47 protein-coding genes are annotated in these 53,819 nt (G+C 63.8%); 21 read left to right on the top strand and 26 right to left on the bottom strand.

From position 1 onward, the window contains the following. Positions 1-257: 257 nt before the first annotated feature. Positions 258-1,229 carry a UDP-glucuronic acid decarboxylase family protein gene (locus RSW2DRAFT_RS14315; protein ID WP_008032175.1) on the top strand — a complete coding sequence of 324 codons (972 nt, stop codon included), beginning with the start codon at positions 258-260 and terminating at the stop codon, positions 1,227-1,229. 262 nt (positions 1,230-1,491) lie between these two features. Here the strand turns inward: RSW2DRAFT_RS14315 and RSW2DRAFT_RS14320 are convergent, their stop codons facing one another. Genes RSW2DRAFT_RS14320 through RSW2DRAFT_RS14345 form a run of 6 tightly spaced genes read right to left on the bottom strand, consistent with a single transcriptional unit; the run spans position 1,492 to position 8,596 of the window. Further along, positions 1,492-2,541 carry a GNAT family N-acetyltransferase gene (locus RSW2DRAFT_RS14320; protein ID WP_008032177.1) on the bottom strand — a complete coding sequence of 350 codons (1,050 nt, stop codon included), beginning with the start codon at positions 2,539-2,541 and terminating at the stop codon, positions 1,492-1,494. Further along, positions 2,538-3,731, bottom strand: a complete 1,194-nt coding sequence (locus RSW2DRAFT_RS14325; protein WP_008032178.1) for a GNAT family N-acetyltransferase — start codon at positions 3,729-3,731, stop codon at positions 2,538-2,540. Before RSW2DRAFT_RS14325 ends, RSW2DRAFT_RS14320 begins: the two co-directional genes overlap by 4 nt. Beyond that, the gene (locus RSW2DRAFT_RS14330; RefSeq protein ID WP_008032180.1) at positions 3,728-4,879 is read right to left on the bottom strand and encodes a GNAT family N-acetyltransferase; all 1,152 of its coding nucleotides are present in this window, start codon (positions 4,877-4,879) and stop codon (positions 3,728-3,730) included. Before RSW2DRAFT_RS14330 ends, RSW2DRAFT_RS14325 begins: the two co-directional genes overlap by 4 nt. Continuing rightward, positions 4,876-5,973, bottom strand: coding sequence for a GNAT family N-acetyltransferase (locus RSW2DRAFT_RS14335; protein ID WP_008032182.1), 1,098 nt, complete (start codon positions 5,971-5,973; stop codon positions 4,876-4,878). Before RSW2DRAFT_RS14335 ends, RSW2DRAFT_RS14330 begins: the two co-directional genes overlap by 4 nt. Continuing rightward, positions 5,970-6,668: a sugar transferase gene (locus RSW2DRAFT_RS14340; RefSeq protein WP_008032184.1), complete on the bottom strand. Its 699-nt coding sequence runs from the start codon at positions 6,666-6,668 to the stop codon at positions 5,970-5,972. Before RSW2DRAFT_RS14340 ends, RSW2DRAFT_RS14335 begins: the two co-directional genes overlap by 4 nt. Positions 6,669-6,721: 53 nt before the next feature. Further along, positions 6,722-8,596, bottom strand: coding sequence for an SDR family NAD(P)-dependent oxidoreductase (locus RSW2DRAFT_RS14345; RefSeq protein ID WP_008032186.1), 1,875 nt, complete (start codon positions 8,594-8,596; stop codon positions 6,722-6,724). A 312-nt stretch (positions 8,597-8,908) separates the two neighbouring features. Here RSW2DRAFT_RS14345 and RSW2DRAFT_RS14350 point away from each other — a divergent pair, with 312 nt between their 5' ends. From RSW2DRAFT_RS14350 to RSW2DRAFT_RS14390, 9 genes are read left to right on the top strand one after another with little or no spacing between them, the layout of a single operon-like run. Next, positions 8,909-9,796, top strand: a complete 888-nt coding sequence (locus RSW2DRAFT_RS14350) for a PIG-L deacetylase family protein (protein ID WP_008032188.1) — start codon at positions 8,909-8,911, stop codon at positions 9,794-9,796. A gap of 2 nt (positions 9,797-9,798) precedes the next feature. Continuing rightward, on the top strand, positions 9,799-11,007 hold the full coding sequence (locus RSW2DRAFT_RS17250; RefSeq protein WP_008032191.1) for a glycosyltransferase family 4 protein: 1,209 nt from the start codon (positions 9,799-9,801) through the stop codon (positions 11,005-11,007). Continuing rightward, positions 11,004-12,305 (top strand): glycosyltransferase, encoded by a 1,302-nt coding sequence (locus RSW2DRAFT_RS14360; RefSeq protein ID WP_008032194.1) that lies wholly within the window; start codon positions 11,004-11,006, stop codon positions 12,303-12,305. The genes RSW2DRAFT_RS17250 and RSW2DRAFT_RS14360 overlap by 4 nt, the downstream gene beginning before the upstream one ends. Continuing rightward, positions 12,302-13,570, top strand: coding sequence for a lipopolysaccharide biosynthesis protein (locus RSW2DRAFT_RS14365; RefSeq protein WP_008032197.1), 1,269 nt, complete (start codon positions 12,302-12,304; stop codon positions 13,568-13,570). Before RSW2DRAFT_RS14360 ends, RSW2DRAFT_RS14365 begins: the two co-directional genes overlap by 4 nt. Then, positions 13,567-14,424 carry a hypothetical protein gene (locus RSW2DRAFT_RS14370; RefSeq protein ID WP_008032199.1) on the top strand — a complete coding sequence of 286 codons (858 nt, stop codon included), beginning with the start codon at positions 13,567-13,569 and terminating at the stop codon, positions 14,422-14,424. Before RSW2DRAFT_RS14365 ends, RSW2DRAFT_RS14370 begins: the two co-directional genes overlap by 4 nt. Further along, entirely contained in the window at positions 14,421-15,572 is a 1,152-nt protein-coding gene (locus tag RSW2DRAFT_RS14375) for a glycosyltransferase family 4 protein (RefSeq protein WP_008032203.1), read from the top strand. Before RSW2DRAFT_RS14370 ends, RSW2DRAFT_RS14375 begins: the two co-directional genes overlap by 4 nt. Continuing rightward, positions 15,569-16,612 (top strand): glycosyltransferase, encoded by a 1,044-nt coding sequence (locus RSW2DRAFT_RS14380; RefSeq protein ID WP_008032204.1) that lies wholly within the window; start codon positions 15,569-15,571, stop codon positions 16,610-16,612. The genes RSW2DRAFT_RS14375 and RSW2DRAFT_RS14380 overlap by 4 nt, the downstream gene beginning before the upstream one ends. After that, the gene (locus RSW2DRAFT_RS14385) at positions 16,609-18,489 is read left to right on the top strand and encodes a GH39 family glycosyl hydrolase (protein ID WP_008032206.1); all 1,881 of its coding nucleotides are present in this window, start codon (positions 16,609-16,611) and stop codon (positions 18,487-18,489) included. The genes RSW2DRAFT_RS14380 and RSW2DRAFT_RS14385 overlap by 4 nt, the downstream gene beginning before the upstream one ends. Next, positions 18,489-19,892, top strand: a complete 1,404-nt coding sequence (locus RSW2DRAFT_RS14390; protein ID WP_156790745.1) for an O-antigen ligase family protein — start codon at positions 18,489-18,491, stop codon at positions 19,890-19,892. Before RSW2DRAFT_RS14385 ends, RSW2DRAFT_RS14390 begins: the two co-directional genes overlap by 1 nt. A gap of 45 nt (positions 19,893-19,937) precedes the next feature. Here RSW2DRAFT_RS14390 and RSW2DRAFT_RS14395 read toward each other — a convergent pair whose 3' ends face one another. From RSW2DRAFT_RS14395 to RSW2DRAFT_RS14405, 3 genes are read right to left on the bottom strand one after another with little or no spacing between them, the layout of a single operon-like run. Beyond that, the gene (locus RSW2DRAFT_RS14395; RefSeq protein ID WP_040672320.1) at positions 19,938-20,171 is read right to left on the bottom strand and encodes a hypothetical protein; all 234 of its coding nucleotides are present in this window, start codon (positions 20,169-20,171) and stop codon (positions 19,938-19,940) included. Positions 20,172-20,222: 51 nt separating this feature from the next. Beyond that, complete coding sequence (locus RSW2DRAFT_RS14400) at positions 20,223-20,450, bottom strand: hypothetical protein (RefSeq protein WP_008032213.1); 228 nt, start codon at positions 20,448-20,450, stop codon at positions 20,223-20,225. Continuing rightward, entirely contained in the window at positions 20,447-21,799 is a 1,353-nt protein-coding gene (locus RSW2DRAFT_RS14405; RefSeq protein ID WP_040672321.1) for a GumC domain-containing protein, read from the bottom strand. The genes RSW2DRAFT_RS14400 and RSW2DRAFT_RS14405 overlap by 4 nt, the downstream gene beginning before the upstream one ends. Positions 21,800-22,076: 277 nt before the next feature. On the opposite strand from RSW2DRAFT_RS14405, the gene RSW2DRAFT_RS14410 reads away from it, so the two are divergent. Further along, on the top strand, positions 22,077-23,315 hold the full coding sequence (locus RSW2DRAFT_RS14410; RefSeq protein WP_008032217.1) for a polysaccharide biosynthesis/export family protein: 1,239 nt from the start codon (positions 22,077-22,079) through the stop codon (positions 23,313-23,315). 135 nt (positions 23,316-23,450) lie between these two features. On the opposite strand, the gene lsrF is transcribed toward RSW2DRAFT_RS14410, so the two are convergent. The 17 genes from lsrF to RSW2DRAFT_RS14495 form a co-directional block, all read right to left on the bottom strand. Then, on the bottom strand, positions 23,451-24,344 hold the full coding sequence (lsrF, locus tag RSW2DRAFT_RS14415; RefSeq protein WP_008032219.1) for a 3-hydroxy-5-phosphonooxypentane-2,4-dione thiolase: 894 nt from the start codon (positions 24,342-24,344) through the stop codon (positions 23,451-23,453). A gap of 144 nt (positions 24,345-24,488) precedes the next feature. After that, a complete protein-coding gene (locus RSW2DRAFT_RS14420; protein ID WP_008032221.1) occupies positions 24,489-25,124 on the bottom strand; it encodes an ATP-binding cassette domain-containing protein in 636 nt (211 codons plus the stop codon). Further along, positions 25,121-26,827, bottom strand: a complete 1,707-nt coding sequence (locus RSW2DRAFT_RS14425; RefSeq protein WP_008032224.1) for an ABC transporter permease — start codon at positions 26,825-26,827, stop codon at positions 25,121-25,123. Before RSW2DRAFT_RS14425 ends, RSW2DRAFT_RS14420 begins: the two co-directional genes overlap by 4 nt. Further along, positions 26,824-28,005 carry an ABC transporter substrate-binding protein gene (locus tag RSW2DRAFT_RS14430; protein ID WP_008032225.1) on the bottom strand — a complete coding sequence of 394 codons (1,182 nt, stop codon included), beginning with the start codon at positions 28,003-28,005 and terminating at the stop codon, positions 26,824-26,826. Before RSW2DRAFT_RS14430 ends, RSW2DRAFT_RS14425 begins: the two co-directional genes overlap by 4 nt. A gap of 10 nt (positions 28,006-28,015) precedes the next feature. Further along, on the bottom strand, positions 28,016-28,618 hold the full coding sequence (locus tag RSW2DRAFT_RS14435; protein ID WP_008032228.1) for a CDP-alcohol phosphatidyltransferase family protein: 603 nt from the start codon (positions 28,616-28,618) through the stop codon (positions 28,016-28,018). Further along, positions 28,615-30,126, bottom strand: a complete 1,512-nt coding sequence (locus RSW2DRAFT_RS14440) for a dihydrolipoyl dehydrogenase family protein (protein WP_008032231.1) — start codon at positions 30,124-30,126, stop codon at positions 28,615-28,617. Before RSW2DRAFT_RS14440 ends, RSW2DRAFT_RS14435 begins: the two co-directional genes overlap by 4 nt. 121 nt (positions 30,127-30,247) lie before the next feature. Further along, positions 30,248-31,882 (bottom strand): NAD(P)-binding protein, encoded by a 1,635-nt coding sequence (locus RSW2DRAFT_RS14445; RefSeq protein WP_008032233.1) that lies wholly within the window; start codon positions 31,880-31,882, stop codon positions 30,248-30,250. Continuing rightward, positions 31,879-32,892, bottom strand: a complete 1,014-nt coding sequence (locus tag RSW2DRAFT_RS14450) for a thiamine pyrophosphate-dependent enzyme (RefSeq protein WP_008032236.1) — start codon at positions 32,890-32,892, stop codon at positions 31,879-31,881. Before RSW2DRAFT_RS14450 ends, RSW2DRAFT_RS14445 begins: the two co-directional genes overlap by 4 nt. Then, positions 32,889-34,148 carry a 2-ketoisovalerate ferredoxin oxidoreductase subunit alpha gene (porA, locus tag RSW2DRAFT_RS14455; protein WP_008032238.1) on the bottom strand — a complete coding sequence of 420 codons (1,260 nt, stop codon included), beginning with the start codon at positions 34,146-34,148 and terminating at the stop codon, positions 32,889-32,891. Before porA ends, RSW2DRAFT_RS14450 begins: the two co-directional genes overlap by 4 nt. Further along, positions 34,145-34,822 carry a 2-oxoacid:acceptor oxidoreductase family protein gene (locus RSW2DRAFT_RS14460; protein ID WP_008032239.1) on the bottom strand — a complete coding sequence of 226 codons (678 nt, stop codon included), beginning with the start codon at positions 34,820-34,822 and terminating at the stop codon, positions 34,145-34,147. The genes porA and RSW2DRAFT_RS14460 overlap by 4 nt, the downstream gene beginning before the upstream one ends. Before the next feature lie 73 nt (positions 34,823-34,895). Beyond that, positions 34,896-36,026, bottom strand: a complete 1,131-nt coding sequence (locus RSW2DRAFT_RS14465) for an ABC transporter permease (RefSeq protein ID WP_008032241.1) — start codon at positions 36,024-36,026, stop codon at positions 34,896-34,898. Beyond that, positions 36,026-36,961: an ABC transporter ATP-binding protein gene (locus tag RSW2DRAFT_RS14470; RefSeq protein WP_008032243.1), complete on the bottom strand. Its 936-nt coding sequence runs from the start codon at positions 36,959-36,961 to the stop codon at positions 36,026-36,028. Before RSW2DRAFT_RS14470 ends, RSW2DRAFT_RS14465 begins: the two co-directional genes overlap by 1 nt. Next, positions 36,958-37,899, bottom strand: a complete 942-nt coding sequence (locus RSW2DRAFT_RS14475) for an HlyD family secretion protein (RefSeq protein WP_008032246.1) — start codon at positions 37,897-37,899, stop codon at positions 36,958-36,960. Before RSW2DRAFT_RS14475 ends, RSW2DRAFT_RS14470 begins: the two co-directional genes overlap by 4 nt. After that, complete coding sequence (locus RSW2DRAFT_RS14480) at positions 37,896-38,549, bottom strand: TetR/AcrR family transcriptional regulator (protein WP_008032247.1); 654 nt, start codon at positions 38,547-38,549, stop codon at positions 37,896-37,898. The genes RSW2DRAFT_RS14475 and RSW2DRAFT_RS14480 overlap by 4 nt, the downstream gene beginning before the upstream one ends. Positions 38,550-38,595: 46 nt before the next feature. Continuing rightward, positions 38,596-41,709, bottom strand: coding sequence for an efflux RND transporter permease subunit (locus RSW2DRAFT_RS14485; protein ID WP_008032248.1), 3,114 nt, complete (start codon positions 41,707-41,709; stop codon positions 38,596-38,598). Next, the gene (locus RSW2DRAFT_RS14490; protein ID WP_008032249.1) at positions 41,706-42,827 is read right to left on the bottom strand and encodes an efflux RND transporter periplasmic adaptor subunit; all 1,122 of its coding nucleotides are present in this window, start codon (positions 42,825-42,827) and stop codon (positions 41,706-41,708) included. Before RSW2DRAFT_RS14490 ends, RSW2DRAFT_RS14485 begins: the two co-directional genes overlap by 4 nt. A 263-nt stretch (positions 42,828-43,090) precedes the next feature. Then, entirely contained in the window at positions 43,091-44,347 is a 1,257-nt protein-coding gene (locus RSW2DRAFT_RS14495) for a PAS domain-containing protein (protein ID WP_008032250.1), read from the bottom strand. A gap of 255 nt (positions 44,348-44,602) precedes the next feature. On the opposite strand from RSW2DRAFT_RS14495, the gene RSW2DRAFT_RS14500 reads away from it, so the two are divergent. The 10 genes from RSW2DRAFT_RS14500 to RSW2DRAFT_RS14545 all read left to right on the top strand — a co-directional run bounded on the left by RSW2DRAFT_RS14500 (position 44,603) and on the right by RSW2DRAFT_RS14545 (position 53,727). Further along, entirely contained in the window at positions 44,603-44,890 is a 288-nt protein-coding gene (locus RSW2DRAFT_RS14500) for an STAS domain-containing protein (protein ID WP_008032251.1), read from the top strand. Beyond that, positions 44,887-45,261, top strand: a complete 375-nt coding sequence (locus RSW2DRAFT_RS14505) for a response regulator (RefSeq protein WP_008032252.1) — start codon at positions 44,887-44,889, stop codon at positions 45,259-45,261. The genes RSW2DRAFT_RS14500 and RSW2DRAFT_RS14505 overlap by 4 nt, the downstream gene beginning before the upstream one ends. 1 nt (position 45,262) lies before the next feature. Then, positions 45,263-47,449, top strand: coding sequence for a chemotaxis protein CheA (locus RSW2DRAFT_RS14510; protein ID WP_008032253.1), 2,187 nt, complete (start codon positions 45,263-45,265; stop codon positions 47,447-47,449). After that, positions 47,436-47,900, top strand: coding sequence for a chemotaxis protein CheW (locus RSW2DRAFT_RS14515; RefSeq protein ID WP_040672323.1), 465 nt, complete (start codon positions 47,436-47,438; stop codon positions 47,898-47,900). The genes RSW2DRAFT_RS14510 and RSW2DRAFT_RS14515 overlap by 14 nt, the downstream gene beginning before the upstream one ends. After that, on the top strand, positions 47,897-48,811 hold the full coding sequence (locus RSW2DRAFT_RS14520; RefSeq protein WP_008032255.1) for a protein-glutamate O-methyltransferase: 915 nt from the start codon (positions 47,897-47,899) through the stop codon (positions 48,809-48,811). Before RSW2DRAFT_RS14515 ends, RSW2DRAFT_RS14520 begins: the two co-directional genes overlap by 4 nt. Continuing rightward, positions 48,811-49,197: a response regulator gene (locus tag RSW2DRAFT_RS14525; protein WP_008032256.1), complete on the top strand. Its 387-nt coding sequence runs from the start codon at positions 48,811-48,813 to the stop codon at positions 49,195-49,197. Before RSW2DRAFT_RS14520 ends, RSW2DRAFT_RS14525 begins: the two co-directional genes overlap by 1 nt. Next, on the top strand, positions 49,197-49,565 hold the full coding sequence (locus RSW2DRAFT_RS14530) for a hypothetical protein (RefSeq protein ID WP_008032257.1): 369 nt from the start codon (positions 49,197-49,199) through the stop codon (positions 49,563-49,565). Before RSW2DRAFT_RS14525 ends, RSW2DRAFT_RS14530 begins: the two co-directional genes overlap by 1 nt. A gap of 148 nt (positions 49,566-49,713) precedes the next feature. Continuing rightward, a complete protein-coding gene (locus tag RSW2DRAFT_RS14535) occupies positions 49,714-52,077 on the top strand; it encodes a methyl-accepting chemotaxis protein (protein ID WP_008032258.1) in 2,364 nt (787 codons plus the stop codon). A 54-nt stretch (positions 52,078-52,131) separates the two neighbouring features. Beyond that, entirely contained in the window at positions 52,132-53,187 is a 1,056-nt protein-coding gene (locus RSW2DRAFT_RS14540; RefSeq protein ID WP_008032262.1) for a CheB methylesterase domain-containing protein, read from the top strand. Between the two features lie 3 nt (positions 53,188-53,190). Then, positions 53,191-53,727, top strand: a complete 537-nt coding sequence (locus tag RSW2DRAFT_RS14545) for a chemotaxis protein CheD (RefSeq protein ID WP_008032264.1) — start codon at positions 53,191-53,193, stop codon at positions 53,725-53,727. Positions 53,728-53,819 lie beyond the last annotated feature (92 nt).

Consider the following 53,819-nt stretch of genomic DNA (forward strand, 5'->3'; position numbering starts at 1 on the left):
ACCGGCAGTCCGGGGCACTGACGACCCTCTACAACGCGCGTTGCCTGCTTCGCCCGCCCCGAAAACATCAATATTGCATACGTCATTTGATTTGCGTAGCTTTTCATAGTTAATTTGGGCATGATAGCCTGCGAGAGAATCGAAAAAATTCAATCAATAAAAGGCGTTGCGCGATTGCGCAGCAGTGGCAGGTTTTTCCAAGGCATGGACGATTTTCCCTTCGGGTAGCCCAAAATGCTGCACAAGGAATTTTTGCCATGAATAGAATTCTTGTTACCGGAGGGGCTGGATTCGTCGGCTCTTTCCTCTGCGATGCTCTGATCTCGCGTGGCGCGTCTGTGGTTTGTCTCGATAATTTCCACACGGGCTGCCACGAAAATATCGCCCATTTGCTGGGGCATCCACGTTTTCGTCTTGTCAGCGGCGACGTGGAACGCCCGCTGGATTGGCTTGGGCAGATCGACTGCATTTACCACCTCGCCTGCCCGGCCAGCCCGCGCCATTATCAAGCGGATCCCGTACGCACGATGCGGACCTGCGTTCTGGGGGCCATCAATGCACTGGACCTGGCACGGCGCCACGGCGCGCGTATCCTGCTGGCATCGACCAGCGAAATCTATGGCAATCCGCTTTGCCATCCGCAACGCGAGGACTATCTGGGCAACGTCAACTGCTTTGGCCCGCGTGCCTGCTATGACGAGGGCAAACGCGCAGCCGAAACGCTGTTTCACGACTATCACCGGATGTATGGCGTCGATATCCGTGTGGCGCGAATCTTCAACACCTATGGGCCGCGCATGGCCGAGGACGATGGTCGGGTGGTGTCCAATTTCATCGTGCAAGCCCTGCGGGGACAGCCGATAACGATCTACGGCGACGGCCTGCAGACCCGCTGTTTCTGCTTTGCCACCGATCTTGCCGAAGGACTTGTGCGCCTGATGATGCATCCGGGCGAACTGCCGCAGCCGGTGAACCTTGGCAATCCGGCAGAATTCACCATGCGCGAACTGGCGCAGAAGATCATCCGCATTGTCGGGCGGGATGCCATCATCGACTTTCACGACCTGCCGCAGGATGACCCGACCCGGCGGCGACCGGACATCACGCTGGCACAGGAAACTCTGGGCTGGCAGCCGCAGGTGGCACTTGAGGACGGGTTGACGCGAACGGCCGCGTATTTTTCTGCCGCCCTGGCCGCGCAGGAACTCCACTTGCCGATTGCCGTATGAGGCGCGTCAAGCGAATGTCGTTCCTGGCTCTATCGCCCGGCAGGCGAAAACAGCCCTAAGCCGGAACTTGCAAGTCGTGCGACGGAAAAACGAACTCAGGCCGCGCGGTGCATCCGGGCGGCCGCCCGCATCCTCACCATGATCGCAAACGCGGCTGCCGAACCGCGTGCTTGCTGCGTGGTCGGTCATCGCTTTGCCCTGGAAGTGATGCCCGACCCGACGGGTGACAGTGCAAGGCCGGCAGGTGCAAGCCGCGATGCTCTCACGTCGCTTTCCCCGCCCGACTTGCCGCCCTGATCCACTGCAGCATTTGCCGCGAATGGCGCAGAAAAGTCGGGCGCATCCCATCGCTCCAGATCACCAGATCGCGGCGGGCACAGGCGTCGGTGCTGAATATCCGGTAAGAGTCCTTGTCGGAATACCAGTCGATGCGTGCAAGGTCCGGATCGCCCAGCGCGTATTGCAGCACCCGATGCAGCAACAGGATGGCTGGCGAGAATTTGTGGAACCGCTGGTCATACAGGCATTTCAGCGCGACCAATGTCCCGCCACCGCGGCGCAGGATCACCCCGGCAATAACCTCTTCCTGCAAGCGCAACAGCCAGATTTCCACACCGGGCAGTTGCGCCAGCCCGTGATAAAACTGTTCCAGCGCACCGCCATCTGCCAGAACTTCGCCCGCCCTCGCCTTCCAGCTGCGTTGTTCGGCCGCAAGATAGGCGCGCATTGCCTCTGGCAGTTGCCCTTCTGTCGCGCGCACGAAGCTGACTTCGCCTTCCCGTTGCAGGGCCCGCAACTGCCGGTCCTTGCGCCGCCGGGTCTCGCCCCGCAGCGGATAGGTCCGCGTTCCGGCACGAATGGCCGCAAGATCGGTTTCCAGATTGGCAAAGACGTGTTCGGTGACTGGCCGCAAGCCAAGCGCAAGCGCTGCCTGTTCCAGTGCTGCCGCCACAGATTCGGGAAGGCCTTGCAGATGCAGGAAATCCCACCCCGCCATGCGCTTGAGCGCTTTCAGGATGTCCTGCGCGGCACGGTCGGTTGCGGTCGGATCAAGAGCAGCGGGCGTGTATTGCGATTGCCCGTTGGTCATGCCGCGCAGCACTTGTGCACCGGCCATCGGCCCACGCATTTCGCGGCACAGCGGCAGGAATGTGCCCCTTGAAACCAGTGCGACAGGTTCGGCCGCACAGAACGCCGCCGCCCACAGGCCCAGCCAGCGTGCATCGCTGACCGGGCCGTTCAGGGCCGCGGGCAGCGGCTGCGCAAGCGCCGTATTCAAGGAAAGAACCGAGACGGGCGAACTTTGGATCACCTGCCCCCCATGGCCCGGGCCAGCAGCGAAAGCCCGCGCCCCCTGAGGTTTGGGGCGAACAGGGTCAGGTCTTGCACCATGTCGCAGCCGTTCGCATAGGCGGCCAACCAGCTGGAGTTGGCATTATAGTCAAGCCGGGTCAGACCCGCGGCATGGGCGTGATTGATCAACCCATGCAACACCAGATGACCAAGGCTTTCCCGCCCGGCGTCGGTATCCTGAACCAGGACAAAGGTTGTCAGCGATTGCGCCGTGGCGAATGCCAGACACGCCGCCCGCATCGCCCCATCACTTCCGCTGGCGATTGCAAGCACCGGACGCAGCCCCGTTGCCACAGCCAGACTTTCTGCCATTGCGCGCTGTGGTCCGTCATAAGGCACCACGACAGCTTGCCCGATCGCCCGGTCGCTGGCCGGGCTTGCTTTCCAGCTCCGCCCTGCCAGGTCTGCAAAAGCCGGCAGGGCGGCACGCGCGGGCGCATCCATCACCAGGCTGACCGTGATTCCGGCCTCGGCGGCAAATCGTTCGGCGCGGCGCATGTTCTGGCGGAATTTCTTGTTCTGCGATCCGATCAATGCGTCAGCCGCGATCACCGGCTGCAGGGCCTGTATCGGTCGATCAAGCCGGGTGAAACGCGCGTCCAGACCGGCGGCCCGCGCCCCGGCCTGCAAGGCGTCAACGGCCGCCTCAGCCACCGGAAAGACCGCCAGATCCCAACCAGGATGCGACTGTAATGCAGCAGGGATTGCCGCCCAGACCCGTGCCTCTGCCCCCGAAACAGCCAGCATCCGCGACGCCAGAAGGCTGGCCTCCAGCCCCAGAAGCGGGCTGATCTGCCGCAGCCGCAGCGGTCGCAACCCGGGCGTCGCCAGCAATCGCAGGTCGCCCGCCAGATAATCGTGCCGCACCTCCAGCCGCCTGCCGCGAGCCACGCGGGTGACCATCATAGGCACAATTCCCACCAGTTTGCCGCTGTCGCGCATCACCAGCACCTCGCAAGCGGCGCGCCCGGCAAAGACCGCGGCATAGGCCGTTGCAAAGGCCGGTCCGGCAAAGAACCCGCCGCGCGGGTCCTGGTCTGCCAAGGCCTGCCAGTCTTCAAGGATGGCCGGCCATCCAGCATGCCCGATCCATTCGGTCTGCAACGGACCAAACACCGTGTCAGTTTCGGGGTTTGGGGCCGGGTTCATGGCGCACTCGCCGCTGACAGCCCGATTCCCGGATCGCGCGCACACGCCAGCCGATGCAACATTCTGCCCGATATGCCGGTCGGAAACAGCAGCAGGTCGAACCAGGCCTCGGTCACATCGGAATAAGCGCGGTAAAGCGGGTCGGTGGCATTGAAATCCAGCCGTTCAACGCCTTTCGCCTCGGCCCAAAGGAAGGACTCGCGCATCAGCAGCAGCCCCGGCGACAGGGGGCGTGCGGCTTCGATATGAAATGTGATCAGTCCTAAAATCTCGTTGCCGCGTTTTAGCCACAGCGTTGCTGCCAGCAAGCCTGCGGCATTTTCGGCGGCAATCAGAACGCCTGAATATCCGGGTAGCTGGATGGCGCTGCGTAAAAATGCCTCCTGACGCGCCGAGTAGGGCACTTGCACCGGCGCATCCGATGGGCGCAGCGCCTTGGTGGAACGGTCTGCCAACCAGCGCAGCAACGGCAGGGCGGCCACGGCTGCATCGCCTTCGTGGACAGTCAGGCGCAGGTCGGCCTCTGCTGCCCGCCGCAAAGCGCGGCGTTCGTTCTTGCGTTCGTTGTGGCTGCAAGCCGACCGCAGGCGCTCCCAGTTGGCCTGCGCGCCGATACAGGCATGGAACGTCCGCCCGGTGGGCCGCAGGATCATCGGCATACCCCGATCACCCGCCGCCGCGCGCCACCGTGCGGTTTCGGATCGGGGCACCGGCAGGGCCAGATAATCCCAGCCGCCGTTCTGGGCCAAAGCTTCGGCCAGACCGGCAATGGCCCGCTGCGGATCAGCGCCGGCCGCCATTTGCAGGTTGCCGCGCAGATTGCCCGCCTCCAGCGACATCGGGCAGGAAAGCTGGCGCAAGGGGATCAGGCGACGCTCGGGGTTGGCAACCAGCGGCAAATCCGCCGGGCAGAACTGAAACCGGGTGCCAAGCGCCAGCCTGCGCCGCGCCAGATCTGACACCAGATCAAGCCGTGCCGCATCGGGCCCCTGCGTCTCGATCACCCGGCGGCGCAGCCCTTTGCCAAAAAAGCCATGCCACAGGTCCAGAAAGACCGGGCTGCCTTGCAGCGGCGTGCGAGGCCACCCCAGCGGTTGCGGCAAGCTGCCCATCGGCCGCAGATGGGCGGGCATGGGTTCAGGTGTCATTCTGCCTTCCCCGCAGCGCCCTGCCGCAGGCGCGCAACCCCGGCCCGCGCAAGACGTATCGCCTGACCAGCCAGACCAGGGCGGTAAAGCCGCCAGTTCTGATGCGCCGTCGCACCCGTGGCCCACCGCGCGAAGAACGGCGTGTTGCCGTTGAAATCCACCCGCCGCAGCCCGCGTTGTGCCGCATCTTCCATCATGGCGGCAAACAGCACCACGCCAGGCGCGTGGTCAGCCAAAGCCGGGTCAAAGTGCATGGTGTGCACATAGGCGGTGTCGTGATCCTCCAGCATCCGCAAACAGGCCACGGGACGTGCGTCCAGTTCCAGCAACCAAAGCCGACCATTCTGCACCAGAGCCTGATGAAACGCCCAGTCCAGTGCCGTCAGACCGGCGGCCTCTGGATTCTCGCCTTGCCAGCTTCTGGCGGCAAGCGCCTTCCATTCCGGCAGGGCTGCCGTGATCTCATCGCCGTGCAGGACGCGGATTGCCGACCGCCCCAACAGCGCGAACTCGCGTTGCCGTTTGCGCAGTTGACGGCGGAACTGACCGGAACGGCTGGCAAGGTAGGCTTCTTGGCCGTCGGTCATATCCGCCCAAAGCAGCAGCCGTCCGGGTCGCGGCGGATCGCAGGGAATACCGCAGGCGGCGGCGGCCTCGGGCAGCAACGGCACCGCCATCTCGGGCAGATTGTCAAAGGCCAGCGTATCCCAGCCCCGCAGGTCGCGGCAGGCGCGCAACAGACAAGCCAGGCTTTGCCCTGCCGCATCTCCCGGCAGCAGCAGGTTGTTGCGCAGGCTGTGCGCATCGCGGGCAAAGCCCAGTTCCCGCACCGTCAGCCCGCCGATTGCCAACCGCCGCTGCCACAGCGGCCATATCGACGCCAGCGCCCCGCCTTGCCGCAGCACCAGGGACCGCACCGGCGTCGATGGCGCAAAAGCTTTCACATGGGCAGCCTGAACCAGCGGCCCGGCAAACACCGTGGCACCGGGGCGCCGAGGCAAAAGATCTGCCCAGACGCCCGCCGCCGGAAACTGCGGCTCCAGTCGCGCCACAAGCTCGGCCGTGCCTGACGTTTGGCTTTGGGCAAGAGTCATCGTGCCCCCGTGGCCCTGAGGCAGACCACCACCGTCCGCAACAGGATCGCGACATCGCGGCCCAACGACCAGTTGCGGATGTAATCGAGGTCCAGTTGCACCCGTTGGCGAAGCTGGTGTGACGTGTCCACCGGCCCGCGCGAGCCATTGACCTGCGCCCAGCCGGTCACGCCCGGCGGAATCCGGTGACGATGGTGATAGTGCGGGTCCAGATGTTCGCACAGCACACCTTCCACCCTCATTCCGCAGGGGTGGGCCCGCGGGCCAATCAGCGCCATATCACCCCGTAAAACATTGACAAGCTGTGGTAATTCATCCAAGGAGCTTTTTCGCAAGATCATCCCGACCCGGGTAATCCGCGGATCGCGATGCGCCGTCTGCATCCCCCCCGACAGATCGCAACGATCGGTTCGCATCGTGCGGAACTTCAGCACCTTGAAGGGTCGGTTGTCACGACCGAAGCGTGGCTGGCAAAACAGCACGGGTCCAGGGCTTTCCAGCCGGATCAGCAAGGCGATGGCGAGAAGCGGCACCGACAACAGCGTCAGCAATGTCGCCGCCATGAGCCATTCGGATCCGCGCTTGACCTTCCAGCAGAAACTGGTGGTCGGGTCTGGCAAGACCAGTGGCGGCAAGGCCGGTTCGGCCTTTCCAGTCGTGTCTGCCAGTTGCAATGCCCTTACAGTGGTGGTCATAAACGGCCTCCATGTGAATGCAGATTCAGAAATCGGCAGGCGGCCCGGCGTTACTATGAGCGCGCTGCGGCACCAAGAACGGTCAGAATCCGGTCCGTGACCTCTGGCTTGGCCACTGGAACCATCATGTATTCGTTGTCGTGAAATGCATAACGGGCGAGATAGATACCTTCGGCTTCCAGACGGTCATAGACCGATCCGATCGCCGCCGGGCGCCGTGCCAGAATAAAAGGGGCTTGCGAAGGCAGAGGGGCAAGACCCATCTCCTGCAGTGCTTGGGTCACGCGGCGGCGCTGCGAAACAAAGGCCGCATGCACCTGCGCCGCGTGATCCCGGTCCGTCAGCGCCGCCACCGCCGCAGCTTCGGACATCGAGGAGATACCGAAGATATTCTCGGCACCCCGGATCAGTTCGGCCAGATCGGGTCGGGCATAAGCAAACCCGACCCGCGCGCCAGCCAACGCGTAAAACTTTGAAAACGTGCGTAAACCGATGACAAGACGCTGGCCTTTGCGCACCTCGGCCAGCGTGTCGAACAGGTTGGGGGCATCGGCGTATTCGATATAGGCTTCGTCCACCACCACCGGCAGATGGGCCGGTATCAGGGCCAGAAATTCCTCCATCTCGGCCTGACCCAGTGCAACGCCCTCGGGATTGGCGGGATGGATCAGATAGACCATCCGCGTCATCGGCGTTATTCGGGCCGCGATCTGCGCCAGATTGTGGTGCGATCCGCTGCCGGCTGCCGCCACGTGGAACGGTGCCATCGACAGCCGCACCCCCGCGCGCTGCGCCACCAGGTTGAAGCCGAACCATCCCGGCGCATTAGAGACGATCTCTTCGCCGGGCTTCACAAACAGCCGCACCAGCCGCGCCAACACCTCCCACGAGCCGGGGCCAAGCGCAAAGCCATCGGCGGGCAGATCAAAATGGCTTGAAATCGCCGCGAGCAGCCGGTCGTGCCGTTCTTCGGGATAATACGACAACGGCAGCCGGCGCATCTCGGCGGCCACGGCCTCGGCCACATGTGGCGACGGCCCCCAGGGGTTTTCCGCCCGGTCGTTGATCGAGAACTGCAGTGGATCGCGCGCGACTTCGCAGCCCTTGTGCAGGAAAGGCGGGTAGGCGATCGGCTTTTGCAACGCGGCGTGGCTGGCCAGCAGCGACTCTGCAAAAGGGGCGACGGCAAAGCGCCAACTGGCAATGGTGCGGCCCTGCACCTCGTCGGGCGGGGCGGTTGCGGCATGCAAAAACGCCGGCACCACAGTTTCCGGCGGCGGCAGCAGCGCGTTCGACGCCCAGTCATGCGCGGCCTTGCGTTCGGTCTGCACCGAGTTCAGCGCCACCGCCGTCGCCACGATCCGGTGCGCCGCGCCATCCGCAGCCATCGCCCGCGTCAAGGCCTCGACCGCAGATTTCGACGTTGTGTAGGCGGTGATACCGGCCATCGGCGCATCGGTGGCGATGGAACTGACATTGACGATCCGGGCGGCCCGCCCTTCGGCCACAGCCCGTGCCGCGACAGCATGGGCCATGCGGAAACTGCCGGTCAGATTGATGTCGAAGGTCTGGGCCACTTCTTCCACCGGGGCCTGCCAGAACGGCATTGCCCAAGGACCACCGACGCCGGCATTGTTGATCAGGATATCGACGGGTCCAAAAGCGGCCACAGCGCCATCCAGCAGGCGCGCCACCTGCCCGGGGTTGGAAATATCGCCCGCCAAGGCGCAGGCACGACCGCCCTGACGCGCCACCTCGGTCAGCACGCCATTCAGGGTTTCGGCCTGCCGACCGATCAGGCAAACCTTCGCGCCGCGCTCGGCAAAGGCCAGGGCCAACACCCGGCCGACGCCCTGCCCGGCACCGGTGATCATCACCACGCGGTCCTGCAAGCCTGCTTCGCCCGCGACCGCAGGCAGCGACGCCATCAAACGCTCGATCCCGTCAGGCTCGGCAAAATGAGCGCGCGTCCGACGCAAGGCAAGGGTCGCCTTCGCTGCAAATGTGCGCAGCCTACGGGTGAAAGGCAAATCCATTCGCATGACGGAGAAACCCCGCAAGGAGATGAAAGGTGGCTTCAGGACGAAAAGGGAACATCGCAAATATTGGTTTATCTTTACCAAATGGCACCGATTCGGTATAGTTATTTCCGTAGTTGGTGGTTTTCTGGTGCCAATGGGGCGCGTCGTTTTAGGCGTTATGTGGGTCCCTCGATTCTCGGAATTGTATTTGGAGCCATGATGAAAGCGCGGGAAATCCGACAGCAGTCTGGTGTGTTGACTGGAGCCGTCGCCAGCTTGCGCGGTCGTTTTCGGGACGTGATCGTACGTTATCTGCGACCGCAATGGATCCGTCACCCGTTGGCGATCACCCCCGGTATCTACGAAAATTTCGCGCCCGTGGAACGGCTGACCGAATTGCCCGCGGGCCGACGACTCGTCGTCATTGCACCGCATCCGGATGATGAAAGTATCGGCGCGGGTGGGCTGATCGCGCTATGGCACGCCGCCGGGCGGCAGGCAGAGGTGGTGTTTCTGACCGACGGGGCCGCAGGCAACCCGGTTCTGCGGGACCACAGTCTATCGGCCGAGGAGCGCAATCGCATCGCCCGCTCGACCGCACGGCAAAGACAAAGCGAGGCTGAAACCGCCCTTGGCCTGCTTGGCGCGAAGGGGCGCTGGCTTGATGGCACCGATGGCGCGCTTTGGCGCGATGCGCGCCGCATCAGCCAGGGTCTTGCCGCGCAATGGCAGCTCTGCCCGCCGGACCTGCTTGTGGTGCCTTTCCCCGCCGACAGGCACCCCGACCACGCAGCGGCCGCGCGCATCGCGGCAACTGCTGCGGACATTGCCGCGCTGGACCCGGGCCTGCCAGTGCTGTGCTACGAGGTCTGGTCGCCCTGTCCGGCGACCGTCGTGCTTGATATCTCGACCGTTGCAGCCGTGAAGGCGCGGGCCATTGCGGCGCACGAAAGCCAGGTGGTTTCCACCGATTACCTTGCGGCATCACGCGGACTTGCCGCCTATCGCGCGATCACGGCCGGGCTTGCGTCCGGGGCACAGGCCGAAGCTTTCCATGCCTGCACGCTGGCCGACCTGGGCAAGCTTTGCGCCCGGCTGAGGGTGTAGGCATGGCGCCGGCGCTTGTGCAACTGCATGACAAGCCGGCTGGGGGCGGCGGTATCGCGCAGGTGGTCGCGACCTATGCCGAAGGGCTGACGGCCCGCGGCTGGGCAGTGACCGACCTGCGCCTGACCCGCCGGGGCGGCGACGTGGGCAGCGTCATGGCCCGCCCGGCACGCAAGGCCCGAGCCGATGATGCGGGAATTGCGCAGGTGCGGGCAGCGGCAGCGCGGGCAGATGCCGTGCTGCTGCACCTTGGTTTCAGCCTGCTGTCGCCCGACCTGATCCGGGCCGCCGCCACCTCGGCACCGCTATTCGTGCACTTGCATGACGTGTCCCCTTTCTGCCCCAACGGCCTGCGCCTTGCCTGGCCAGGGCAGCTGCCCTGCACCCGGCACCAGGGTGCAGCCTGCGTGGTCGGTCTTTGTGCCGGGCGCGGTTCGGCGCTGGCCACAGCGCGGGCCGGGTATCGGCTGACCACCCGTCGTGCCGTCTGGGCCAGCCTTTGCACCGAGGCCACGGCCATTCTTGCCCCAAGCCGCTATCTGGCCGAAGAAGCCCTGCGCGCCGGGGCACCATCGGCGCGGCTGGTGCGGATCACGCTGCCAGTGCCGATGCTTGATCAGGTGCCGCAGATGCCTGCCGGGGTGCCGCCCTCGCAGGCGGGTCCGACCATCGCCTATGTCGGGCTGCTTTCGGTTGCCAAGGGCGCACCGATGTTGCTTGAGGCCATGGCGCACTTGCCCGCAGAGACGCGGCTGACGTTTTATGGCGATGGTCCCGCCGCCGCGTCGATGCGCGCCCGCGCGGCACAGCGCGATCTTTCCGGGCGCGTAACCTTTGCGGGGCGGGTGTCGCAGGCCGATCTGCACGCGGGTCTTGGCCGGGCGCGCGTGCTGGCCCATCCGTCTCTGGTGCCCGAAGGTCTGGGGCTGGCCGGACCCGAGGCGATGGCGCTGGGCCGCCCGGTGGTGGGTTTCGGTCGTGGCGGCAGCAGTGAGTGGTTGCGGCATGGCGAGACCGGTCTGGTAGCCGCTGCGGCCACGGCAACAGCATTGGCCGACAGCCTGCTGACCCTGCTGCGCGACGACGAGCTGGCCGACCGGCTTGGTGCCAACGCCGCGCGACTGGTGCGCAGCCACCACGCAACCGGACCGGCGCTTGACAGTCTGGCCGCACGGCTGCTGGCACCGGGATCATGCAGGAAAAGCCTATGAAAACCCTGCTCATTCTGACCACGCTGGACGTGCCGGGCCGCCGCAACAACCGTGAACATGCGGCCCTGCGGGAACTGGCACCGCGGTTTGACCGCACTATCGTGGTGTTCCGGCAAAGGGCGGCTGCGGGCAAGCCGGCACTGGCGTTGCTGCAAGGCCGGATCACCCGACGCGACGATGCCGCGGTGACCTTCGTCGCGGTCGATCCACCGCTGAACCCGCCCGAAGGCGCGGTGCGTGGTGCCACCACCCAGCGGCCTTCGGCCAATCTGCTGACGCGCCTCGCCGGGCAAGGGCTGGACACACTGGCCATCTTGCGTGACCGCCTGACCATTGCCGCCCTGAGCCATGCCGCTGCACAGGCCCTTGCAGGGCTTGACCCCGCCGACATCACTTGTGAAGCCTTCGGCCCCTGGGCCGCCGAGGCGGCGCGGCATCTGCGTCGACAAGGGCGGCTGGCGGCCTACGCCTATATCGACCGCGATTTCGAACCGGGCTTCGTCAGCTCGCCGCTGCGCCGCCGATGGGTCACGCGCATGGAAGCGCGGGCAGCAAGAACTGCCGATCTGACGCTGTCGATCGGGCAACGGCTTGCGGCTCGTCATACGGGCACCAGCCGACACCACCCTGTTCTGTCACCCACCGGGGTGGATGTCGGATTCTTCACCGCCCCGCAACGCCCACCGGGGCCACTGCATATCGTCTATGTTGGCGAGGTCGCGCCCTGGTCAGCACTTGATCTGTTGATCGCAGCGCTGCAGCATCCAGGCCTGTCGCAGGCGCGTCTCAGTCTGCGCGGGCCAGCTTTGCCGGGATACCGTTCGCAACTGCTTGGCCTTGTTGCGTCCTCTGGTCTGGGCGCCCGGTTCGACTGGCCGGGCGATGTTGACCGTTCGGAAATTCCGCCGCTGCTGGCGCAGGCCAATCTTGGCTATTGCCTGTTCCGCCCCACACCGTTGCGCTGCCATGCGGCACCACTGAAATTGCTGGAGTATTTTGCCGCCGGCCTTCCCGCCATTGCTGCACCGGGCAGCGAGGCCGGCGATCTGGTGGCGCGCAGCGGTGCCGGTCTGCTGTGCGCCCCTACCAGCGCCGCACTGGCCGATGCGCTGATCGGATTCGAGGCCACCCCCGCCGCCACCCGGGACCGCATGGCCGACGCCGCACATGCCACCGCATTGGCGCATGACTGGCGCGACATCTTCGCGCGCGAGGCGGTGTTGCTGGCGGGCCTGGGCAATGCACGCGCGACCGGGAGCGCCGTACCGGCATCGCAGACCTACGGAGTACGGCCATGAAGTTCGGGCCGACGGCCCAGGTGGCCGTGTTCAACGCAATTGGCGCCGGTCTTGGATTTGTCGTGCTGATGATCCTGACGCGCGGCCTTGGGGCGGAGACCTTTGGCCGCCTGGCACCGGCCCTGGCAATCATGGACCTTGGCCCCTTGTTCATCGACACCGTGCTGTCGGCAGGCACCGTGACCATTGCCTCCCGCCGGATGGCGCAAGACCCGACCGCCGACGGGCGCGACGCCATGGCCACCGCATTGGCGCTGCGAAGTGCCGCTGCTTTGGCCTATGCGTTCGGTATCTGCGCCGTTGCAGTGTTTCTGCCCGATGGCAGCGGTCCGATGATTGCCATGGCCGGGGTGGCCGGGGCATTGCTGGCGCTGCAAACCGCCCTGATCGGCGGGCTGCAGGCCGAGCAGCGCTTTGTGCAGGTGGGCATGGGGCAGGCATTCAAGAACGCCTTCCGGGTGCTGCTGATGGGGGCCTTGCTGCTGGCCGGAATGTTAAGCTTGACGGCGGCGATGCAGGCGGCACTGGCAGCGGCTGGGCTGGCCCTTCTGGCGACACTGGTGCTTGCACGGCCCGGCTATGCCAATCCGGCCGGGCACGGGCGCGGGCGCGTGCGGCGCGATCTGGCAGGGCAGATGCTGGCAATCAACCTGTGGATGGCGGTCGCCGCAGTGTCGGTGGTGTCAGGACGGATCGACATCTTGCTGCTGAACAGCCTGTCCGGGCCGACCGAGGCTGCCTACTATGCCGCGGGCATCCAGTTGTGCATCGTCGTCGGCGTGGTCAGTCAGGCGATTGTCGCGACAACCCTGCCGCGCATCGCGGCCGTCGCGCGGACCGAGGATCTGCGCGCCATGCTGGACCGCTGGATGCGCCGGGCGCCGCTGGCGCTGCTGCCGGTGCTGGTGATGCCGCTGATCTCGCCCTTTGCCATACCGCTGGTCTTGGGCGAGGGGTTTGCCGAGGCGCATTGGGCGTTTGATTTGCTGTTTGCATCGGCCATGCTGACGCTGGTGGCCAATCCGGTCATGACACTGCTGTTTCCACTGGGGGCTGCGCGGATCTTCGGGTTGACGGCGCTGGGACAAGTGATCGTAAAGGTCGCGATTTCGCTGATCATCATTCCCTGGGGAGGGGCGGCGGGCGTCGCTGCGGTCGATCTGCTGACGCGTCTGGTCATGGCCGCAATCATCCTTGTCGCGCTGCGCCGCCGCTTGGCCACCGATGGCCCCATCACGCTTGACAACGCCAAGGTGGCCGCATGACCCACGCCAGCCAGCGCCGAACATCGGTTTTCAACCGACCGCTTGCAATTCTTGGCGCGGTGCGGCGGCGGGCTGAGCGGGGTGTGGCACCGCTGCTGCAACGCCGGGCGACCGCAGCCTACCAGGCGGACAGGCAGGGATGGTTGCGCAAGGCCGATATCGCCGTTCAGCGCGGGCTGGACTGGTTCGCGCCACAGCCGGATCTGACGATGTCGGCGCTTTATGTGCTGTGGCAGGGTTGGCGGCGCGGCACCGATGCCCGGTTTGCCATGATCCATCCCAAGATCGCGCATTACCGCGCAACCCTGCGCGATCCCGCCCTGCGGCTGTTCGACCCCGGATATGACCCCGATGCCGCCGAAGTGGTGCTGCTTCCGGACATCATGCAGGTTCGCCCCTATCTGCCGATCGAGCTTCTGATGATCGAGGCGGTCTGGGCCGACAAGCGCGATCCAGGGCCGGATTTTCTGCAACGGCTGGCCGCAATCGACGACCGGGGCTGGTATGGCACCACCCATATCGTGGTCGCGGCCGAACTTATGCTGCGATCGGGCGCCTATTCCCAATCGGCACTTTTGTCCCTGATGCAGGCCACTGTCGCACCGATGGATCTTGCCAATCGCCGGGCGACGCTGATGGGCGATATCTTCGCTGAACGCGCCTTGATGCTGTATTGGCTGAACCAGGGGCACTTGGTCACGCCGGGTCAGGTGGTGATGATGTTGAACCGTCAGCGCGCCGATGGCGGCTGGTCTGCGCCGGGTGTTGCACCCGACGGCCTGTCGAACCAGCATACAACCTCGCTGGCGGTGGCGGTGATTGCCGAATTCCTGGCGCAGGAGCGCGGGCGATGACCGGCGCGATGACCGGCGCGATGACCAGCGGGCAGCGTCTGCGGATTCTGGTGAATGCAATCAATGACAACGCCCAGCCCCGTGGACCCGACCGCTATCTGATCGCGCTCATCGGCCAGCTTGTGGCCCTGCCCACCCCGCCGGAAATCCATTTGCTGCACGCCCCCTGGCAGCCGTTCTTCGATCACTGCGACCTGGGCGATGGCGGGCGGCGCAGTGTTATCGCCGCCCCGCGACGACCGGCCGAGCGGTTGATCTGGCAGGCCACCGCCTTTGCGCGTCTTGCCAACGCGTTGCCGGTGGGCCTTGTCTTTCTGCCAAACCTGATCTGGACGCCGGGGCTGCGTCGCCCTTCAGTGCTGACCGCGCATGATCTGTTGCAGTTCCGCCGACCAGAGAAATTCGGTCTGGCCAAGGCTGCCCTGCTGCGGCCGGTGATCCGCCGGGCATTGGCGCGGGCCACGCGGGTGATTGCCGTGTCGCAGTTCACTGCCGACGACATCGCTCGTTTCGCCCCGGTTGCGCCAGACCGTCTGAGCGTCATCCATGAAGGCGGCCCGCTGGTGCAGCCGCGGCCTGCACAGCTCAATAAAGGGACCGACGGGCCGCTGTTCCTGTTTGTCGGCAAGATCGAGCGCACCAAGAATGTCGGCTTGCTGATCCGCGCTTTCCTGGCCTCGCAAAGCCTTGCCGCGATGGGGGCTCGGCTGGTCATCGTCGGCCCCGACGGCAACGCCAGCGCCGAGATCGCACCGCTGCTGGCGCAGGCTGGCGACCGGGTGCAACGCCCGGGCTTCCTGCCCGACGCCGACCTTGACCAGCTTTACGCACGCTGCCGCGGCTTCGTCTTTCCCTCGACGGCCGAAGGTTTCGGTCTTGTCGTGCTGGAAGCCATGGCACGCGGGGCACCGGTGATTGCGGCTGCGGCAACCTCGTTGCCCGAGGTGGTGGGCGACGCGGGTCTACTGGTGCCCCCAGATGATGCAGCGGCCCTGCAGGCGGCAATGGAACGGCTGGCGCAGGATGCCGATCTGGCAGCGCGGCTGTCGGATGCGGGCTATCGCCGACTGGCCGGCTTCAGCTGGCAACGGGCGGCGGAACAGACGATGGATGTCATGCTGGCCGCCGCGCGCGAGGTGGTACATTGACCCCAGCCCCCGACGTTTCGGTGATCCTGCCGCTTTTCGATGATGCCGCGTCCATTGGCGCGGTACTGGCCGGTTTGCGGGCGCAAGTGACGGCGCGCAGGGTCGAAATCATCGTGGTTGACGACGGATCCAGGGATGCCGGGCCGCAGATCGCGCGCGACATGGGCGCACGGGTCATCACCCAGTCGAACGCCGGCCCTGCCGCGGCGCGCAACCGGGGTGCGCAGGCGGCAGGTGGGGCTGTTGTGCTGTTTCTGGACAGCGACTGTGTTCCACCGCCGAACTGGGTCGAGGCGATGGCATCGGTGTTCGACACCAAGGGGTTTGATGCCGTGATGGGCACCATTTGCGCCGCGAACGACGGTGTGGTGCCGCGGATCGTTCAGGCCGAAGTGGACGAGCGCTATGCCGGGATGCGCATCGCCAGCACCGGTGTGGATTTCATCGCCGCCCCGGCTTGCGGGTTCCGGCGGCAGGTCTTTCTGGCCTTGGGCGGCTTTGACGTGCGGCTGCGTCAGGCCGAAGACGTCGAGATTGCCTATCGCATTACGACGGCGGGACACCGCATTGGCTTTGTCGATACTGCCGCGGTGGCGCATCATCATCAGACCGGCTGGGCCGAGTTCTTGCGGGTCAAGCTGCGCCGGGCACGCGGACGGATGGAGGTGTTCCGGCTATATCCTGCCAAGCGGCGGCATGACAACTGGACACCGCTGCGCCTGAAGCTGCAATTCGGATGTGCCGCGATCAGCCTGCCGATGCTGCTGGTTGCGCTGGCGCTGGCCCCCCGGACCGGAGGATTGGCGCTGGGGTTGCCGTTGCTGTGTCTGGGCGGGCTGCTGTGGGCCGGGGTGCCAAGCATCCGCGCCATCGCCCACAGGATTGCACCGCGTTCGGGCTGGGGCGTCGGGCTGCTGGTGGGTGCAGCCTATGTACTGGCGCGGGCCTATGTCATCCTGCTGGCGGTGGTGCAGACAAAGGTGTTCCCGCGTCCGCTGCACCACCAGCCGCCACAACCGTTGTGCGAGGATGCCCGATGAAACGGCACCTGCAACTCTTCAAAGTCGTCATGGGGCTTTTTCTGGCCGGTCTTTTCCTGGCAGGCCCCGCCGTGGTTCCGGTGCAGGCGGGGCCAGTGGCAGAGGTCGAAGTGCAGGCAGCACCTGGCCCGACACCCACCACCTTTGGCTTTGGCGGCGGCGTCTGGCGGGTTCCCAAGGTGGCCAGACTGGCGGAACCCTTGCTGACCGCCCTGGGTGAAGGCGGCACCTGGCGCGTTGCACTGGCCTGGGAGGTGCTGGCGGCCGCCGAGCGCCCCGAGGACGTGACCCGCCTGCTGCAATCCTATCCGCTGAACGATTTTCTGGAAGCGCGCGCCAGGGCAGGTGGCCAGATCATCGTGACCCTTGACGCCATGCCGCGGTTTCTTGCCCGGGAAACCGGAACAAAGCCGCTGGCGGACGGGCCACTCTGGGCGCGGTCTGCGACCGATGATCTGGCGGGCTGGGCGGATGTGGCAGAGCGCGTCGCCCGGCATTTTCATGGACTTGGCATCTCTGCAATCTACGAAGTGTGGAACGAGCCTGACCACGCCTTTCGTGGGTCACTGGACGACTATGTGGCCTTGTATCGCGCAACGGCGCTTGGCGTTTTGCGGGCGGACCCGGGTGGGCGGATCGCCGGGCCGGCGCTGTCGGACTGGGGTTCCGTGATCCACGGCGAGCGGTTCGTGGCAGGTTTTCTGGCCCGCGCCGCCGCAACGCCGCTGCCCGAACTTGGTCTTGATCGCTTGCCGGTGGACGCGGTGACCTATCATGCCTTCAGCCGGGTGCCGGGGCGGCACCATGCCCGCGTGTTGGCCGAAGCCCGGGGTATGCTGGCGGCGGCCGGATATGGCACGGTGCCGCTGATCTGTTCGGAATGGAACGTCGCAGCACAGCCGCCTTACCCGGAAGGCGATCTGAACGGCACCTATCCGGGGGCAGCGCATGCTGCGGCAACGATGATTGCCATGGCCGGGGCGGGACTCGCGGGGCAGGTGTTCCAGATGGCGGTCGATCCGGGCAGCGCGGGGTATTCGGCGGGGGTGCTGACGGCGGCCGGAACGCCACGCCCGGTCTGGCACGCCTTCGACATGGCTGCCGAGGCCGCCCGTCTTGGCCCGGCGCGCGCCGCCAACAGCAGTGATCCGGTGGTGCAGGTGGCGGCGTTTCACGGCGGCAGTCAGCTTGCAGTGCTGCTGGCAGTGATGCCGCCCACCGATCTGATGCTTGCCCGCGATGCGATGGAGCCGGTTGCCTTCGACCAGCCGGACGTTTTTTCCGCCATCGTCGCAGCGGGGCCTGAATCGCTGGCGGCCTTCATGTTCCGGAATGGCGAGGTGCCGCAAGGGCTGTCACCCGCGGCGGTGGCTGCCCTGAAGGCGGGACGCGAGGTGCTGCGTACCGACCAGGCTGCACGCGAACCTTGGCGCAATGGCGGAACGGTGCATCTGGTTTTGCCAGAACCGATGCAACTGGTCAGCCATCGTGTGCTGGATGCCAGTACTGCCGCCACGCCAGAATCCATCGCCCAGTCCGACCGGGACACCAATACCGCGCTGCGCGACCTGCTGGGCCTGGCCGAACATGCACTGCGCGACCAGATGACCACGGCCAACGAGACCAGCCTGCGCCGCTATGGTGACGCATTGGCACAGCGGCTGGATGGCCGGGCCGAGCTTGCCGGCAACGCAGCACTGGCGCAGATCGACCAGGAATGGGTGGTGCCTGTTCAAACACGGCTGGCCGATCTCCTGGCGGCGCAACGGGCGCGAACGGTGCGTCCGGTGACCGACGCATCGGACCAGAAAACTCTTGATCTGGCCGTAGAGCCCTATTCCGTCCACCTTTTGCTATTTCAGGCGGCGGCACCATGATGTCCCGCCGGTGGCATCTGGCGCAACCTGTTCTGCTGGCGCTGGAGGCGGCGGCGGTTGTGATTGTCGATCCTCTGGTATCGCCGCTGTTGCCGCACGCCCTGTGGCGGATGACCGGCCTTGTGGCATCGCCGCTGCAATTGACGCCAATCCTGCTGGTGGTTGCGTTGGCCGGGTTGGCACTTGGGCGAGTTTCGCGCCGTTGGCCGGCTTTTCCACTATCGGCTTGCATTGCCTTGCTGCTGGCCGCGCAGATGAATGGCCTGCGGTCCGGGCCGTTCGACCTGTTCGATCTTGCGCTGGCGGTTGTATTTCTTGTCTGGCTGGCGACCCGCGCGCTGGACACAGACCGGCCGATTTTCTTTCCTCCGCTGCTGGTTGCGGCGGGTATGCTGGTGCTGATCGCAATTCTGCACCTGGCCATCCAGAACCCGGTGCGTTGGTTCATCGGCACGTTCGGAATTGTCCGTGCGGCACTGGTGGCCTTTCTGATGATTGACCTGGTGCGCGACCTTGCCACGCTGAACCGCGCGCTGCGGGCGTTTCTGGTTCTGGCTGTGGCCAGCGCCGTGGTCGGAATCGTCCAGTTCATGCTGGCTTATCTTGGCATCTATGTTTTCACATTGATTTCGCCGCCGGAAACCGCCTTCAAGCCGACGCCCATCGGCTATGTCATGCGGGCATCGGCGCTGTGCATCACCGCACAGCATTATTCCTCGTTTCTGGTCTATGCCCTGCCGATCGGGTTGTGGCGACTGGCGGACCGGCGGCGCTGGCGCGACCTGTTGGCTGTGGGGCTGATTTTGACCGGGATTCTGGTTTCCTGGAACTTCGGCGCGGTGATCGTGGCGATGGTGCTGACGCTGGTCTTTCCCTTCCTGCGCTGGCCGCACCTGTCGCTGCACTTTGCCTTGGCCATCGTCGCGGTGATGGCCCTGGCGTGGTTCACCGGACTTTGGCAGGTGCTGTACGACCTTTCGTTCGGTGATGCCGGTGTTGCCAAGGGCGTAAGCCAACGACACACCCTGTTCGGGCTGGGGCTGGAAAAGATTTCCCGCAATCCGCTGGTCGGGACCGGGCCGCAGGGCTTTGCCGCCTACGATGGCAATTTCTGGGGACGGCCGGTCCACAATGCCTTTGGTCAGGCCGCAACCGAATTGGGTGTGGCGGGCGCGGTGGTGCTTGGCGCCGCCTTTTTCTGGCTGGTCGGGCGGCTGGCGTCGGCAAGCCTGACCGACGGGGCGCGGCGGGCACCTGCGGCAATCTTGCTGTTGATGGTGCTGGCGGCGCTGCAATTGGCCCAGTCAGAGCCGAACCTGGACCACGTCAATACCTGGCTTGTCCTTGGGCTTGGCCAGGCCCTGCTGCTGATCCGCCAGCGGGATCCGGACGGTACGTCCTGACACGTCCTTGCCAGCGCAAGCGGCCGCCACGCTTGCGTCAACCGCTTAGGCGAGAACAACGGCAAGGCCGGCAAAAGCCAACCCCAACATCCCGACCCCGGCCCAGAACACCAGGGATTCGACTGCGGCCCGGCGGGCACCTGCGCGCCTTTCCTGCCAAGCCGGCGCATATTCGGCCGGCGCATACCAATCTGCTTCCAGCATCGACTCGCCAAGTGGCAGCCGCTCTTCCGCCTCGCGCAACAGGGCTTGGGCGACAATGCCATCCAGTTCGGCCATTGGCCCCGAGGCGCGACGACTGACAAAAGAGACCGGTTCAATCATCGCGGTTCATCCCAAGGAAAAATGAAACACAAGGTTCAGCACCACAAACACCGCCAGTATGGAAAAGCCCGCCAACAGCAGCCCAAGTGCCGCAGTGGCGGCAAAGCGCACGATCAGGATCGGGCGGCGGGCGGGATCGTCGGCGTTGATGGCATCAGCGATGAGCAGCCGCCCGTCGGCAATCGACCGTCGCAATCGCTTTTCGAACTTCGGTGAAGACGCGGGCAGGATCAAGATGCGGCCCCCCGTGACACTTCGGCAAGGCGTTGCAGATGCGCAAGTTCGGTGCCGGTAAAGCGCGGCGGCCGCAGTGCCTCGGACAGCAATTTCTGCCGGGCCCGCGCCGCATGACCGATGAACAGCGCATAGTAAAAGCCCGCGACGGCCCCGGCCAGCACCGCCACAATGCCATTCAGCAGCGGAATTGGAAATGCCGGGCGGGTTGGCACCGAGGCCTCTTCCACCACCACCATCGGCACCTCGGCGTTCTCGGCCTGCAACCGCGCCGAAGCAAGGTTGATGCGGGCATCAGAGACTTGCGCCGCGACTTCCGCCTTTTTCGCTGCCAACTGCTCGGCCTCGCTCAGAAAGGCGATCGCAGCATCAAGGTCGGCTTTCGCGGCCGCCAGTTGCGCTTCTGCGGTTTGCCGCGACGCGGTGACAGCCGCTTCTTCGGCCTTTGCGGTGGCGATCTGCCCGCGTAGCAGTTCGTAATTGCTGCCGGTTGATTTGATCACTGCCGCCGCCATGCGCGCACGTTCGCCTTCGATGGCAGTTTCGGTGGCGGCGATCTGTTCTTCCACGGCACCGCGCCGGGGCGATTGCGGGCCATCGCGTGCGGCGGCAAGTTCGACGTGCAGCGTCAGCAACTGTTCCACCATCAGGTCAAGGACTGGCGTGGTCAACACGGTCTCGCCCGCAGCATAAGTGCGCCGTTCGGTTTCAAGTTCAGCTTCAAGCCCGACCCGCCGCGCCAGGGCCGCAGCGAGCGAGCCGTCAATCTCTTGCAGGCGCCGTTCGGTTGTGGCGCGACGGTCGGACAGCCGTGCAATCAGCGCTTCGTCAAGCGTGGCCCCGAACCGGCGGCGATGAACTTCCGACTGCGCCTCCAGGCCGATCAGTTGGTTTTCAAGATCGGCGATATGCGCGCTCAGGGTCTGCGCCAATTGCTGTGCCCGCTGCCGCATCGAGGCGCGGTGAAACTCGGCATAAAGCGCTGGCGCGCGGTTGGCCATTCGGCTGGTCAGCCCGGCATCCTCTGACCGCACGAACAGATCGACCATGAATTCGCCGCTTACGGTGACATCGACGCGTTTGCGCACAAGGGCCACCGGCAGTCCGAACTCTTTGGCCATGGCGGTCATGAAGGCGCTGCCGCGCAGAATTCCCACATTCAGCGCTGCGGTTTTCTCATCTGGTGTCGGAAACAGCGGTTCGGGTGGCGTCTCGGGTCCACCCAGATAGCGCGGGCTCTCGGCGTTTGACGCAAGGTAGAAGGTGGTCTTGGCCTCGTAGATCGGCGTGATCGCCATGCTGATCACAAAGGCGAAAAAACCGGCAAAGGCAGCAGTTGCAACGATCACCCACCGCTGAGCGCGAATGTCATTCCAATGGCCCTGAAGCGGCACCTCTGAGGTCAATTCGGAAAACTCCGTCTCACCTGCGCATGAAATGGACGAAAGACTGCAATGACAACTTTCCTGAGTCCTAACAAATCCTTGTCGATCCGCATAGCCGATTTGTTGAATCCACGGCAGGGCATTGATCGGATTGCGGGCGGCATGTAGCATCCTGCCATTGCCCCTGTTTGCCGCGCCACATTTTCCGCCTTGGTTGCACCGGATTTTCGAGGAGCCTGCGATGGTTCGCGTTCTTCCCTTTTTGGTCCTGATCCTGGTATCGCCCTTGCCGGTTGTGGCGCAGGCCGTGCCGTTTCAGCCGGGCGAGGTGTTAAGCGTCGAAGTCTATGGTCAGCCCGATCTTTCGGGCGAACGCCAGATCGACGAGACCGGTCGTATCGCCTTGCCCTTCGTGGGGCGGATCGACGCGGCGGGAACAGAGCCCGAAGCGCTGGAAAGCCGGATCACGGCACGTCTGGCCGAAGCCGGTTTTGAGGATGGCGCCATCGTCACGGTGACCGCTGTGCGGCGGCTGGACGTCTATGTCGATGGCGCGGTCGGATCGCCGGGTGCACAAGTCTGGCGCCCCGGGCTTACCATCGACCAACTGCTTGCCTTGGCGGGCGGGCGGATTCTGTTGACCACCGAAGAGCTTGGCCCCGCCCTGCAAGCGCTGCGGTCGGTTGAATATGCCTCGGGGCTGGAACAGCGCTTGCGCACATTGCAACTGGTGCAAGCGCGGCTGAATGCCGAAAACAGTTTTATCGACCAGGTTTTTTCCAACAAGGCTGACGGCAAGGTGGCCGTCGAAAGCCTGCTGGTGCTGCCCGATGCCGTGGTGCGCGATCCGCTGCTGGCGGATCTGATGACCACCGAGCGGCAGATTCTGGCAGATTGGGCCGAGCGCAGCCAATCGGCACATGCCGCGTTGCTGGCGCAGATCGAGATTCAGCAAGACCGCCGCAAGGCTCTGGAGTCGCGCGCCACCTCGCTGGACGAAGTGCTGGCGCTGGTGCGGGAAAGGCTGGATGCGGTCAGGACGCTGGGCGACAAGGGTCTGGCGTCACGCGACGATGTTGTCACGGTCACGCAGGCCTATGCCAATACCGTGGCCGAACAGTTGAACGTTGCGTCGGCGCTGGCTGAAACCCGGTCGCGGTTGCAGGAGCTGGAACAGTCGCTTTCCCGGTTTGGCGCCGATCTTGCCAGTGGCGTCGATGAAGAATTGCGCGCAGCGCAAGCTGAACTGGCGGACGTGGCGTCGCGGCTGGATCCGGCATTGCGGGCGGCGGCGCTTTCCAAGGGATATGAAGGTGCCGGTATCGCCCGCGCCGGAACCGTCGAAAGTGGCGGCAGCCAGCCTGAAACCCTGCTGGTGCTGCGCGGGTCCGGCAGCGGGCAGCGCCAGATCCTTGCCATACCCGGTTTTGTGCTGATGCCGGGCGATACGGTTATCGTGCCATTTGCACCGCAAGGTTGACCTCTGCCGGGTCATGCAGCCTTGCCGATACGCGCGGGTCTGATCGCTTGGGCCGAAGTGGACAGGCAGGGGCGTGACCAAAGCCAACCCGCAAAGGTTGGCTTTGGTCGGCCATTGCCCCGCCGGGGCATCCGGTCAGGCCTTGGCGGCGTTTTCCGCTTTCAGGTCGTTGTAGTAAGCGAAAGCCTGCGCCGGTGTTTCCAGGTCGTGCACCACGCGCGCCACGGCCTTGATCATCGCCACCGGGTCTTCTGCCTGAAAGATGTTGCGGCCCATGTCCACCCCCGCTGCCCCCTGGTCGATGGCCTTCCAGGCCATGTCCAGCGCCTCCAGTTCGGGCAGCTTCTTGCCACCGGCGATGACGATCGGCACCGGGCAACCGGCGGTCACCCGCTCGAACCCGGTATCGGTGTAGTAGCTTTTCACATATTGCGCGCCGATTTCGGCGGCAATCCGCGTGGCCAGCCCGAAGTAGCGGGCATCGCGGACCATGTCCTTGCCGACACCGGTCACCGCCAGTGTCGGGATGCCGTAGCGCAGGCCGGAATCAAGCAGCTTGATCACGTTCGAAATGGATTTGTGTTCATATTCCGAGCCGATATAGACCTGCGCCGCCATCGCCGCGGCATCCAGCCGGATCGCGTCGTCGATATCCACCGCAACGGTCTCATTGGAAAGCTCGGTCAGGATCGAATTGCCGCCCGAGCATCGCAGCACCACCGGCTTGGTGATCGAGGGCGGAATACAGGCGCGCAAGCCGCCACGGGTGCACATCAGCACATCGGCATGTTCGGCCAGCGGCACGATGGACAGGTCGATGCGCTCCAGCCCGGTGGTCGGGCCCTGAAAGTAGCCATGGTCGAAGGCCAGCATCACGGTGCGGCCCGACTTCGGGTTGAAGATGCGGCTGAGGCGGTTCTTCATGCCCCAGTCGTAATGCGCCGCCCCCTTGACGTGAAAGCTGCCCATGTCGGGCGGCGTGCCGATGCCGAAATCCTTGCCGTCCTTGATGTCGTCCAGATCTGCCATGTCCTGTGCCCTTGCGCCGATGTGTCCTTGTGCCGCCCGCCGAAAGCAGACCCCGTGCAAGTCATTGACGGCACGAGCCTGCGGGCGGGTTCAGCCGGAGTCGTGGGCAAAGAAGGCGAAGATGTCAATGTGCTCGGCGCAAGGTCAGCCCAGCGCCACCACAGCACCACCCGCCGCGGCGGCATCGTCGGGATCATGCGTGACCATCAGCGCGGGGATGGCACGGGCCTTGACGTGATCAAGGGTGAAGCGGCGAATCTCGGCCTTCAGCCCCGCATCCAGATTGGCAAAGGGTTCGTCCAACAGCAACGCCGCCGGTTCCGCCAGCAAAGTGCGCATCAGCGCGGCGCGGGCGCGCTGACCGCCCGACAGGGTGGCGGGATCGCGGTCGTGCATCCCGGCCAAACCCGCCTGATCCAGCGCCGCCTCGACCGCGGCCCGCCGCAGCTTGCGACCGCGCAAGGCGGCAGGCAGTCCAAAGGCCAGATTGTCACCCACCGACAGATGCGGAAACAGCAACGCCTCCTGAAACACCAGCCCGATCCGTCGCGCTTCGGCGGGCAGACGGGAGACGTCGTGGCCGGACAGCAAAACCTGGCCCGACAGCCGGAAGCCATGCGCCAGATGCCCGCCGATGGCGTCCAGCAATGTCGATTTGCCCACGCCCGACGGCCCCATCACCGTGACCACCGCGCCTGCCGGAATGTGCAGGGTCAGCGGCGCGAACAGGGCGGTGCCTGTGGCGGAATGGATGCAGAGGGCGTGCAGATCAAGGCTCATGCGGCGGCGGCTCCGGTCAGGCTGCGGCGGTTGCGGTGCAGCAGGGCGGGGACCGCGAAGGCGGCCAGATAGGCGGCAAAGGGCAGGGCGGCCTGCAGGGTTGCGTAGACCCCGGTGATGCGGCGGTCCGACCCCGACGACAGGGTGACCGCCTCGGTGGTCAGGGTGGCGATGCGTCCGGCCCCGGTGAACAGCGTCGGCAGGTATTGCGCCACCGACACCGCCACGCCGATGGCAGCGGCGGTGAGGATCGGACGCAGCAGGATCGGCAGCTTCACCGCCCATAGCCTGCGCCATGGCCCGGCCCCCAGGGCGGCGGCGGCGTGCAGCATCCGGCGGTCCAGCGCCCGCCAGGGGTCGGACAGCGCGATCATCACATAGGGAAACACGAACAGCGCCTGCGCCCAGATCACCGCACCAATGCCGCCCGAGATACCAGCCCGCAGAAACACCACGTTCAGCCCGTAAAGAAAGCCGATCTGCGGCAACAGCAGCGGCAGGTAGATCAACGCCTCGGCCCAGCGTGTGCGGCTGCGATGGCCGCGATCCTCGCCCTCCAGCCAGGCGATGGCCAGGGTCAACGACAGCGTCCCCGTCGCCGCCGCCAGCAACATCGTGTTGCCCAGCGCCCGCAGCCAGCCCATCTGCGCCGTGGCCCAGGGCTCCAGCGACCAGCTTTGCGGCAAAAGCTGCGGAAAGCTCCAGCGCCAGGCCAGCGACCAGACCAGCAGCGACAGCATCGCCAGCGCGCCCGCCGCCAGCAGCACGGCCACCCCGGCACTGGCCGCCCAAAGCCCCGGTTCCGCCGACAGCCCACGGCCACCCCGGCGCAGCCACCAGCGGCCCAACCGCCGGGCAAGCCCCTCGCCACTCCACAACAGCGCCACCGCCAGCGCCACCACCACCGCCTGCAGGATGGCCCCGGCCGAGGCGGGCAGCAGCATCGCCGGGTCGGCATCGGTGAACCAGCGCGTCACCGCCACGGCCAGGGTTGGCGGGTTGGAAGGGCCGAGGATCATCGCCATGTCCACCACCGACAGCGCATAGGCCAGCACCACCCAGACCGGCAGCCGGATCAGCGGCCAGACCTGCGGCATGATGATCTTGATCCAGACGATACCGCGCCCATAGCCCAGCGCCCGCCCCGCCGCCATCTGCTGCGCCACCGCGATCTGGCTCAGCGCCGACAGCATCACCAGCAAGAGGAACGGCACCTCCTTGACCATCAGCCCGGCCAGCAGCGCCAGCCCCCAGCCATCGTTCACCGTGGCCCAATCGGGCGGGCGGTCCCAACCGGCCAGCGGCGCCACCACCCGCGCGATCCAGCCCGAGGGCGCCAGCACGAAAGCCAGCCCCACCGCCATCGCCGCATGCGGAATCGCCAGAAACGGCGTCAGCATCCGGGCACTGGCGGCGGGGGTCATCTGCGCATGCACCGTGGCGCAAAAGCCGGTGGCCAGCAGCAGCGACAGCAGGGTGGAGCCAATCCCGGTCACCAGCGTCAGCCGCAGGCTGGTGGCAAAGCCCGGTAGCGCCGCCAGATCGTGCCAGGGCTGCAACGTCCATTCCGTTCGCCCCAGCGCGGGCAGGATGCCAAAGGCGGCGCGACCGGTCTGCCACAGCCCAAGCGCGATCGGCGCGATCAGGCCCAGCCCGACCACCGCCAGCACGCAGGCCCGTAGCAGGCGACCATCGCGGCTCATCTGGTGGTGCGCGCCGCCCATTCCGCGGTCAACCGGGTCATCCAGCTGGCGTGCGGCTCCAGCAATGTCGGGCCAAGGTCGGCCACGGCGGGCAGGGCAGGCGCCGTGGGCAGGGCGGCAAAGGCCGCTTGCGCGGCAGCGTCCAGTTTCGCCGGGTCCAGCACCGAGAACGACCCCAGAACCTCGATGTTCTGCATCTGCGCCTGGGTCGCCGGGTCCAGAAGGAAGTTCGCCACCACCTCGGCGCCTTCGCGATGCGCGGCGTTGTAGGGAATGGCGACGAAGCTGATATTGCCGATGCTGCCGCCCCTGGGCACGAACACCCGCGCGGTTTCCGGCAACAAGCCCTGCGTGATCGCAGCGGCGGTCGAAGCGGGGTCGAAGGACATGGCGATATCCACCTCGCCATCGTTCAGCAGTTGCTGCTGCACCGACTGGTTTTCCGGAAAGGTCTCGCCGCCGCGCCACAGGTTCGGGCGCAGCGCGTCATACCAGACCCAGAGGGGGGCGGTGGCGGCGGCAAAGGCGTCGTCGGTGACCGGTTGTTGCAGCACCGCAGGATCAGGCGCCAGCTCGATCAGCGCCTGTTTCAGGAAGGTGGCCCCCATGAAATCCGATGCATCGGGATGGGTGAACCGCCCCGGATGCGCCGCCGCCCAATCGACAAAACCGGCCATGCTGTCGGGGACCGCATCAACGCGGGCCGAGTCGTAGGTGAACACGAACTTCGCCAGCCGCCACGGGCTTTCCATGCCTTCGACCAGCGTGGTGAAATCGACCGAAGCCGGCGACGTCGGCCCGAGGTCCAGATACTGCGCATTCGGCAGCCCGGCCACGAAGGGCCCATGCAGCAGGCCCTGTTCCTTCATCGCCAGAAAATTCGGGCCGTTGATCCAGATCAGGTCCACCGCGCCGCCGCTGTCCTGCCCCGCGGCCTTTTCCGCGATCACCCGTGTCACCGCCTCGGCGGTATCGGTCAGCTTGACCTGTTCGACCTTGACGCCGAATTGCGCCTCGGTCTGCGCGCCGACCCAGGCGATGAAGGCGTTGGTGCGCGCGTCGCCACCCCAGGCGTTGAAATAGACGGTCTGGCCACGCGCCGCCGCCAGGGTTTGCGGCCAGTCGGCCAGCGCCGGGGTGGCCAGGGTCAGCGACAGGGCAAGAGCGGCAAGTTTCATCATGTCTTCCTTAACGAAAAGCCTGCCAGCCCTGATGCCAGCGCATCGCCGTGGTCAGCGCGCAGGCGGCGGCAAAGGCATAGGCCAACAGGGGAAAGGCTGCGGGATAGAGGCACATCGCCGCAAAGACTGCAATGGTTTCAGCGCCTTCGGTCAAACCGCCAAGGTAGTGGATGCCCTTGGCCGGAGTGTCGGCCGCCGTCAATCCGCGCCTGGCCGCGATGCTGGCAAAGGCCAGAAACGACGATCCGGTGCCGACGAAAGCCGCGATCAACACCGCCGCGGGCAGGGCGTTGGCGGCGGGGTCGGCCAGCGCGAAGCCCAGCGGAAACAGCGCGTAGAACACGAAATCCAGCGCGATATCCAGAAAGGCGCCGCGGTCGGTGGGGGTGGAAAGCCGGGCCATGGCGCCATCCAGCCCGTCGGCCAGCCGGTTCAGCGCCAGCAGCGCCAGCGCCAGCCCGAAGGCGCCGAACGCCAGCGCCGGCACCGCCAACGCGCCCAGCACAAAGCCTGCCAGCGTCATCTGATCGGCGGTGACATGCCGCGCCAGCCCGCGCGCGGGCGGGGTCAGCAACCAGCGTTGCAGCGGTGCCAGCCTTGCGTCGATCATCCGCGCCTCCAGCGGTGGTAACGTTCTGCGATGGCCAGCAGCGCTGGGTTCACATGCGCGCGGCGCCATTCCCCGGCGGCGTATTTGTTGGCCTCGGCCAGCGTCGGGTAGATGTGGATGGTGCCAAGGATCTTGCTCAAGCCCAGCCCGTGCTTCATCGCCAGCACAAACTCGGCGATCAGATCGCCCGCGTGTGCGCCCACCAGCGTCACCCCCAGAATCCGGTCCTTGCCCGGCACGGTCAGCACCTTGACGAAGCCTTCGGCGCTGCCATCGGCAATGGCGCGGTCCAGATCGTCGATGCCATAGCGCGTCACCTCATGGGGGATATTCTGCGCCACGGCCTCAGCTTCCGACAACCCGACCCGCGCCACTTCGGGGTCGCTGAAGGTGGCCCAGGGGATCACCCGGTAATCCGCCTTGAAGCGCTTGAAGCTGCCAAACAGCGCGTTCACCGTGGCAAACCAGGCCTGATGGCTGGCGGTGTGGGTGAACTGATAGGGGCCCGCCACATCGCCTGCCGCCAGGATGTTGGGATAAAGGGTTTCCAGATAGTCGTTGGTTTCGACCACGCGGTTCACCGGGATGCCCAATTCCTCCAGCCCGAAACCCTTCAGGCGCGGGCTGCGGCCCACAGCGGCGATCAGGTCGTCAAACGCGATCCGGCGGGTCTGCCCCTGATGCTCGACCTCGATCCACTTCGCCCCATCGGTCACGCCGCAGGCCAGCGCCTTGTACCCCGTCAGCACGGCAACCCCGTCGCGTTCCAGCGCCGCCTGCACCAGCGCCGACACCTCGGCATCCTCGCGGATCATGAGGCGCGGGGCCATTTCGATCTGCGTCACCTGCGATCCCAGCCGCGCGAAAGCCTGCGCCAGTTCGGTGCCGATCGGGCCGCCACCCAATACGACCAGCCGCTTGGGTGCTTCGGTCCGGTCGCGAAGCTTGTCCCAAAGCGTGTCCGAGGTCAGATAGCCCACATCGTCGATCCCCGGAAGCGGCGGCACAAAAGGTGCAGCACCAGTGGCGATGATGATCGACCGGGTGGTCAGCCGCTGCGTGGAGCCATCGGGAAAAGCCACCTCGACCGTCCAGGGGTCGATCAGCCTGGCATAGCCTTGCAGAACCTCGACCCCCAGATCGGCGTAGCGTTCCACGCTGTCATGCGGGGCGATGTCGGCAATGACGCCGTGCACCCGTTCCATGACGCGGGCAAAGGAAAACGTCGGGGTGGTGCCCTGCAGACCATAGTGATCGGCATGGCGGATATGGTGGGCCAGTTTGGCCGATTTGATCAGCGCCTTCGAAGGCACGCAGCCATAGTTCAGACAATCGCCGCCCATCTTGTGCGCCTCGATCAGCGTCACTTTCGCCTTGGTGGCAGCGGCGATATAGGCCGAGACCAGCCCCGCCGCCCCTGCGCCGATGACAATCAGGTTGCGGTCGAATTTGCCAGGACGCGTCCAGCGGGCATAGACCTTGCGGCGGGTCAGGGTGTTCAGGAACATCAATGCAATCCAGCGGGAAATGCCCGGAAGCCAAGCCTATGCAGAACGCCGGTCGAAGCAATGGGTGTTACAGCTCACCGCCAGTCACTTTTCTGTATCAATCCCGAAGGGACCGGTGCCCTCAGCTTTCCTCGGGCACCATGTCGATGGCCCCGCAGGGACATTCGGCAGCACAGATGCCGCAGCCTTTGCAATAATCCAGATTGATCGTGAACCCCATGCCGGAGCCCAGCTTGATCACCGCATTGTCCGGGCAGACGCCATAGCAGGTGTCACATTCAAAGCAGTTGCCGCACGACAGGCAGCGGCGGGCCTCGAACAGGGCGTTGGCCTCGGTCAGCCCGCCCTGCACCTCGTCAAAGCTGGAGGTGCGCCGGGCCAGATCAAGCTGTGGCCGCAAGGACGCGGGGGCGTCGGAGTAATACCAGGTGTTCAGACGATCAAACCCGGCCAGTGGCCGCTCTGCTGGCGGTGCCAGCTTGGTGCCGTGCAGCCAGGCGTCGATATGGCGCGCGGCTTTGGCACCATGGCCGATGGCGACGGTGACATTGCGCGCGCCCGGTGCCATGTCGCCGCCGGCAAACAGACCGGGCTGCCCCGTCATCATGGTTTCCGGGTCCACCAGCACCACACCATCCGCAGTCACCAGACCGGGGATCGCGGCCAGCAACGACATGTCCACATCCTGCCCCAGCGCCAGCACCAGCGAATCGGCGTCCAGCGTTTCGAACACGCCGGTGGGCTGCGGTTTGCCCGCGGCATCCAGTTCCATCTTTTCGATGGTCAATTGCCCACCCTCGGCACCGGTGATGGTGGACAGCCAGCGCACCTTGACGCCTTCCTGCAATGCCTCCTCAAGTTCAAAGTCATGTGCTGGCATCCGCTCGCGGGTGCGGCGATAGACAATCACCGCCTCGGACGCACCCAGACGGCGGGCCGTGCGGGCCACGTCGATGGCGGTATCACCACCGCCGTAAACCACCACGCGGCGCCCCAGCATCGGCGGCCCCGCCCCTTCCATCGAGCGCAGGACGGCGACGGCATCCAGAATCCGTGCCGAATCCTTGGCCGGAATGAAGGCGCGTTTGGCGATATGGGCGCCGATTGCCAGAAAAGCGGCGTCGGCGTGGGTCTCTGCCATGCTGGCCGCCAGATCGGAGACCTTTTCGCCATAGCGGAAGGTCACGCCCATCGCGGCAATGCGCGCCACTTCGCCGTCCAGCACCTCGCGCGGCAGGCGGTATTTCGGGATGCCAAAGCGCATCATGCCGCCGGGGCTGTCGCCGGCTTCGATCACGGTGACCGCATGGCCCAGCCGGCGCAGATGATAGGCCGCGGCCAGACCCGAAGGCCCGGCACCAACCACCAGCACGCGCTTGCCGGTTTCCATCGCGGGCGGCGCAAACGCCCAACCCAGTTTCAACGCCTCGTCGCCCAGAAACCGCTCGACCGAGTTGATGCCGACCGCCTGATCCAGCGTGCCGCGGTTGCAGGCGGTTTCGCAGCTGTGATAGCAGACCCGACCCATGATCGCCGGAAACGGATTGTTCTGCGTCAGGTGCCGCCAGGCGGTTTCGTAATCGCCACTTTCGGCGTGAAACAGCCAGCCCTGGATATCCTCGCCCGCCGGGCAGGCATGATTGCAGGGCGGCAGACGGTGCACATAGACCGGCCGCTCGGTGCGCCAGCTTCCGGTCTTGTTGGCCAGCGATGATCCGGGGTCCAGCGTGATGGCGAAGGGTTTCTTCATGGTCATTCTGCCGCCTCCAGCAACCCGAAGCGGCGAATGTTCTTGTCAGCCATGGCCTGGATGCGCGCCACGATATCGGGCCGCCCCTTGTCCCCGAACAGGTGCGCAAACCGCTTCTGCAGCCGCAGATAGTTTTCCACCGGCTGCTGGTGGCGGATTTTCGTCACCGCCGTGATCTCGCCGCCCTTGGCCTCGAACACCGGGAACAGCCCGGTTTCGCGCGCCAGCCGCGCCAGACGGATGGTATCGCAACTGGCGGCACCCCAGCCCAGCGGGCAGGGCACGAGAATTTGCAGATAGCGGGCACCGTGCAGGCTCATGGCATGTTCGACCTTGGCTTCCAGATCGCGCAGGTCGGCCACGGTGGCGGTGGCGACATAGGGAATTTCATGTGCCATGGCGATCAGCGGCAGGTTCTTGCCGCGCCCGAACTCCTCGCCGGGGTTGGGGCCAAGCGGCACGGTGGTGGCGGTGCGCGCACCGGGCGGCGTGGCCGAGGACCGCTGCACACCGGTGTTCATGTAGCCTTCATTGTCGTAGCAGATGTACAGCACGTCATCGTTGCGCTCGAACATGCCCGACAGGCAGCCGAAACCGATGTCGGTGGTGCCACCGTCGCCGCCCTGCGCAATCACCCGCACCGCACTGCGCTCCAGCCCCGCCTTGCGTGCCTTGACCGCCAGCGCTGCCGCGATGCCCGAACCCACAGCGGCGGCATTGCCGAACAGGCTGTGCAGCCAGGGCAGCTTCCACGAGGTTTCGGGATAGGGGGTGGAAAACACCTCAAGACAGCCGGTGGCATTGGCCGCGATCAACTGCCCGTCGGTCGCCCGCATCGCCGCATCCACCGCATAGCGCGCGCCCAGCGCCTCGCCGCAGCCCTGACAGGCGCGATGCCCCGAGGTCAGCGAATTGTCGCGCTGGATCGAGGCCTGAACGGCGCGGTGCTCTGGGTCCAGAAGCCGGTTGCCAACCGTGAAGGTGCCCGTCTGGTAGAACTTTATGTTCTGCGTCATGGCTTTGCCTCCGGGGCGGGTTTCTGGCCGATGTCGCGCAGCAGGTTTTCGGCAATCGGGCCCGAGCGGCGCATCGACGCCTCGCGCGCAAGCTGGCGGTTGACGATCTCCCAGTTCAGGTCAAGGAAGGTCAGCGGTTGCAACCGGTCGGCCATCACGTCATCCAGCATCCGCTGCAAGGACGCCTGGGTGATCGGCCGCCCGCCAAGCCCGGCAATCACCGTATGGCCAACGGCCGCCATCCCCGACATTGCCTTGCGCACATCCAGCGCCACCACGCCGCCCAAACCCACCGAAAAGCTTTTTTCCAGCACCACAAAGTGCTTGACCCCGGCCAGCGCCGCCCGCACCGCCGCCAGCGGGAACGGGCGGTAAGACCGGATCGACAGCAGCCCGATCTTTTCGCCAGCAGCCCGGCGGGCGTCGATCACTTCCTCCAGCGTGCCCACCACCGAGCCCAGCGCCACCACCGCCGTGTCGGCATCCTCCAGCCGGTAACCGCGCACGAGGCCCCCCGCCTCACGGCCGAACACCTGCGCGAATTCGGCGGCGATCTGCGGAATACGGTCCAGCGCCATGGTCTGCTTGGCATGGGCGATGTAGCGCACCTCCATGAAGGCCTCTGGCCCCACCATCGCGCCGATGGAAACCGGGTCGGCCGGGTCCAGCACCTGCCGGGGTTCATAGGGCGGCAGAAAGGCATCCACCTGCGCCTGCGTCGGCATGTCCACCTGTTCATAGGCATGGGTCAGGATGAAACCATCCATGCAGACCATCACCGGCATCGACATTTCCTCGGCCAGCCGGAACGCCTGGATATGCAGGTCCAGCGCCTCCTGGTTGCTTTCGGCAAACAGCTGAATCCAGCCGCAGTCGCGTTGGCTCATGCTGTCGGAATGGTCGTTCCAGATGTTGATCGGCGCCCCGATGGCGCGGTTGGCCAGCGTCATCACGATCGGCAGGCCAAGACCCGAGGCGTTATACACCGCCTCGACCATGAACAGCAGGCCCTGGCTGGCGGTGGCGGTATAGGTGCGCGCGCCTGCAGCCGAAGACCCGATGGCTACGCTCATCGCCGCGAATTCGCTTTCAACATTCAGGAACTCGCAAGGTGTCAGCGTGCCACCCTTGACCATCGCCCCCAGCCCCTCGACGATATGGGTCTGTGGCGAGATCGGATAGGCGCAAATCACTTCCGGGCGGCAAAGCGCAACCGCCTCGGCCACCGCGAGGGAACCTTCGATTTGCCGGATCATCTTGCAGCCTCCAGATCGGCCAGCATGGCATGGGCCTCGGTTGCCGCCGCGACATTGCGCCGGGCGATGTCGCCATGGAATTTCTCGCCGATGGCATGCACCACGGCCGCCAGCGAAATGATCCCGGTCATGGCGGCAAACCCCCCCAGCAACACGGCATTGGGCAATGGTCTGCCCAAGTGTTTCATCGCGATTTCGGTTGCGGGCAACGTGACCACATGCCCCTTCGGCAATTGGGCCGCGATCTCGGTCAAGCCGAGGTCTTCCAGACTGCGGCGCGTGTTGATCAGCACATGCCCTTTCGGATCAAGCCCTTGAAATACATCAATTTGCTGCAACAGATGCGCGTCCTGCACGATCAGAACGTCGGGTGCCTGGATCGGCTCGCGCAGCCGGATCGGCCGATCGTCGATCCGGCAGAACGCCACGACCGGCGCGCCGGTGCGTTCGGAACCAAAGCTGGGAAAAGCCTGCGCGTGGCGACCTTGAAAGAAGGCTGCCACCGACAGCATTTCCGCGGCCGTCACCACGCCCTGGCCGCCACGACCGTGAATACGAATCTGAAGAATGTGATCAACCCCCAAACGAATTGCGTTGCCGACGGCTTGTGGCGGCCGGATGACCTCCACATTGCGCCACAGGACCGCCGTGGCGTTGACTTGGATCAATTGCACGGGTTTCCTGCGTATCAGCAGTTTTTGAACGGCGCGGTGGGTCTGAAAGCCCCTGCGGTTCCCCGCTTGCGCCTTAGTCCAGCGTCTGCCGATAGCGTTTCAGCGCCACCGCCACGATCACCAGCGTGATGATGCCGATGGCCAGCAGGTCGCCGCCAATGTCGGCCAGCCCGGCCCCTTTCAGCATCACCTTGCGGGTGATGCGCAGGAAATGCGTGGCCGGAATACCGGTGCCAAGGGTCTGCGCCCAGCCTGGCATCCCGGCAAACGGGAACATGAAACCGGAAAGCAGGATCGACGGCAGGATGGTGAAGAAGGCAAGCTGCATCGCCTGCATCTGTGATCGCGCCACAGTGGACACCAGAAACCCCAGCGCCAGATTGACCACGATATAGAGGTTGAAGCCGACGAACAGCGCCAGCGGCGCGCCGATGAACGGCACATCGAACACCACCCGCGCCGCCAGCAGAAAGACAATGGTCTGGACGTAACCCACCAGAATATATGGCGTAATCTTGCCCAGCATCACTTCCAGCGGTCGCACGGGGGTGGCGATCAGCGCCTCCATCGTGCCCTTCTCGGTCTCGCGCACGATGGCGACGGCGGTGATCATCACCATGGTCATCGACAGGATGACACCCAGAAGACCCGGCACGATGTTGGTGGCGGTGCGGCCCTCGGGGTTGAACTGCTTGTGCACGGTCACGCTGAACGGCGGCGGGGTGGGCACCTTGGCTGCGACGGCGCCGGTCAGGCTTTGGCTGATGGCACCGGAGACTATGCCCGACAAGGCCGCCACTGCCGCCCCTGCCGCCGAGGGGTCGGAGGCGTCGGCTGACAGCAGCAGATCCGGTGCAAGGCCCCGCATCACATCACGTTCGAACCCCGGCGGGATCACCACCACAAAGTTGGCAGAGCCGTTGCGCAGGGCGCGGTCGCCTTCTTCGGCGCTGGTCACCACGCCCTGAAAGTCGAAATAGTCCGAGGTCTGCATGCCCATCAGCACCGCCCGCGTCACCGGGCCTTGGTCTGCCATTTCCACCAGCGTCGGCAGGTGCTTGGGGTCGGAGTTGATGGCAAAGCCGAACAGGAAAAGCTGCATGATCGGGATGCCGATCATCATGGCAAAGGTGACGCGGTCGCGCCGCATCTGCACGAATTCCTTGAACAAGACGGCGCCAAAGCGGGCGAAAGAGAACGCCATCACTCGCCCTCGCTGAAATTGTCCGACGCCCCGGCCATCAGGTAGATGAAGGCCTCCTCCAGCCCGCCCTTCTGTTCATGCCATTGATGCGTGCCCAAGGCCGATTGTTCCGCCGCCACCCGCGCCAGCGCCGCCGCATCGGTGCCCGACACATGCAGCACCGCACCAAACCGCGCCACCTGCTCCACCCCCGGCGTCTGCCGCAAGGCGGCCTCCAGCGCGCCGATATCCGGCCCTTCAACCTGCCAGGTGGTCAGCCCGATCATGCCCGGAATATCCCGCGCGGGGCCGGAAATCAGCTTCTTGCCGTAGGCGATATAGGCGATGAAATCGCATTGCACCGCCTCGTCCATGTAGTGCGTTGACACCAGCACCGTGACCCCGCGCGCCGCCAAGCGCCTGATTTCATCCCAGAAATCGCGCCGGGCCTTGGGGTCCACCCCGGCGGTCGGCTCGTCCAGCAACAAAAGCTGCGGGTCGTGCAACATGCAGGACGCCAGCGACAGCCGCTGCTTCCAGCCGCCCGACAGGGTGCCCGCCAACTGCCCGGCGCGGTCGGCCAGCCCAAGGTCGGCCAGCGCCGCATCGACCCGCGCCTTGCGGTCCTTCATGCGGAACATCCGGGCGATGAAATCCAGATTCTCGCGGATCGTCAGGTCCTCATAAAGCGAGAAGCGCTGGGTCATGTAACCCACCTGCTCCTTGATCTGCTGGCTTTGGGTCAGGATGTCGTGGCCAAGGCAGGTGCCGGAACCGCCATCGGGGGTCAGCAGCCCGCACATCATGCGGATCGTGGTGGTCTTGCCAGAGCCGTTCGGCCCCAGAAAGCCATAGATCGCCCCGCGCGGCACATCCATGTCGAAGCGGTCCACAACGGTGCGGGGGCCGAACCGCTTGGTCAGCCCGCGCACCGATATGGCCATCTCGGCGGTCATTTTCGCGCCAGCGTGACCGGCTGGCCCGGCAACAGGCCCTTGCCCTGGCTGACCGAGGCCTCGGCGCGGAACACCAGCCTTGCCCGCTCGTCGCGGCTATACAGGATCGGCGGCGCGTATTGCGGGTCGGACGCCAGCCGGGTGATGCTGGCGGTCAACCCTTCCGGGCAGCCGTCGCAGGCCAGCGTCAGGGCGTCCCCCACGGCAAACCCGGCGCGGTCGGGTTCGGGGATGAAGAAGATTGCGGAAATCGCCCCTTCCGGCAGGATCGAGACCACCGGCGCGCCGGTTGCCGCCACCTCGCCCGCATCGAAGAACAGCTTTTCGATCACGCCGCCGACTGGTGCTGTCAGCACCCGGTCCGACAGGTTGACCCGCGCCAGATCGGCCTCGGCCCGGCGCTGGTCCAGCGTCGCCTGCGCCGCCAGCACCAGGGCTTGCCGCGCGGGCAGTTGCGCCACCCGCAACTGCGCCGCCAGTTGTTCCATCTGCGCATCGGCGCTTTGCAGCGCGGCGCTGAGTTGGTCCACCTCGGCCTGCGGCACCCGGCCTTGCGCCAGCAACTGGCTGGCACGGTCGAGGTTCAGCCGGGCCAGCCGCTGATCGGCCTCGGCTTTGTGCAGGCTGGCGCGGATCACCTCGATCTCGTCCTCGCGGCTGCCGGTTTGCAGGTTTTCCAGGGTCGCCTGCGCCACCGCCACTGCCGCCAGCGCCGCCTGCAACTGCGCCGCCTGGCTGGTATTTTCCAGCGTCGCCAGTTGCTGGCCGGCCTGCACCGCAAGGCCTTCGGTCACCGGAATCGCCACGATCCGCCCGGCACTGACCGGGGCGACATAGACGTAATCAGCCTCCAGATAGCCGTTGAACACCTGATCGGGGGCCGGGCCAAGACCCACGGCCGCCAGCAGCCAGAGGATCGCGTCGCCAAAGCTGCTCATGCCTTGCCCTCCGGCTCCAGACCCGCGAACAGCAGGGTCAGATGGTTGTCGATCAGCGCCTGCATCGCCAGCTCGCCCCCCGTCAGGATGCCGAACACCTCGGCCAGCAGGATGTGCAGGAACACCGGGCCGATCAGGCTGCGCAGGGTCAGGCTTGGGTCAACTGCCCGGATATGCCCCCCCGCCACGCCCTGCGCGATCAGCGCGGTCAGCGCGGGCAACACCCGGTCCAGCATTTCTTCGCGATACATCTGCGCAATTTCGGGTGCGGTCACGGCCTCACGCAGCACCAGTTTCGGCACCGCCAACACCGAGGGGTCGGTGAGATTGGTGGCAATCTGGGTCATAACGGCGCGCAAAACGGGGCGCGGATCGCCCTGATAGCTGGTGATCTGCGCCAGCGCCCGGTCGGCCAGCGGCACCACGGCGCGGCGCACAAGACCTGCCAGAAGCGCCTTTTTCGACGGGAAATAGAGGTAAACCGCCGCCTTCGACAACCCGGCGCGATGGGCGATCTGTTCCACCGTTGTGCGTTCGAACCCGGCTTCGGTGAACAGATGCAGGGCGGCATCCAGCACCTCGTCGGGGCGCGCCCCGGCCCGCCTGCGAAACTTCGGTTCACGGTCGTTTGAGGCGGAATGTTTTTCCATGCCCCTTAATAACTAACCGGTCAGTTATTTGCAAGCAGCCAGGCGGTCACGCCGAGGGCTGGGCCTTGCGCCAGAACCGCCAGTTGCGCTTTTCACGCGGCTTGTCGCTGCGGCTGACCAGCATCAGCATTGACGGCGTCACCAACAACGTCAGCACCGTCGCAAAGGCCAGGCCGTAAACGATGGCGCTGGACAGCGCGATCCACCATTGGGTGGAGGGCGCACCAAAGGTGGTCTCGTGGCTCATCAGTTCGATGTTCAGCCCGAAGGCGATGGGCAGCACGCCCAGAATGGCGGTCATCGCCGTCAGCACCACTGGCCGCGCCCGCTCGCGGCAGGTCTCCAGGATCGCCTCGATCTTGTCCATGCCGCCGTGGCGCAACTCGTCGTAGGTGGCGATCAGCACGATGTTGTTGTTCACCACCACGCCCGCCAGCGCGATCACCCCGATGCCGGTCATCACCACACCGAACGGCTGGCCCATGATCATCAGGCCAAGCAACACCCCGATGGTGGACATCACCACCGCCGACAGCACCAGCCCGACCGAGATGAACTTGTTGAACTGCGCCAGCAGCACGCCGAAGATCAGGAACAGCGCCGCAGCAAAGGCCTTGGACAGGAAGGCCCCGGCCTCGGCCTGTTCGACATCCTCGCCGGCCATGGTCCAGCGCAGACCGGCATCGGCATAATCTTCGGTCTTGAAAATGTCGGTCACCATCGCCGCAACTGCATCGCGCACCGGCTGGGCCTGCACGCCTTCGCGGATGCCGGCCTGCACCGTCACGGTGCGCGCGCCGTCGATCCGGGTCAGGGTGCCAGTGGTCGGCGCCGCCACCCGGGTGACGAAGTTCGAGATCGGCACCGGCCCATCCGGCGTTTCGATCCGCAACTGATCCAGCGCCGAAACCGTGCGCTGCGCGGGCGGCAGGCGCAGCACGATATCAACCGCGTCATCCGACCCGGCCGGGCGGAAATCCGACAGCTTCAGGCCCGAGGTGACAAGCTGCACCACCGCCCCCACGGCACCGGGAGAGGCGCCATAACGCGCGGCTTCACCCCGATCGACCTTCAGCTCCCAATCAATGCCGGGCAGCGGCAGGCCGGAATCTATATCGGTCACGTCAGGGTTCTGCGCCAGTCGCTGCGAAACCAGACGGGCGGCATCATTCAGCCCGGCAGGGTCGTTGGCGGAAAGCCGGATCTGGATCGCCTTGCCGGTGGGCGGGCCCGCGGCAGGAACGGAAACTTCGATATCGACGCCGGGGATACCCTGCATCGCGCCGCGCAGGTCAGTCAGGATGGCGTTGGCCTGCTTGCGCTCGCGCCAATCGACAAATTCATACTGGATGGTGCCGATCACATCGGCAGGCGCCTCGTTGCCGGCGCCACCACCGCTGCCCACACGGGTATAAACGGTCTCCACCCCTGGCCAGCCCAGCAGGCGCGCTTCGGCCTGCCGCACCAGCGCATCCTTTTCGTCAATCGACAGGTTGCCGCGCGACTTGACGTAAAGCAGGCCATAATCCGGTTCGACATTGGGGAAAAACTCCACCCCCTTGCCGATCTGCGTATAGGTGAAGGGCACCGCCACCAGCGTGCCCAGCGTCAGAAACAGCACGATAACCGGGTGCCGGATCGCCTTGCCGACCAGCCACATGTAGCGGCCGTCCTTGTGCGCCGGCGCTTCCTTGAACGGCCGGGCGATGATGGTCCCCAGTGTCGGCACGAAGATCAGCGCATAGACCATCGAGGCCGACAGCGTGGCGATCAGCGTGATCGGCATGTATTTCATGAACTCGCCGACCACGCCGGGCCAGAACAGCAAGGGCGAGAAGGCGGCGATCCGGGTCATGGTCGAGGCGATCACCGGCCCGGCCATGCGATGCGACGCCTCGGTGAAGGCCGCGCGTTTCTCCATCCCCTCGCTCATCCGGCGTTCGGCATATTCGGTGACGATGATCGCGTCATCGACCAGCATCCCCACCGCCAGGATCAGGCTGAACAGCACGATCAGGTTGATGGTCAGCCCGGCCATCTGCAGCCCCAGGATGCCCATCAGGAACGACGCCGGAATCGCCAGACCGATCAGGATCGACGAGCGAACCGACAGCACATACAGGATGACGATGAATACCAGCACCACCGCGGTCAGCACCGAGTTCTGCAGATCGCTGAGCAACTGGCGGATGCTGGTCGATTTGTCCTGGCTGAAGCTGACCTCGACGCCTTCGGGCAGTTGCGTCTGCAACGCGGCGGTGATCGCCTTCACCTGATCGACGGTTTCGATCAGGTTGGCGCCGCTGCGTTTGGACACTTCGATGGCCACCGCGGGCTTGCCGTCAAGCCGCGTCACGGTCTCGGGGTCTTTCAGTGTCGGCCTGATCTCGGCCAGATCGCGGGTGCGCACGATGGCATTGCCGCTGGCCACCACCGGCAGATTGGCCAGATCTTCCACCGTCTCGATCAGCGACGGCACCTTGATGGCATAGCGACCTTCGGCCCCTTCAAGCGACCCCGCGGCGATCAGCCGGTTGTTGGCGTTGAACCCGGCGATCATGGTATCGGGGCGCAGGTTGTAGGACGACAGCTTGGCCGGGTCGATGATGATCTCGACCAGATCGTCGCGCACGCCTTGCAATGCTGCATCCAGCACGCCGGGAATTTCCTCGATCCGGTCGCGCAACTCGCGGGCGGTGGCGGCGAGCAACCGTTCGGGCACGGCGCCGGACAGAGTGACCACCAGCACCGGGAATTCCGAGATGTTGACCTCGTTCACCGTCGGCTCGTCAACGCCATCGGGCAGATCGCGCTTGGCGTCATCGACCTTGTTGCGCACATCGACCAGGGCGGTATCCAGATCGGCCCCGGCCTGAAACTCGATGACCACATTGCCGCCGCCCTGAAACGCGGTGGCGGTCATCTTCTTGATGCCCTGAATGGATTTCAGCGCGGTTTCCATCGGCCGCAGCAGCAACCGCTCGCTGTCCTCGGGCGAGATGCCCTCGTAGCCCAGGCTGACATAGATGATCGGAATCTGGATGTCCGGCTCGGCTTCCTTGGGGATCGAGATATAGGCCATGGTCCCGGAAAGCATCAGGAACAGCAGGATCGAGATGGTCAGCCGGGCATTGCGGATGGCAATTTCGACGATCTTCATTGCATCGCCTTCGCGGCCTCGGCGGCCGAAATCTCGTGCACGATCACCTTGTCGCCATCCCGCACCAGATCCTGACCCGCCACGACCACCCGCACACCCTGCGGCACGCCCGAGACGATCATGCCTTGTTCGGTGTCGTCGATCAGGGTGATCGGCGCAAAAGCCGCCACATCGTCGTCGCCCAACACCCGCAGGCCGATCACGCCGGCCTCGGAGATGGTGATGATCGAGCGCGGCACCAGCAAGGCTTGCTGCGGCGGCGCATAGACCCGCACTTCGGCGGTCATGCCGGCCGGGATCTTGTGGTCGGCATTGGGCAGCGCCACCTCCACCAGAAAGGTGCGGGTCACGTCCGAGGCCTGACGGGCGACATGGCGGATGGTGCCCTGCATCTCGGTGCCATCGACCAGCCGCACCTTTGCCGCCGTGCCGACCGCTACATAGCCCACGTCAAGCTCGCTGACCTCGGCCTTCACCACGATCGGGTCCAGCGCCAGGATCGTGCTGACCGGGGTGCCGACCTGAACCCATTCACCGATCTCGACATCGACCGTTTTCACGGTGCCGCCAAACGGCGCCTTAAGTTGCAGGCGGTCTTCGGCGGCCCTGGCTTGCGACAGTGCGGTTTCGGCGGCGGATTTGGCCGAACGCCGTGCCGTCAACTCCAGCTCGGGCAGACTGCCGCGGGAATACAGCGCCTCGCCCACCGTCAACTGCTCGGTCGCCTGGTTCAACGCGGCGCGGGCGGCAGAGACTGCGGCGATGACATCGACACCTTCCAGCGTCATCACCAGTTCGCCCGGAGCAATATCGGCACCCTGTTCGACCCCAAGTTTCTCGACGATGCCATCGGCGCGGGCGGCCAGCACCACCTGCTTGTCAGGCTCGGTCACGCCCGAGATACGGATCTCGCGCGCATGGTCGATGAAGTCAGGCCTCACCGCCGCCACGGTGCGCAGGTTGGTGGTGGCAGGCGGTGCAGCCGGTTTATCCGCCGCCGCAGCCAACGCCGGCTCTTCACTGCCGACGGCGGCAAACTGGCCGGTGGCTACCCAGGCCGCTGCCGCGAAAAGCACGATGATGGCCAGGATTCGGTGGCCCTTGAACTTTTTCAACATGCGAGTTCAACTCTGACTTCTGTCCCGAGGCGCCGTTGAATCAGCGTTCGGTCTGCGTGCTGATGTAGCCCAAAGCCCCGCCGTCGCAAGATTTATTTCTTTGATGGAAAGGTCAATGCGCAGTGTCGCCAAGCGACTGCATCTGCGCGGATCTGTGCCCGCAAGGTGCCGCAATGATCAAAAAAGACCTCTGCGCGACAATTTTCGCACCTGAAACCGGCGCCCGATGCGGCAGATATGGCCCCAAGGCGCGCGCCAGAATCTCAGTCGATCATGCGCGTTTGAGCCTGGCGTTGGTAGGCATTGATGGCGACCTTGATGGTGGCAGACAGATCCATGAGCACCTGAAGCCGCTGAGCGATATCGGCATGACGCAGGTCAAGCTGGTCAATGGTCGAGGAAAGGCCGACACCATCCGCCCCAAGACGCCCGCTTTCCACCCGCCCCATCACCCGAATTGTATCCAGCCCCAACATCATGCGCCGGATCTCGCTGCTGGACTGATTCAACTCGGTGGACACGTGTTCGGCATTCAACATCGCCACTCGCGCACGTTCAACAAACTCTTTATCAATTTCAGCAAGATAGACCTTTTCCGTCTTGACGTCGATCGGCGTTGTGCTGTGGTCCTCGGTCGCAAACTGGCGCGGCACTTCGGACAAAAGCCGGGACGTCCCTGCCAGGAAAAACGCCAGACCAACACTGTCCGACATGGTGAGACACAGATTCTGATCGGCACCGGCGAAAGCTTCGAGCCGCCGGGTGATCTCGGTTGACGCGAATTTGTAATTGTCAGAGATCGCCGAAATCGGCCCGCCTGAAGGCTCCAACCGCGAGGCAATGATGCGCATGTTGGTCGGAATGGACTGGAGCGCGTCGAAGTCCTGCATCAGAGCGGCCTGCTGCTCCAGCGTTGACCGCAGGCATTGCTTGATCGTGGCAAGGGCGCGGACCTGCACCATGTTCGAACGGCCGAGTGCCGAGTCACGGACGGCAAATTCCTGCTCCAGCACGGCATGCATGAATTGGCAATATGTGGGAAAGCCGGCCTCTGCCAATCGCGCAAACAGCAGTTCACACGACCGGTCCGGCGACAGCGATTGGGCTTTTTCCAGCGCCGCAATTTCCGCATAGATTGTCTTGACGATAGAAAAGCTCGCGCCAGAGGGTTTGATCCTGACCGAGAGGTAGCCATCTTCTGTGGGAACGATGACGGCCAAAACCCAATACCAGCCGCCACGCTGCGATTTGTTCTTGACGTAGGCAACCATCGGCCTGCCCGCCTGGATGGTCTGCCACAAGAGCCAGAACACAGCTTTTGGCGTGTCGTGGTTGCGCACAAGCCGGTGCGGCGCGCCAATCAGCTGGTCCCATCCAAAACCGGAAGTCCGGCGAAATACCTCGTTTCCGGCGCGAATGATGCCGCGTTTGTCGGTGCGGGAGAAGAAGACCTCGTCGATCCCGAAGGCTTCTTCGCCCGCGTCCGTGGCGGACAGATCAATGGCTTTGTTGAAGGTCATGTTCATTCCGTCCGGCAAGGTGGATTTGGCTCACCTTACGATCGAGGCGTTAAGGCTTGGTAAGCCCGGCCGGGAATCGGGTCGGCCAAACCGCCTGAAGTCGGTTTAACCCCAACAAGAAGAATAAAATTTTACCGGAAAGTCAGCAACAGGGGCCGGTTGCGGGAAACTTCTTCTTAAGAGAGCAAACCTAATTCTGGGCCACATTCAACGGTCAACGGCTGCGATGTGGCTACGGCGGGGACGGATCTCACAATGGCTGACAACTGGAAAAACTTTGTTCTCTCCGAGAATTTCAGACCCGCCGATGACGGGCGGCTGAAGCTCTTTCTGCTGGAGAACCCAAGGTCCGCCGTGCGGATCAGCGCGGCAAACCTGCGACGGCTGGATACGATGCTGCTGGAGCTGCTGCTTGTGGCCGCCCGCAGCTGGCGGATGCAGGGCCTGGCGTTCGAGGTCACCGAGGTGCCGCAGCCGATCGAGGATGCGTTCGTGCGATTGGGCACAACACCCGACCTGCTGGTGCGGAGGGTGGTAGCGTGACGATCAAGGTTCTGGCCATCGACGATTCCCGCACCATCCGAAGTCTTGTGCAAAAGGTGATGGAGGAAGCGGGCTTTGAATGTGCGCTCGCCGATGACGGGGTGCAGGGCGTCGCCCGCTTTGTGGAAAATCCGCCCGATGTCGTGATCACCGATATCAACATGCCCAATATGGATGGTTATGGGGTGATTGCCGCCATTCGCGGCGGCTCGGTGCATCGCAATGTGCCGATTCTGGTGTTGACCACCGAAAGTGCCCCCCACCTGAAAGCCAGGGCGCGCGATGCCGGCGCGACCGGTTGGATCGTGAAACCGTTCGACGACGTGGCCATCGTTTCGGTGGTTCGGCGGGTAACCGGGGCGAGGGCCTGACATGAGCGCGCAGATTTCGATCCGGGACATGTTCTTCGAGGAAAGTGAGGAACTGCTGGAAGCGTTGGCCGAGGGTCTGGCGCTGATGAGTTCGGGCAGCCACAACGATGAAACCGTCAATGCGGTATTTCGGGCGGTTCATTCCATAAAAGGTGGTGCCGGAGCGTTCAAACTGGCGGCTCTGGTGGGGTTTGCCCACAGGTTCGAAACCGTGCTGGACGAACTCCGCAGCCACCGGCTCGATCTTGAACCGGAAGTCATGCACACGCTGCAACGCTCTGCAGATCACCTGACCGATCTGGTTGAAGATGCCCGCAACGGTGATGACACCGATACCGGCCAGACCGCCGAATTTCTGGCCGCACTCGATGCCTGCCTCGGGTCACCACCTTCAGCAGAGGCGGCGGACGACGACGCAGGTTTCGCATTTGCCGCCATTTCGATGGATCTCCTCGATCTGGATGGCCCGACGGACAGTGATGTCGGTGCGCCAGAACAGAATTTCACGATCCTGTTCCGCCCCCATTCGGCGCTTTTCACCAACGGACATGATCCGGCCTTGCTCATTGCCGCGCTTGCCGATCTTGGCACGGTAACGACAGAACTCGATCTGTCCCGGTTGCGCGATGTTTCCTCCTTCGATCCGACCGAACCGAAGCTCGGTTGGATGATCCGGCTATCGACGCTGGCAGAAAGGGCGGCAATCGACGAGGTATTCGAATTCGTTGAAGGCCTTTGCGATCTGCATATTGCAGTGTCGAATTCGGTTGAAGAACCGTCGCTTCAACCGGAAATCTCGATTGACCCGGAACTTGAGATCAGGCCTGTGACCGTCTTTGCGGAGTCCGGAACCGAAGGAATCGCGCTGGAAAAGACCGAAATACGCAGCAACGTGCGTCAGCAAATCGCCGCCCGTGAAGATGGGCCAGGCGAATCCGGCAATACCGAGGCCAGAGGTCCGAAGCCAACGCTGCGGGTCGATCTCGACCGCGTCGACCGGCTGATCAATGCTGTCGGTGAATTGATCATCAACCAGTCGATGATCGCGCAGCGGGTGCAGGAATTGCGTCTTGCAACCGATGCCGACGTCGTGACCCATGTTGAAGATTACCGACTTCTGGCGCGCGACATTCAGGAAGCCGTCATGGCAATCCGTGCGCAGCCGGTGAAACCGCTATTCCAGAGGATGTCGCGTATTGTCCGGGAGGCTGCTGATTCAACAGGGAAAAATGCACGCCTTGTGACGCATGGCGAAGGTGCAGAGGTCGACAAAACCGTGGTCGAGCGCCTTGCCGATCCGCTGACTCATATGATCCGCAATGCCGTCGATCATGGGCTTGAGTCAATCGAAGCCCGTATTGCAGCTGGCAAAGACCCCTGTGGCACCATCCATCTTTCCGCGGCGCACCGGTCGGGTGCTGTCATTATCACCATAAGAGACGACGGAGCAGGCCTGAACCGGCGCAAGATCCTGGAAATCGCCCGGAACAAGAATCTGATTTCTCCAGAAGCGGAACCAAGCGATTCAGAAATTGATGCGCTACTGTTTCTTCCTGGTTTTTCGACGGCCTCTACGGTCTCGAACCTGTCGGGTCGTGGCGTCGGGCTGGATGTGGTGCGTAATGCCGTAACCACCCTTGGAGGTCGGGTCACCATCGCCTCGACGCCGGGTCATGGCACCGAATTCACGATCTCCCTGCCACTTACCCTGGCCGTTCTGGATGGAATGGTTGTCTCCGTCGCCGGGCAGATCATGGTCATTCCGATCACGTCCATTCTGGAAACCATTCGGCCGGGCGATGGCGACCTACACATCATCGGCACCAGCGACAGACTCCTGTTGATCCGCGGAAAATTCATTCCGGTGGTCGATGTCGCGCAAGGACTGGGGTTCGTGCGCCCGCCGCTGCTGCCCGCTCCGGATACGCTGCTACTGGTGGAGACCGAGAACCAAGGGCAATGCGCCTTGATGGTTGATCGGGTGTTTGACCAAAGGCAAGTGGTGATCAAGGCGCTGGATACCAATTACGGCGCCGTTCCCGGAGTGTCTGCAGCCACCGTGTTGGGCGATGGCCAGATTGCTCTGATTCTCGATCCCGAAGCCATTGCCAACAACCGGGTCCAGCAAACCGCCGAACACTGGTCCTCGGCCAAACTGAACGAAGGGAAAAGCCTTGCAGTCGCCTGAATCCCATGTGCCGTCCGAAGTTGAATTCGTCACTTTCTTCACAGGCGGTCAGAGTTTTTCAATTGATATCACCCAAGTGCGCGAAATCAGGCGCTGGAGCGCGGTAACGCCCTTACCACATGCGCCGGCAGAGGTTCTGGGAGTGATGAACTTGCGCGGGTCGGTCATACCGATCTTCGATCTGGCCGTGCGGTTCGGTCTGAATCGTACGCCAGACAATGCGCGAAATGTCGTTGTGATTGCCGCGCATGACAATCAGACCGTGGGGCTCCTGGTTGAATCCGTGTCGGAAATCCTGTCGGTTTCCCGGGACCGAATTCAAGAAACTCCGGACCTGCGTTCCGACAATTCACGCCAGAGCATCATCGGGGTCATCACCGTCGACGAAGGTATGACTCGGGTAATCGACCTTGGGGCCGTCATCACCACCGGCAAAAGGACTGTCCAATGAACCCCGCCGCCGCCAGCACCCCTCCATTTGTGGGCGGCGTCGCCAATTATGGGTTTTCGGATGCAGATTTTGCCGTCATCGCGCGTCGCGCTCAAATGGATTTCGGGCTCCACCTGACCGTCGTCAAGAAAGATCTCGTCTATTCGCGCCTGACCAAACGATTGCGCCAGCTCGGTTTGACCGATTTCGCAAGCTATTGTCGGCTGATCGAAAGCGACGCTGGTGCCGACGAACGGATGGCGATGCTGTCGGCCCTGACCACAAACGTCACGCATTTCTTCCGCGAGGAACACCATTTCCAAACGCTTCGGGAAACAGTTCTGCCACCGCTGATCAAGGCAGCACGCGCGGGCGGCAGGGTGCGCCTATGGTCGGCGGGCTGTTCGGCCGGACAGGAACCGTACTCGCTCGCCTTCATCCTGCTTGACCTGTGCCCTGAGGCAGCAAGGTTGAACATCCGGGTGCTTGCAACCGATGTCGATCCCGTCATCCTGGTCCGGGCCAAGGCCGGAATATATGAAAACGACGAACTGAAGGCCATTTCGCCGTCCATCCGCGCGCAACATCTGGACACGGTGGCAGGGCAGCCCAATTGCTTTTCCATCGGCGCCAAGGCCCGGGAAATAGTCACCTTCGGCGAGTTGAACCTGATGCAGGACTGGCCGATCCGCGGTCCATTCGAAGTGCTGTTTTGTCGGAATGTGGCGATCTACTTCGACAAAGCGACCCAAAGCCGATTGTGGAGCCGTTTCGCCGAACTGATCACGGTTGGTGGTCACCTTTTCATTGGCCATTCTGAACGGGTGTCTGGTCCGGCGACGGCAAGTCTAGAAGCCGTTGGTGTAACCACCTACCGCAAGACGCCCGGCGAGTCCGGGAACAAAATGAATATTTTTGAAGGAGTTGCGTGATGAGCCTGAAAGAGACCATTCGCATCATGGTGGTGGATGACATGTCGATCAGTCGGGCACTGATCACGCAGTCGCTTGAGGAAATCGGCATCAAACACATCGCCACGGAAAGCGACCCGAGGGCTGCGTTGGGCAAACTCGTGGCTGCTCCGGTGCATCTGGTGATTTCGGACATGAACATGCCGGGCATGAGCGGACTTGATCTGCTGGAAGCATTGCGGAACAACCGCTCAACTCAGCGGATAGGGTTCATTCTTATCACCGGAACGCCAAGTGCGGACGTTCTGCGCCGCGGCCAGGAGTTGGGGGCCAACAATCTGGTCAAGAAACCTTTCACGACCGTAACGCTGAAAAGCTCGATTGAACGCGTCGTGGGGAAACTTTAATGAACACTCAGGAGAGCGTGACCCTCGCGCCGTCTTTGCTGATGCAGAGGGTTGCGGCAGAGCTTTCTCATTGCCAGGCAATTCTGCGCCGAGTCGAACACGCCGTGCACGAAACGGTGCTGGCCCCAGGCGCGAATACAACCGGCCCGGTCTGGCAAAAGAACATGCAGGATCTGGACCTTCTTGATCAAAGCCTGGGGGATCTGGCGCTTTGCCTGAACAGCGCGGCACAGGGCGCGGCACTCCACAATACCGTGCCGCTGAACGCGATCGAAGTGCTTGGGGCTCTCCGTCTGGAACACCTGCGCCACCGGCTGAAAGGGACGTCGGCAGTTCCTGACAGAATCGATCACATCGAAATATTCTGATCCGACCTGCCGAGATGCGGTGTCGGCAAAGGATCGAGCTAATTTTAGCAAAATCATTTGCTTAAGCAATATTTCATCTCCCGCACTCTAGAATCACCCATCTTGAAGCGGCCCCGAGCTGGTCGCATGAAAACAGAAGGTATGCGTCATGAATCCGCTCAGAGCCCTTCCTCTGAAACTCAAACTTCCCCTTCTCATCGTTGGTCTCTGCCTGACCTCGGCCGGGATCCTGCAGGTGGTGAATACGTTGCAGTTCCGGGCTGCAAGCTTCGCCGAAGCGAAAGAGCGCTTTGACCAAGTCACCCATGTGCGCGCCGAAAGTGTTCGGAATCTCATGGCAACCAACAGCGCCGCCCTGTTGTCGATGGCCACAATGCCGGGTATCGCAGAAAGCCTTGCCCGGCTTCATGGCGATTTCCACTTGTTGCCCGAAGGGCCAGCCACATTGATCAGCCAGTATATCGCGAAAAACCCCAATCCACCGGGCCAGCGATATCTGCTCGATCGCGGCGCTGGCCTGGAAACTTACCATGCCGATCATGCCGCAATTCACCCGGTCATGCGCAAGCTGCGCGACCTGCATGGCTTTGTCGATATCTTCATGGTGGACGAAGATTTCAACGTCGTTTATTCAGTGGCCAAGGATGCAGATTTCCTTACCAGCTTCCAGACCGGTCCCTATGCCAAATCGAACCTCGCCGAGGTGTTGCATAAGGCCGAAGCCGGAAAACCTGGCGAAGTTTTCCTAAGCGATTTCAGCGAGTATGCCGCCAGCAATGGCGCTGCCGCAGCCTTCATTGCCACAAAAGTTGTTGATCGCAATGGCAGTTTCGTCGGTTTGGTTGCAGCGCAGATTTCACTTCAATCCGTAGCCGAAATCCTCGGCTCGCCCGAAGGTCTGGGCGAGACGGGCGAGGTCTATCTGGTCGGCGCGGACATGCGCGCCAAGTCGGCCTCGCGCCATGAAAACGGCTTCAAGCCGCTTGATCCCATGCCGCAGCTTCCGCAGATCATCGCGGCCTCCCGCGGCGCTGCAAAGTTCTTCGAAGACGTTCCCCTGTCCAATGGCAGTATTGGCATTGCCGAATCTCAATCCATCGACGTGATGGGAATTTCCTGGGGCTTGGTGGTTGAGCGCGACATTGCCGAGGTCATGGCTGCTTCGAATGCGCTTATCCTGAAGATCCTTTTGATCGGCGGCATGATTACTGCCGCCGCCCTTGCACTTGGCATCTTTTTCTCGCGATCCATCACCAAACCGATCAGTCGGATCAGCCAGGCAATGGACAGCATTGCCAATGGTAATCTGAACATCACCATCCAAGATGCTGATCGGGGTGACGAACTGGGGGTAATCGCGCATTCGGTGAACGCGCTACTCGACAAGTTGACAGTTGCAGGGATCGCTGAAGAAGAGCGCGACCGGATGCAGGTGGAATTGCGGCATGTTGTGGAATCGCTGAGCGCCGGGATGCAGGAACTGTCGATGGGCAACCTGACTCAGCCAATCACTGACGCTTTTGCCGAAGACTATGATGGCCTGCGTTCCGACTTTAACGCCACGCTGGAAAAACTCAGTGACACGATCGTGCAGGTCGTTGAGGCATCTCAGAACATCCGTGCCCGCGCGACCGAGATCAGTTCGGCCTCCGAAGACCTGTCGCGTCGCACGGAAAACCAGGCCGCCGCCTTGGAACAGACAGCCGCCGCGTTGGACGAGTTGACAGCATCGGTGCGGTCGGCCGCCGAAGGCGCGATCGAAGTCGAAAACATCGTGCAGCAAGCCCGCAAGGAAGCCGAAGATAGTGGTGCCGTAGTTCAGGGTGCTGTAGGCGCGATGGCCGAAATCGAGAAGTCATCAGAACAGATCTCGCAGATCATTGGCGCTATTGACGACATCGCGTTCCAGACCAACCTTCTGGCCTTGAATGCGGGAGTCGAGGCGGCGCGTGCCGGTGACGCCGGGAAGGGATTCGCTGTCGTTGCATCGGAAGTTCGGGCACTTGCGCAACGTTCCTCGACTGCGGCCAAGGAAATCAAGACTCTGATCGGCACAAGTGCACAGCATGTCGGTCGTGGTGTCGACCAAGTTGGCAAGGCTGGCGAAGCCTTGCAAAGCATCGTCACCAGCGTGGCGAATATCTCGACGCTGGTTTCCACAATCGCAGCCGGTGCCGCCGAACAATCAACCGGCTTGGCCGAGATCAATATTGGCGTGACTCAACTGGATCAGGTGACGCAGCAAAACGCGGCCATGGTAGAAGAATCGACGGCTGCAAGCCATTCGCTGAACCATGATGCGACCGGACTTGCCGAACTGGTGGCAAAGTTCCGCGTCCCGCAGACAGAGGCTCAGTCGGTCGGTGCTATCTCCTTGACGCATTTCCGGCCCAGCAGTTTCGCCAGTTCTGAAACCTTGTTGGCAGATTCGAGTGAGGGACACCAAGCAATCTCATCGACACCTTCCAAGGTTGCCGTCGCTGGAACCAAGGCGATCTGGCAGGATTTCTGATCCGAATGACCGTCATGGCCGTGAAGATCTGATGGCACCAACAGGGAAAATCTCATGCGCAAGATCACCGTTGTCATCGCTTCTACCAGCCCGGTTAACCGTGTCAGAATCAGCAAGTTGATTTCTACGGTTCCGGGTGCAGAGATCATCGCGATGACCGGTGATCTATCTGAAACCTTTACGATCTCCGAGGCCCGCGAGCCTGATCTGGTGGTTATCTCCAGCGAGTTTCAGAAGCTCGATGAATTTAAGGCGATGAAGTCCCTGTTCTATGCGCTCGATTCCCGGTGGATCCGCGTGGAAACAGATGAAAAAAAACTACCGCTTGCGATTGTTCACATGAAATCCGGGCAGCAAGCACCGGAACCGGTCATAGATTTCCAGATGTCGACACAAGTTGTTCAGAATCAGATTCACCGTGCCATGTTGATTTTGCGAACCTACGGAAACCAGCCAGCACCGACTCCTCGCAAGGTCGAGCAAACCGCTTTTGATCGACTTGTGGTCATCGGATCTTCAACCGGTGGAGTGGACGCGCTGTTGACTCTGCTTTCGGAATTTCCACTCGATTGCCCACCCACGGCGATTGTCCAGCATACCGGAAGGAACTTTTCGGAAAGCTTGATCCGTCTGCTGGATCGGCGGTGCAAACCTCAGGTGGTGGGCGCACAAGATGGTTTGATACTGCGTCCAGGCATGGTTTGTGTCGCCGGCGGCATCGAGGGTCACATGCTGATCAACGGCACCCAAAGCTATAGGTGCCAGATTCGGCCAGGTCCACCCGTCTCGGGGCACGTACCGTCGGTTGATGCGCTGTTTCGTTCGGTTTTGCCACTTGCACCAAAGGTCGTCGGCGTGATCTTGACAGGAATGGGCCAGGACGGCGCTGCGGGCCTGCTGGAACTGCGTCGGGCCAGCTGCATCACCTTTGGCCAAGACGAAGGCAGCTCCGTAGTTTATGGCATGCCGAAAACCGCTTGGGAGATGGGTGCCGTACAGTACCGGTTGCCCATTCAGAAGATTGGTGCCGAAGTCTTGCGGGTTTGCGCACAAGGTTCGGCGTCGCTTTCACAAATGGCAGGCGACGAAAAAAGCCTGACGGTGCGCTGAAAAATGAACCTGCAAGCGGATCAAACCACTGCCGTCGTCCAAGGTGAATACCGCATTTCCGAAGATCCGTCAGAGGTGCTTTCGACAATTCTGGGCTCGTGCGTCGCTGTCTGCCTTCACGACCCGGTGCGCAAGGTCGGGGGCATGAACCACTTTCTTTTGCCATTTGGCCAAGAGGAGGGAACGAATCGACCAGTACGCTATGGGCTTTTTGCCATGGAAATGCTGATCAACGCCTTGATGAAGCAGGGGGCGAAGAAAACTCGGCTTCAGGCAAAACTGTTCGGCGGAGCAAGGATTTCCGCCGATCTGCGGGATATCGGCAAGTCGAACGCCAGTTTTGCGCTGGAATTTCTTGCGACCGAGGGCATTCCTTGCCTCGGCGAAAGCCTAGGGGGCACAAACGCCCGCCGCGTAATTTACCGCCCTACCTCCGGGCTGGCCCGCATGTTGATCGTTCCCTCGACCAACCTCGCACCGGTCGAACGTCAGCTTCCGCTAAACAGACCAGCGCGCCAGAACATGATCGAATTGTTTTGAGGGGGGAACCATGACCGGTGCTCCGTCTGAATAGCCCATAGGGTTGAGACTCAATGAAGTCCACCAGATGACTGTATCGACCCAGTGAAAAT

Origin of the sequence: Rhodobacter ferrooxidans (assembly GCF_000176015.1) — a bacterium.
GTDB lineage: Bacteria > Pseudomonadota > Alphaproteobacteria > Rhodobacterales > Rhodobacteraceae > Pseudorhodobacter_B > Pseudorhodobacter_B ferrooxidans.

What these genes read in the sequence shown, in the direction of transcription:
- RSW2DRAFT_RS14315 (WP_008032175.1), top strand. Translation starts at nt 258, where the DNA reads ATGAATAGAATTCTTGTTACCGGAGGGGCTGGATTCGTCGGCTCTTTC.
- RSW2DRAFT_RS14325 (WP_008032178.1), bottom strand. Translation starts at nt 3,731, where the DNA reads ATGAACCCGGCCCCAAACCCCGAAACTGACACGGTGTTTGGTCCGTTG.
- RSW2DRAFT_RS14330 (WP_008032180.1), bottom strand. Translation starts at nt 4,879, where the DNA reads ATGACACCTGAACCCATGCCCGCCCATCTGCGGCCGATGGGCAGCTTG.
- RSW2DRAFT_RS14335 (WP_008032182.1), bottom strand. Translation starts at nt 5,973, where the DNA reads ATGACTCTTGCCCAAAGCCAAACGTCAGGCACGGCCGAGCTTGTGGCG.
- RSW2DRAFT_RS14340 (WP_008032184.1), bottom strand. Translation starts at nt 6,668, where the DNA reads ATGACCACCACTGTAAGGGCATTGCAACTGGCAGACACGACTGGAAAG.
- RSW2DRAFT_RS14345 (WP_008032186.1), bottom strand. Translation starts at nt 8,596, where the DNA reads ATGGCGTCGCTGCCTGCGGTCGCGGGCGAAGCAGGCTTGCAGGACCGC.
- RSW2DRAFT_RS14350 (WP_008032188.1), top strand. Translation starts at nt 8,909, where the DNA reads ATGAAAGCGCGGGAAATCCGACAGCAGTCTGGTGTGTTGACTGGAGCC.
- RSW2DRAFT_RS17250 (WP_008032191.1), top strand. Translation starts at nt 9,799, where the DNA reads ATGGCGCCGGCGCTTGTGCAACTGCATGACAAGCCGGCTGGGGGCGGC.
- RSW2DRAFT_RS14360 (WP_008032194.1), top strand. Translation starts at nt 11,004, where the DNA reads ATGAAAACCCTGCTCATTCTGACCACGCTGGACGTGCCGGGCCGCCGC.
- RSW2DRAFT_RS14365 (WP_008032197.1), top strand. Translation starts at nt 12,302, where the DNA reads ATGAAGTTCGGGCCGACGGCCCAGGTGGCCGTGTTCAACGCAATTGGC.
- RSW2DRAFT_RS14370 (WP_008032199.1), top strand. Translation starts at nt 13,567, where the DNA reads ATGACCCACGCCAGCCAGCGCCGAACATCGGTTTTCAACCGACCGCTT.
- RSW2DRAFT_RS14375 (WP_008032203.1), top strand. Translation starts at nt 14,421, where the DNA reads ATGACCGGCGCGATGACCGGCGCGATGACCAGCGGGCAGCGTCTGCGG.
- RSW2DRAFT_RS14385 (WP_008032206.1), top strand. Translation starts at nt 16,609, where the DNA reads ATGAAACGGCACCTGCAACTCTTCAAAGTCGTCATGGGGCTTTTTCTG.
- RSW2DRAFT_RS14390 (WP_156790745.1), top strand. Translation starts at nt 18,489, where the DNA reads ATGTCCCGCCGGTGGCATCTGGCGCAACCTGTTCTGCTGGCGCTGGAG.
- RSW2DRAFT_RS14395 (WP_040672320.1), bottom strand. Translation starts at nt 20,171, where the DNA reads ATGGCCGAACTGGATGGCATTGTCGCCCAAGCCCTGTTGCGCGAGGCG.
- RSW2DRAFT_RS14410 (WP_008032217.1), top strand. Translation starts at nt 22,077, where the DNA reads ATGGTTCGCGTTCTTCCCTTTTTGGTCCTGATCCTGGTATCGCCCTTG.
- lsrF (WP_008032219.1), bottom strand. Translation starts at nt 24,344, where the DNA reads ATGGCAGATCTGGACGACATCAAGGACGGCAAGGATTTCGGCATCGGC.
- RSW2DRAFT_RS14420 (WP_008032221.1), bottom strand. Translation starts at nt 25,124, where the DNA reads ATGAGCCTTGATCTGCACGCCCTCTGCATCCATTCCGCCACAGGCACC.
- RSW2DRAFT_RS14425 (WP_008032224.1), bottom strand. Translation starts at nt 26,827, where the DNA reads ATGAGCCGCGATGGTCGCCTGCTACGGGCCTGCGTGCTGGCGGTGGTC.
- RSW2DRAFT_RS14430 (WP_008032225.1), bottom strand. Translation starts at nt 28,005, where the DNA reads ATGAAACTTGCCGCTCTTGCCCTGTCGCTGACCCTGGCCACCCCGGCG.
- RSW2DRAFT_RS14435 (WP_008032228.1), bottom strand. Translation starts at nt 28,618, where the DNA reads ATGATCGACGCAAGGCTGGCACCGCTGCAACGCTGGTTGCTGACCCCG.
- RSW2DRAFT_RS14440 (WP_008032231.1), bottom strand. Translation starts at nt 30,126, where the DNA reads ATGTTCCTGAACACCCTGACCCGCCGCAAGGTCTATGCCCGCTGGACG.
- RSW2DRAFT_RS14445 (WP_008032233.1), bottom strand. Translation starts at nt 31,882, where the DNA reads ATGACCATGAAGAAACCCTTCGCCATCACGCTGGACCCCGGATCATCG.
- RSW2DRAFT_RS14450 (WP_008032236.1), bottom strand. Translation starts at nt 32,892, where the DNA reads ATGACGCAGAACATAAAGTTCTACCAGACGGGCACCTTCACGGTTGGC.
- porA (WP_008032238.1), bottom strand. Translation starts at nt 34,148, where the DNA reads ATGATCCGGCAAATCGAAGGTTCCCTCGCGGTGGCCGAGGCGGTTGCG.
- RSW2DRAFT_RS14465 (WP_008032241.1), bottom strand. Translation starts at nt 36,026, where the DNA reads ATGGCGTTCTCTTTCGCCCGCTTTGGCGCCGTCTTGTTCAAGGAATTC.
- RSW2DRAFT_RS14470 (WP_008032243.1), bottom strand. Translation starts at nt 36,961, where the DNA reads ATGACCGCCGAGATGGCCATATCGGTGCGCGGGCTGACCAAGCGGTTC.
- RSW2DRAFT_RS14475 (WP_008032246.1), bottom strand. Translation starts at nt 37,899, where the DNA reads ATGAGCAGCTTTGGCGACGCGATCCTCTGGCTGCTGGCGGCCGTGGGT.
- RSW2DRAFT_RS14480 (WP_008032247.1), bottom strand. Translation starts at nt 38,549, where the DNA reads ATGGAAAAACATTCCGCCTCAAACGACCGTGAACCGAAGTTTCGCAGG.
- RSW2DRAFT_RS14485 (WP_008032248.1), bottom strand. Translation starts at nt 41,709, where the DNA reads ATGAAGATCGTCGAAATTGCCATCCGCAATGCCCGGCTGACCATCTCG.
- RSW2DRAFT_RS14490 (WP_008032249.1), bottom strand. Translation starts at nt 42,827, where the DNA reads ATGTTGAAAAAGTTCAAGGGCCACCGAATCCTGGCCATCATCGTGCTT.
- RSW2DRAFT_RS14495 (WP_008032250.1), bottom strand. Translation starts at nt 44,347, where the DNA reads ATGACCTTCAACAAAGCCATTGATCTGTCCGCCACGGACGCGGGCGAA.
- RSW2DRAFT_RS14500 (WP_008032251.1), top strand. Translation starts at nt 44,603, where the DNA reads ATGGCTGACAACTGGAAAAACTTTGTTCTCTCCGAGAATTTCAGACCC.
- RSW2DRAFT_RS14510 (WP_008032253.1), top strand. Translation starts at nt 45,263, where the DNA reads ATGAGCGCGCAGATTTCGATCCGGGACATGTTCTTCGAGGAAAGTGAG.
- RSW2DRAFT_RS14520 (WP_008032255.1), top strand. Translation starts at nt 47,897, where the DNA reads ATGAACCCCGCCGCCGCCAGCACCCCTCCATTTGTGGGCGGCGTCGCC.
- RSW2DRAFT_RS14525 (WP_008032256.1), top strand. Translation starts at nt 48,811, where the DNA reads ATGAGCCTGAAAGAGACCATTCGCATCATGGTGGTGGATGACATGTCG.
- RSW2DRAFT_RS14530 (WP_008032257.1), top strand. Translation starts at nt 49,197, where the DNA reads ATGAACACTCAGGAGAGCGTGACCCTCGCGCCGTCTTTGCTGATGCAG.
- RSW2DRAFT_RS14535 (WP_008032258.1), top strand. Translation starts at nt 49,714, where the DNA reads ATGAATCCGCTCAGAGCCCTTCCTCTGAAACTCAAACTTCCCCTTCTC.
- RSW2DRAFT_RS14540 (WP_008032262.1), top strand. Translation starts at nt 52,132, where the DNA reads ATGCGCAAGATCACCGTTGTCATCGCTTCTACCAGCCCGGTTAACCGT.
- RSW2DRAFT_RS14545 (WP_008032264.1), top strand. Translation starts at nt 53,191, where the DNA reads ATGAACCTGCAAGCGGATCAAACCACTGCCGTCGTCCAAGGTGAATAC.